This window comes from Enterococcus sp. DIV0691 (assembly GCF_051711145.1).
Classification (GTDB): Bacteria; Bacillota; Bacilli; order Lactobacillales; family Enterococcaceae; genus Enterococcus_B; species Enterococcus_B hirae.
Genome location: NZ_JBIOLY010000001.1, coordinates 1,591,885 through 1,649,555 on the forward strand (window position 1 = coordinate 1,591,885; position 57,671 = coordinate 1,649,555).

At 37.3% G+C, this 57,671-nt stretch carries 44 protein-coding genes and 1 pseudogene (2 of these 45 only partly in view); 7 read left to right on the forward strand and 38 right to left on the reverse strand.

All coding sequences use genetic code 11. The features are described 5' to 3' along the window. From murC to IGJ11_RS07290, 22 genes are all read right to left on the reverse strand, one after another. Positions 1–219, reverse strand: partial view of a UDP-N-acetylmuramate--L-alanine ligase gene (murC, locus tag IGJ11_RS07185; protein WP_010737682.1) — the 5' portion only. 1,116 nt of this gene lie to the left of the window's left edge; only the first 219 of its 1,335 coding nucleotides appear in the window; its start codon is at positions 217–219; its stop codon lies off the left edge, out of view. Between the two features lie 181 nt (positions 220–400). Then, on the reverse strand, positions 401–1,156 hold the full coding sequence (locus IGJ11_RS07190; RefSeq protein ID WP_010737683.1) for a YdcF family protein: 756 nt from the start codon (positions 1,154–1,156) through the stop codon (positions 401–403). Positions 1,157–1,183: 27 nt separating this feature from the next. Beyond that, positions 1,184–1,669 carry a SprT family protein gene (locus tag IGJ11_RS07195; protein ID WP_034698181.1) on the reverse strand — a complete coding sequence of 162 codons (486 nt, stop codon included), beginning with the start codon at positions 1,667–1,669 and terminating at the stop codon, positions 1,184–1,186. Position 1,670: 1 nt separating this feature from the next. Next, positions 1,671–3,854: a Tex family protein gene (locus tag IGJ11_RS07200; RefSeq protein ID WP_010737685.1), complete on the reverse strand. Its 2,184-nt coding sequence runs from the start codon at positions 3,852–3,854 to the stop codon at positions 1,671–1,673. A 225-nt stretch (positions 3,855–4,079) separates the two neighbouring features. Then, positions 4,080–4,811, reverse strand: a complete 732-nt coding sequence (locus IGJ11_RS07205) for a metallophosphoesterase family protein (protein ID WP_010719028.1) — start codon at positions 4,809–4,811, stop codon at positions 4,080–4,082. Between the two features lie 230 nt (positions 4,812–5,041). Then, positions 5,042–5,983, reverse strand: a complete 942-nt coding sequence (gene trhO, locus IGJ11_RS07210; RefSeq protein ID WP_207432053.1) for an oxygen-dependent tRNA uridine(34) hydroxylase TrhO — start codon at positions 5,981–5,983, stop codon at positions 5,042–5,044. A 301-nt stretch (positions 5,984–6,284) separates the two neighbouring features. Further along, positions 6,285–6,656, reverse strand: coding sequence for a VOC family protein (locus IGJ11_RS07215; RefSeq protein WP_010719026.1), 372 nt, complete (start codon positions 6,654–6,656; stop codon positions 6,285–6,287). 239 nt (positions 6,657–6,895) lie between these two features. After that, the gene (locus IGJ11_RS07220) at positions 6,896–8,287 is read right to left on the reverse strand and encodes an L-cystine transporter (RefSeq protein WP_010719025.1); all 1,392 of its coding nucleotides are present in this window, start codon (positions 8,285–8,287) and stop codon (positions 6,896–6,898) included. 215 nt (positions 8,288–8,502) lie between these two features. Further along, positions 8,503–8,898 carry a DUF1149 family protein gene (locus IGJ11_RS07225; protein ID WP_010719024.1) on the reverse strand — a complete coding sequence of 132 codons (396 nt, stop codon included), beginning with the start codon at positions 8,896–8,898 and terminating at the stop codon, positions 8,503–8,505. Between the two features lie 50 nt (positions 8,899–8,948). Continuing rightward, positions 8,949–9,572: an HAD-IA family hydrolase gene (locus tag IGJ11_RS07230; RefSeq protein ID WP_207432533.1), complete on the reverse strand. Its 624-nt coding sequence runs from the start codon at positions 9,570–9,572 to the stop codon at positions 8,949–8,951. Positions 9,573–9,626: 54 nt separating this feature from the next. Continuing rightward, entirely contained in the window at positions 9,627–10,295 is a 669-nt protein-coding gene (locus IGJ11_RS07235; RefSeq protein WP_207432051.1) for a 2,3-bisphosphoglycerate-dependent phosphoglycerate mutase, read from the reverse strand. A gap of 9 nt (positions 10,296–10,304) precedes the next feature. Next, positions 10,305–10,742 (reverse strand): hypothetical protein, encoded by a 438-nt coding sequence (locus tag IGJ11_RS07240; RefSeq protein ID WP_034698189.1) that lies wholly within the window; start codon positions 10,740–10,742, stop codon positions 10,305–10,307. Between the two features lie 54 nt (positions 10,743–10,796). Next, positions 10,797–11,468 carry a hypothetical protein gene (locus IGJ11_RS07245; protein ID WP_010737691.1) on the reverse strand — a complete coding sequence of 224 codons (672 nt, stop codon included), beginning with the start codon at positions 11,466–11,468 and terminating at the stop codon, positions 10,797–10,799. 134 nt (positions 11,469–11,602) lie between these two features. Next, positions 11,603–11,980 carry a P-II family nitrogen regulator gene (locus tag IGJ11_RS07250; protein WP_010719019.1) on the reverse strand — a complete coding sequence of 126 codons (378 nt, stop codon included), beginning with the start codon at positions 11,978–11,980 and terminating at the stop codon, positions 11,603–11,605. Next, positions 11,977–12,750, reverse strand: coding sequence for a DUF1538 domain-containing protein (locus IGJ11_RS07255; protein ID WP_010719018.1), 774 nt, complete (start codon positions 12,748–12,750; stop codon positions 11,977–11,979). The genes IGJ11_RS07250 and IGJ11_RS07255 overlap by 4 nt, the downstream gene beginning before the upstream one ends. Beyond that, entirely contained in the window at positions 12,747–13,430 is a 684-nt protein-coding gene (locus IGJ11_RS07260; protein ID WP_010737694.1) for a DUF1538 domain-containing protein, read from the reverse strand. Before IGJ11_RS07260 ends, IGJ11_RS07255 begins: the two co-directional genes overlap by 4 nt. A gap of 349 nt (positions 13,431–13,779) precedes the next feature. Continuing rightward, complete coding sequence (locus IGJ11_RS07265) at positions 13,780–15,480, reverse strand: DUF4091 domain-containing protein (protein WP_207432047.1); 1,701 nt, start codon at positions 15,478–15,480, stop codon at positions 13,780–13,782. Beyond that, positions 15,481–16,455, reverse strand: coding sequence for an alpha/beta hydrolase (locus IGJ11_RS07270; RefSeq protein WP_063627196.1), 975 nt, complete (start codon positions 16,453–16,455; stop codon positions 15,481–15,483). A gap of 4 nt (positions 16,456–16,459) precedes the next feature. Beyond that, entirely contained in the window at positions 16,460–17,824 is a 1,365-nt protein-coding gene (locus tag IGJ11_RS07275) for a glycoside hydrolase family 1 protein (protein ID WP_251849150.1), read from the reverse strand. Then, positions 17,814–18,701, reverse strand: a complete 888-nt coding sequence (locus tag IGJ11_RS07280; protein ID WP_207432043.1) for an ROK family protein — start codon at positions 18,699–18,701, stop codon at positions 17,814–17,816. Before IGJ11_RS07280 ends, IGJ11_RS07275 begins: the two co-directional genes overlap by 11 nt. 13 nt (positions 18,702–18,714) lie before the next feature. Next, a complete protein-coding gene (locus tag IGJ11_RS07285) occupies positions 18,715–20,067 on the reverse strand; it encodes a PTS sugar transporter subunit IIC (protein WP_010719011.1) in 1,353 nt (450 codons plus the stop codon). A 10-nt stretch (positions 20,068–20,077) separates the two neighbouring features. After that, positions 20,078–22,285, reverse strand: coding sequence for a glycoside hydrolase family 3 N-terminal domain-containing protein (locus IGJ11_RS07290; protein WP_251849152.1), 2,208 nt, complete (start codon positions 22,283–22,285; stop codon positions 20,078–20,080). 158 nt (positions 22,286–22,443) lie between these two features. Here IGJ11_RS07290 and IGJ11_RS07295 point away from each other — a divergent pair, with 158 nt between their 5' ends. Continuing rightward, positions 22,444–23,619 carry a helix-turn-helix transcriptional regulator gene (locus IGJ11_RS07295; protein ID WP_207432039.1) on the forward strand — a complete coding sequence of 392 codons (1,176 nt, stop codon included), beginning with the start codon at positions 22,444–22,446 and terminating at the stop codon, positions 23,617–23,619. A 258-nt stretch (positions 23,620–23,877) separates the two neighbouring features. Here the strand turns inward: IGJ11_RS07295 and IGJ11_RS07300 are convergent. From IGJ11_RS07300 to IGJ11_RS07320, 5 genes and pseudogenes are all read right to left on the reverse strand, one after another. Then, a pseudogene (locus IGJ11_RS07300) lies at positions 23,878–25,104 on the reverse strand (alpha/beta hydrolase); the annotation flags it as partial. Between the two features lie 651 nt (positions 25,105–25,755). Next, complete coding sequence (locus IGJ11_RS07305; protein ID WP_207432028.1) at positions 25,756–27,972, reverse strand: putative mucin/carbohydrate-binding domain-containing protein; 2,217 nt, start codon at positions 27,970–27,972, stop codon at positions 25,756–25,758. A gap of 295 nt (positions 27,973–28,267) precedes the next feature. Beyond that, the gene (locus IGJ11_RS07310) at positions 28,268–29,149 is read right to left on the reverse strand and encodes a carbohydrate ABC transporter permease (protein ID WP_207432020.1); all 882 of its coding nucleotides are present in this window, start codon (positions 29,147–29,149) and stop codon (positions 28,268–28,270) included. Beyond that, positions 29,146–30,015, reverse strand: a complete 870-nt coding sequence (locus IGJ11_RS07315; protein ID WP_010719005.1) for a carbohydrate ABC transporter permease — start codon at positions 30,013–30,015, stop codon at positions 29,146–29,148. Before IGJ11_RS07315 ends, IGJ11_RS07310 begins: the two co-directional genes overlap by 4 nt. A gap of 233 nt (positions 30,016–30,248) precedes the next feature. After that, complete coding sequence (locus IGJ11_RS07320; RefSeq protein WP_096709043.1) at positions 30,249–31,538, reverse strand: ABC transporter substrate-binding protein; 1,290 nt, start codon at positions 31,536–31,538, stop codon at positions 30,249–30,251. A 218-nt stretch (positions 31,539–31,756) separates the two neighbouring features. Here IGJ11_RS07320 and IGJ11_RS07325 point away from each other — a divergent pair, with 218 nt between their 5' ends. Both IGJ11_RS07325 and IGJ11_RS07330 read left to right on the forward strand, forming a co-directional pair. Continuing rightward, positions 31,757–33,250 (forward strand): response regulator transcription factor, encoded by a 1,494-nt coding sequence (locus IGJ11_RS07325; protein ID WP_207432018.1) that lies wholly within the window; start codon positions 31,757–31,759, stop codon positions 33,248–33,250. Then, positions 33,225–34,937 (forward strand): cache domain-containing sensor histidine kinase, encoded by a 1,713-nt coding sequence (locus IGJ11_RS07330; RefSeq protein ID WP_207432016.1) that lies wholly within the window; start codon positions 33,225–33,227, stop codon positions 34,935–34,937. Before IGJ11_RS07325 ends, IGJ11_RS07330 begins: the two co-directional genes overlap by 26 nt. A 298-nt stretch (positions 34,938–35,235) precedes the next feature. On the opposite strand, the gene IGJ11_RS07335 is transcribed toward IGJ11_RS07330, so the two are convergent. From IGJ11_RS07335 to IGJ11_RS07345, 3 genes are read right to left on the reverse strand one after another with little or no spacing between them, the layout of a single operon-like run. After that, positions 35,236–36,189 carry a beta-galactosidase small subunit gene (locus IGJ11_RS07335; RefSeq protein ID WP_207432014.1) on the reverse strand — a complete coding sequence of 318 codons (954 nt, stop codon included), beginning with the start codon at positions 36,187–36,189 and terminating at the stop codon, positions 35,236–35,238. Next, positions 36,170–38,047: a glycoside hydrolase family 2 protein gene (locus IGJ11_RS07340; RefSeq protein WP_207432012.1), complete on the reverse strand. Its 1,878-nt coding sequence runs from the start codon at positions 38,045–38,047 to the stop codon at positions 36,170–36,172. Before IGJ11_RS07340 ends, IGJ11_RS07335 begins: the two co-directional genes overlap by 20 nt. A gap of 3 nt (positions 38,048–38,050) precedes the next feature. Further along, the gene (locus tag IGJ11_RS07345) at positions 38,051–40,288 is read right to left on the reverse strand and encodes an alpha-galactosidase (RefSeq protein ID WP_207432010.1); all 2,238 of its coding nucleotides are present in this window, start codon (positions 40,286–40,288) and stop codon (positions 38,051–38,053) included. A 115-nt stretch (positions 40,289–40,403) separates the two neighbouring features. On the opposite strand from IGJ11_RS07345, the gene IGJ11_RS07350 reads away from it, so the two are divergent. Continuing rightward, positions 40,404–41,435, forward strand: a complete 1,032-nt coding sequence (locus IGJ11_RS07350) for a LacI family DNA-binding transcriptional regulator (RefSeq protein WP_053766792.1) — start codon at positions 40,404–40,406, stop codon at positions 41,433–41,435. 52 nt (positions 41,436–41,487) lie between these two features. On the opposite strand, the gene IGJ11_RS07355 is transcribed toward IGJ11_RS07350, so the two are convergent. Continuing rightward, complete coding sequence (locus IGJ11_RS07355) at positions 41,488–42,279, reverse strand: MerR family transcriptional regulator (protein ID WP_010718996.1); 792 nt, start codon at positions 42,277–42,279, stop codon at positions 41,488–41,490. Between the two features lie 99 nt (positions 42,280–42,378). On the opposite strand from IGJ11_RS07355, the gene IGJ11_RS07360 reads away from it, so the two are divergent. Beyond that, positions 42,379–44,118 (forward strand): ABC transporter ATP-binding protein, encoded by a 1,740-nt coding sequence (locus tag IGJ11_RS07360; protein ID WP_207432008.1) that lies wholly within the window; start codon positions 42,379–42,381, stop codon positions 44,116–44,118. Next, positions 44,115–45,902, forward strand: a complete 1,788-nt coding sequence (locus IGJ11_RS07365) for an ABC transporter ATP-binding protein (RefSeq protein WP_063627208.1) — start codon at positions 44,115–44,117, stop codon at positions 45,900–45,902. Before IGJ11_RS07360 ends, IGJ11_RS07365 begins: the two co-directional genes overlap by 4 nt. A gap of 480 nt (positions 45,903–46,382) precedes the next feature. Here IGJ11_RS07365 and IGJ11_RS07370 read toward each other — a convergent pair whose 3' ends face one another. Next, complete coding sequence (locus IGJ11_RS07370; RefSeq protein ID WP_207432004.1) at positions 46,383–47,918, reverse strand: WD40/YVTN/BNR-like repeat-containing protein; 1,536 nt, start codon at positions 47,916–47,918, stop codon at positions 46,383–46,385. A 64-nt stretch (positions 47,919–47,982) separates the two neighbouring features. Next, positions 47,983–50,619, reverse strand: coding sequence for a BspA family leucine-rich repeat surface protein (locus IGJ11_RS07375; RefSeq protein ID WP_207432002.1), 2,637 nt, complete (start codon positions 50,617–50,619; stop codon positions 47,983–47,985). 204 nt (positions 50,620–50,823) lie between these two features. Here IGJ11_RS07375 and IGJ11_RS07380 point away from each other — a divergent pair, with 204 nt between their 5' ends. Further along, the gene (locus IGJ11_RS07380; protein ID WP_251849154.1) at positions 50,824–52,293 is read left to right on the forward strand and encodes a helix-turn-helix domain-containing protein; all 1,470 of its coding nucleotides are present in this window, start codon (positions 50,824–50,826) and stop codon (positions 52,291–52,293) included. A 67-nt stretch (positions 52,294–52,360) separates the two neighbouring features. On the opposite strand, the gene IGJ11_RS07385 is transcribed toward IGJ11_RS07380, so the two are convergent. The 5 genes from IGJ11_RS07385 to gatA form a co-directional block, all read right to left on the reverse strand. Beyond that, positions 52,361–52,489, reverse strand: coding sequence for a hypothetical protein (locus tag IGJ11_RS07385; protein ID WP_010718988.1), 129 nt, complete (start codon positions 52,487–52,489; stop codon positions 52,361–52,363). Between the two features lie 83 nt (positions 52,490–52,572). Continuing rightward, positions 52,573–53,946 carry a 23S rRNA (uracil(1939)-C(5))-methyltransferase RlmD gene (gene rlmD, locus IGJ11_RS07390; protein ID WP_181915040.1) on the reverse strand — a complete coding sequence of 458 codons (1,374 nt, stop codon included), beginning with the start codon at positions 53,944–53,946 and terminating at the stop codon, positions 52,573–52,575. Positions 53,947–54,277: 331 nt separating this feature from the next. Continuing rightward, positions 54,278–55,318, reverse strand: coding sequence for a diacylglycerol kinase (locus IGJ11_RS07395; RefSeq protein ID WP_010718986.1), 1,041 nt, complete (start codon positions 55,316–55,318; stop codon positions 54,278–54,280). A gap of 9 nt (positions 55,319–55,327) precedes the next feature. Beyond that, the gene (gene gatB / locus IGJ11_RS07400) at positions 55,328–56,758 is read right to left on the reverse strand and encodes an Asp-tRNA(Asn)/Glu-tRNA(Gln) amidotransferase subunit GatB (protein ID WP_034698244.1); all 1,431 of its coding nucleotides are present in this window, start codon (positions 56,756–56,758) and stop codon (positions 55,328–55,330) included. Beyond that, a protein-coding gene (gatA, locus tag IGJ11_RS07405; protein WP_207431998.1) for an Asp-tRNA(Asn)/Glu-tRNA(Gln) amidotransferase subunit GatA crosses the window boundary here: on the reverse strand, positions 56,755–57,671 show its 3' portion. 556 nt of this gene lie beyond the right edge of the window; 917 of the gene's 1,473 nt are visible here — the last part of the coding sequence; its start codon lies beyond the right edge, outside the window; the stop codon is at positions 56,755–56,757. Before gatA ends, gatB begins: the two co-directional genes overlap by 4 nt.

Consider the following 57,671-nt stretch of genomic DNA (forward strand, 5'->3'; position numbering starts at 1 on the left):
AGCATTACCAGCAATGATCGTCATTCCAGGTTGAACATTCTCTGCATCAAAAGGCAAAATTTTGATATTTGCTTTTTCTAAATCCCTTTGTGTAAAGAAATATTTTTCGATATCTGATCCTTGTACTGGTAACCCTTGCTCGTGTAAGACAAGTGCCAATGAGCTCATTCCTGATCCTTTAATACCAACAAAATGGTATAATTTATTTTGATTTTCCATTTGAATCCTCTTCTCTTAAATATCATCCATTATTTTGTTTTCTATTACAACACGTTCCTCATTATCATATAAACCTAAAAAAATTTCAACCAAATATATTTGAAGAGGTTACTTACTTGAAAAATCGTTCAAATTTAAAAACTGGCTAACGCTCTCGTTTGGTCTACTAGGGATGATTTTCTCATGAACGCAAGAAAGTTCCTGAAACAGAAGAACGGATCCGTTGATAGGCTGACCAAACTTTTTGTGGGATGTCCACATGATTCATATAATTTTTCCCATTGGGTCCATAGCCCTGTTCATCATCCTTCAAACGAACCATTTCTCCTAAAACTAACGCATAAAAATAATCTTTCGACCATTGATCGTTCAACTCTGGCTGAGAAAAATGTAACTCTTCCGCTAGTTCAATTAATTGGGGAACAAATGGGACATAGTTACACCATTCTACTCCTGTGCCTTTCCAGACCTTCTCAAAAGTTGCTCTGGTACGTCGCTGTAATGTTGGATCATTCATAAGAAAAATCCGTTCAGGTAAAGCGCCCTTTTTTTGAAGGATCGTCAAGGCATGTTGTGCATTTTCCCCAGAGTTCGTCGAGGTTGTTTCTAAAATGAATCTTTCAGTTGGAATGTGGTATTTTTCTGTTAAGTAACGAAAACACATCTCACTTTCACTGAGTCCATCCTCAAATAAAACCCCTTGCTTTGCAAAATTTTGGCGAAGCACCTTAGTAGCATGTCCAATTCCTCCGACTAGAAAAATTTGCTGCACTTGTCCTTGCAAATACAGTTCAGCTGCCTTATCAGCAAGAATCGGTAAGCCATTGCCTGCTAGAATCACTATTGGTGCCGAATCATTTGTTCTTTGATCACTTGCATCAGCCAAAAAGGATAGCAAACAATTCCAATCTTTCAATTGTTCCCCTTGATTCGTCATGAGCTTCTTTCTCCTTTTTAAGATATTTTACTTACTGGAAAGCTGTTCATTTGGCATTTTATCCAGTGTTTCCTTCCAAATCAAATGCCCTCGACATTTACCGCAAACATAGCGTTTGGTATCGATTTTTCGTTTGCGGTAAATATCGGTTGTACAACTAGCACACTGATACCATTCAATTTTAGTCGTTTTCTTAGCAGAAAGAGCAGGAGCGTATCTTAAACCACCCGTTTTTTTTAGCAAAGCCTTAAAATCAGCATCTCGATGACGATAACCTTTATTAGCTAAATGCAAATGATAATGACATAATTCATGTTTAATGATTGCAACTTTTGTCGCTTCATCCACTTCTTGAAACATCTTCCAATTAAAATCTAAATGATGGTCGTTTAAGTGATACCGTCCCCCTGTAGATCGCAAACGAGAATTGAATTTTGCTTGATGCTTAAAGGGCAATGAAAAACTATCTAGCGAGATTTTTTCAACGAGTTGCTGCAATTCGATTTCTGTCACTTTATTTCGCCTCATAAGGGGAAAGCATCGTTAAACTGATTCTTCCTTTATTGACATCAACAGCTTCAATCCAAACTGTTACAACATCGCCTACAGAAACGACATCAGTAGGATGTTTAACAAATTTTTTACTTAATTTAGAAAGATGAACTAATCCGTCTTGCTTTACACCGATATCAACAAACGCGCCAAAGTCGATTACATTCCGTACAGTCCCTTTCAACTCCATCCCTGGTTTCAAATCTTCCATACTTAAAACATCTGAACGCAAGAGTGGGGCTGGCATTTCATCCCGCATATCTCTACCAGGTCGGGTTAATCCTTCAAGAATATCAGCTAACGTTTCTTCTCCTACAGATAATGTTTTGGATAAATGAGTGGAAGAAAGTTGAGATAGGGTTTCGATTGCTTCTTTTTTACCTAATGCTTTCTCTGATAACCCGTTGCTTTTTAGAATTTCTTTTGCAATTGGATAGCTTTCCGGGTGAATGCCTGTATTATCAAGAATGTTTTTCCCACCTGGTACACGGATAAACCCGATCGCTTGCTCATAAGCCTTTGGTCCTAAGCGAGGAACTTTTTTCAATTGCGCTCGCGTCTCAAACGCACCATTTTCTTCTCGATAAGTCACAATATTTTGAGCAGTTGTTTTATTCAAACCAGAGATGTGTTGCAATAATTGAGGGCTTGCAGTATTAACATCCACACCCACTTGATTGACCACAGTTTCTACTACAAAATCTAATTGTTCCGCTAAACGTTTTTGAGAAACATCATGTTGGTATTGTCCAACTCCTACAGCTTTAGGGTCAATCTTCACTAATTCAGCTAATGGATCTTGCAAACGTCGAGCGATCGACACTGCACTTCGCTCTTCCACTTGGAGGTCAGGAAATTCTTTGCGGGCAATATCACTTGCAGAATAAACAGAAGCTCCCGCCTCATTCACGATCGCATAGTACGCTTTATGATCAGCTGATTTTAATTGTTCAGCAACAAATTGTTCTGATTCACGGCTAGCAGTACCATTTCCTATTGCAACCATATCTACTTGGTATTGGTTGATCAATTGAACAAAAGCAGGTCCTGCAGCTTCACGTTTCGCTTGAGAAGCAGGTTTATGCGGATAGATGACTTCAATTGCCAAAACTTTACCTGTCGCATCTACTACAGCTAACTTACATCCTGTACGATAGGCTGGATCGAATCCTAGAACGACTTTTCCTTTTAAAGGAGGTTGTAACAAGAGATTACGGAGGTTTTCTCCAAAGATCGCAATTGCTTGCTCATCAGCTTTTTCAGTTAATTCATTGCGCACTTCCCGCTCAATCGCAGGTTGAATAAATCGTTTGTAACTATCTTGATAAGCATTTCTAACAAACATAGTTGCGGGAGAAGCTGGGTTATTGATCAATTGCCGCTCCAGATAAGACAAAATAGGTTCCTCTTCCACTTGGAGTCCGACTTTCAAAATGCCTTCTTTTTCACCACGATTCGTCGCTAAAATACGATGAGAGACGATTTTATGAATGGGTTCGGCATAATCATAATACATTTCATATACCGCTTTTTCATCTAGCTCCTTCTTTTTAACGACACTGACATAAGAACCTTTATTGTAGGTATAGGAGCGTACCCACGTTCTGTAAGTTGCATTATCACTGACTTCTTCAGCAATGATTTCGTGAGCGCCTTGCAATACTTCCTCTACCGTATGAACTTCTTTTTCATCATTGAGGTATTTTTTTGCTTCTGCATAGACATCTTCATTGGGCAATTGGCGAAGCCACTGGGCAAAAGGCTCTAATCCTTTTTCTTTTGCGATCGTCGCTTTCGTTCTGCGTTTTTGTTTATAAGGACGATACAAGTCTTCTACTTGTTGCATTTTAACTGCTAAAGTAATGTCTTTTTTCAATTCTGGCGTTAGCTTACCTTGTTCATCGATTAAACGAATCACTTCTTGTTTTCGTTTCTCTAAGTTTTCTAAATAAGCATAGCGCTCTTCAATTTCTCGAATTTGTACCTCATCTAAGCTACCGGTCATTTCTTTTCGGTAACGTGCAATAAATGGGACAGTATTTCCTTCGTTCAATAAATTCAATACGGTGGTAAGTTGTTTTGAATGATACATCGTTAGTTCTTTTTGAACTAACTGGACAATTGTTTGATTTAAATTCTCTGCCATCAATATACTCCCTTTTTAAGTTAAAGCCATTTTCATTATTCCCTGTTTCTAAATAAAAATGGTGGATTTTCTCACATACTTATTTATTTTATCATATTTGATAACAGTACTTATAGCAGCTCTTAGCAAAACAAATCAATCACACTAAAAATCCCCTATAATAGTTGAGGAATTTGAGTTTCCTCAATACTTTTATAAGGAATCATGTACTGTTATCCTGATCCATTAATTTCCTTGCCACGGTCCTTCAGTGTTTTGATACTCAATGTCTTGAACGATACCAGTTTCATCAAAAACCACACCATGCATCGATCCACCAAAGACTGCTCCACCGTCAATTCCGATTTTCTTATCGTGAATCCATAAATCTGTCGTTTCCATATCTCCGTGTAGCATAGGGGTAATGGTATGACCAAAAACGATTGTTTTTCCTGTATTATTTTTACCTTCATGGAAAGGTTCGCGGATCCAGATGAAATCATGAGGGTTTGTATCATGCCAATCTTTTTTAGTTAAGTCAACCCCTGCATGGACAAAGAGATAATTATGCCATTCATAATAAAGCGGCCGCTCACATAAAAAATCAATCAGTTCGCCATATCGTGAGCGAATCATCAACGCAATCTCTGTGGGCGAATACTCTTCAGTTGACCCAGGGTGTAAAAGACTGTCAAATGTTTCTTTGCCACCATTCCGTAAATAGGGCTCATACCAGTCTTCAGGACTTTGGAGGAACTGCAAAAAGTACTCTTCGTGGTTTCCTCGAAGATAAATCGCGTTATTTTCTTTGACTAGTTGCATACCTAGTAAAAAACATTCTTTCGTGTTAGGGCCTCTATCATTCAAATCCCCCATCAATACTAATTGATGATTTAATGGATCAAATTCGTTGACCAATTTTTTAAAGAGATCGTATTTTCCATGAACATCGCCAATCGCATACACCCACTTTTTCATGATGAAACTCTCCCTTTCCATTGTAGTATAACGTATCTTTCGCATAGATTTACACTTATCGAAAAGGTTTTTCCCTTTCCTATACTGATTTTCTCAATAAAAAGAAAAAAAGACAAGCCAAAAATAAAGATAGCAAAGGAAATCCCTTGTTCACTCAGCGCTCAACTAGAGCTAGCTGATTGGAGAACAGCTTCTCCTGCTATGTTTATTTTTCAGCTTGTCACTAAATGCTAGTTAAAAAAAGCAGCTAATTTTTCTTCTACTTCTTTTTCAGACAGTTGATGCTCTTTGATGTAGCGGTTTTGTGGATGTTTTGCGCATTCGATCGAACAAGAACCTAAATGTTTTTCTTCATTTTCAACAGAAGTCAACATCTGACGATTGCATTCAGGATTGCCACAATTGATGTAGCGTTCGCAAGGCTTACCGTCGAACCAATCTTTGCCTACGATTCGTTTATCCACTTGATTGATATCAACCGCAATACGTTCATCAAACACATACATCTTACCGTCCCACAATTCTCCTTGAACTTCAGGGTCTTTTCCATAAGTTGCGATCCCGCCGTGTAGTTGACCAACATCTTTGAAGCCTTCACGGACTAACCAACCAGAAAATTTTTCGCAACGAATCCCGCCAGTACAATAAGTAACCACTCGTTTTTCCATAAATTCTTCTTTATGATCACGGATCCATTTAGGGAGTTCCCTAAAGCTTCTAATATCAGGACGAACAGCCCCACGAAAATGTCCTAGATCATACTCATAATCATTTCTGGCATCAATGACAACAGTATCTTCATCTAAAATTGCCTCTTTGAATTCTTTTGGTGAGAGATAATCTCCTGTCAATTCGTGAGGATCGATATCGTCTTCTAATTTCAAAGAAACAAGTTCTGGTCGTGCACGAACAAACATTTTCTTAAATGCGTGGCCTTCACTTGGATCAATTTTAAAAAATGTATCAGCAAAACGCTCGTCTTGATGCATCATCGCCATATATTTTTCAGTTTCTTCGATCGTTCCAGACAATGTGCCATTGATACCCTCTTTGGCAACTAAGATTCTTCCTTTTAAATTCAACGATTTACAAAAGGCTAAATGTTCCTTTGCAAATTGCTCTGGGTCTTCAATGTTTGTGTAGTTGTAATAAAGTAATACTTGGTAATCCATGTTTTCTTTCCTTCCTTCTCTTCTCTCCAGAATAGTATAAAAAAAGTAAGGTTCGTTTGACGATATTTATGCTTGTGTATTTATGTTCAAACTCTTCAGTTAACATAATATAATTATCGTTTTTTAATTTAGGCAAACTTTACTACATAAAAGATGGAATAAGATGACCTCAACGATGGAATGACCCTTTACATAAACTAGGTTCTACCAAGTGAAAAACACCCACTCTACTAGTCGCTAAACATGACCTGTTTAACTACTAGTAGAATGAGTGTCTAAAGACTACCTTCAAATCATTTCTTTATTTCCCTGTTACTGCAAAATAATTACCATCAGGATCGGCAAAATTAAATACGTATTCTTCACCTAACTGGACTAATTCGCCTAATACCGTACCTTGTGCTTGCATTTTCTTATATAAATCAAAAATATCATCGCTATAAAACATCAAGGATGGGGAACTTCCAGCAACTTCTGGGGAATGTTGTTCAATGAATTCCCGATCGTATAAGACAAGTGAAGTAGTCGCCTTCTCTGATTGGGCGATTTCTACAACCAATGTGCCATCCATTTCTTGACGATCTAATTCTTTGAATCCAACCGCAGTCCAAAAATCAACGTTTTTTTTCACATCATCAACATATAACATGATTTTCATTTCATTGGTAAACATGTAAATCCTCCTACATTTCTTCGTTTTAGAAGTCATAAGCTTAACTATTTTAGCATACGGAGATCGGAAAAGCTATCTTCACTCCATCTTTATACTCTTATACTTGCCCTTATTGTCATAGTTTTTGGAGTGGATGGAATCTCGTTTTCACTTTTCGGAATAAAATAGATTCCCTGTATCAATCGCTTATAAAAAAAACAGATCCCGTCTCAAAGACGAAATCTGTTTTTGGCTTATAACTAAGCATTGACATCAATGACTTTTGAATCATCTTTGATTGCTTCACGATCCAAGTCCTTAATTCTAGCACTTGTGACAATCCCGGCAACCATACTGCCACTGACGTTCGTTGCTGTTCGAGCCATATCAATCAATGGTTCTACTGAGATAACTAAGCCAACGATGGCAACTGGCAAATTCATCGCCCCTAAGACGATCAATGAAGCAAACGTTGCGCCGCCACCAACACCGGCTACACCAAATGAGCTGATCGTGACGATTGCAACTAACATCAAGATAAAGCCAATACTAAAAACATCAATTCCAGCAGCTGGAGCAACGATCGTGGCTAGCATCGCTGGATACACACCTGCACAGCCGTTTTGCCCAATTGATAAACCAAAGCTGGCTGAAAAATTCGCTGTTGCTTCATCCACACCTAACGCTTTGGTCTGTGTTTCGATATTCAATGGCAATGCCCCTGCACTTGAACGTGAAGTAAAAGCAAAGCTCAATACTGGAAAAGCTTTTTTAAAGTAGTCAAACGGATTGACTTTCACTGAAAGCAAGATCAATGAATGAACAATCAAGACTGCTAGTAAAGCAACATATGAAGCAAGTACGAATTTTCCTAAATTGATAATGGCAACAAAATCACTAGTAGCCATCACATTCGTCATCAACGCAAAGACGCCATATGGAGTCAAACGTAAAACTAAGGTAACGATACGCATAACGATTTTATATAAACTATCAATCAAATTGGCAAAAAATTCTGCTTCTTTCGGTGCTTTTCTTTTGACTCCTAGATAAGCAATCCCGACAAATGCAGCAAAAATCACAACACCGATCGTACTTGTTGCACGTGTACCAGCTAGATCAGCAAAAACATTTTTAGGGATGAATGATAATATTTGTTGCGGAATCGTTAATCCTTGGATACTCTCTTGGCGAGTGGCTAATTCCGAGATTCGAGCTGTTTCTGCTGCGCCCTCGGTAAACTTCGCTCCTTGAAGACCAAATAATATGGTTGTACCGATTCCAATCAATGCAGCAATTGCTGTTGTTGCAAGCAGTGAGGTTAATACTGTTGCACTGATTTTACCTAATTTTTCAGAAACTTTCATTTTTGTAAATGCGCCAACGATCGAGACGAATACTAATGGCATAATCAGCATTTGTAAGAAGCCGACATAGCCTTCACCTACGATATTGATCCATTCCATTGATTGACTGATGACTTGGTTATCTACTCCAAAAATCAATTGTAATAAGCCACCAAATACGATTCCGATAGCTAGAGCTGTATAAACCCTTGTTGAAAATTTTGCATGGCGCTTTTGCATGCGATAAAAAACATATAATAATACCGCAAAAACTAGAACCACTAAAACTGTGATGAGTGTTGTCATTTTACTCCTCCTCTAATTTTTAATGACAAGTCCATCTAAGGAAGTAAAGGTTCCCGAAAATGATTCTTCAATCATTTTCCTGAAAATATTTTTTTCAGCGACTCGTTCATTCTAGACTATTTATGTAAAAAATACATTCGTTTTGCTTACAATTAGTAATAGAAAAAAACCAGTAGTGATAGCTTTTGTCTATCACTACTGGTTTTAAGCACGTTTTATGCTTCGTTTTCTTCTTTTTCAGATTGAAAATTTAGTTTCACGCCTGGTTGATCCAATGCAATCTCAGTTATTTCATAGGCCATTCGTTTGACGATGTCAAATAATGGCGCAACTAGCTCATCCACTTCTTCTTGTGTGACATCATTTTGTCCTTCAATCTTTCGATTAAGGATATGGTTAATTTGACTCACGCTTCCTGATAAAACATATGTATCAAAGACTAAGCGAAATTCTAAACGTGCCCCTACGATACTGTGTTCTTTCGGATAGTTCTCAATCGTCTCTTTCAGAGGAGAAAATCCTACTTTTAAATCTGTTTCAACTTCTTGATCAGGTCTTTTAAAATCATAGTGAAATGCCTCTACTACTTCTTTTTGTCTTTTGATTTCCATTTGATCACTCCTTATTCAAATTATAACATACCTCACTTTGAAAGAGGATACTATTTTATTGCTTTCTCCTTGATATCAAGGATTTTTAAGAGATCATCTACAACATAATCGGCAGGAATATCTTGTAAAAAATGATCAATATCATACAAACAAGTCAAGACTCCTGCATTCTTACCAGCTTCTATATCTAAACGACGATCACCAATCATGATCGTTTCCGACTTTTTCAATTGATGTCTTTGGATCAAATCATTTAATGAGTCGGGCGCTGGCTTACGAGGAAAATTCCGATCAATCCCAATGACTTCTTCAATTAAATCAGCTAGATCAAACTGCTCAAGTAATCCCCATGTTGAGGTTGAGAGTCGATGGGTCAAAATAAAATGCTTTGCACCTTGGCTTTTCAATGATCGTAACACTTCTTGGGTGCCTGCAAAAGGCTTGGAAATTTTCTGACTCGCTGCTTCATAACGATGAAACAAGGGTGTAAATTGTTCTTCTGGTAATTGGTATTCTTTGATTAGTTGACGGGTGGAAAATTTCTTCATGATCGGATAAATCGTTTCTTGATCCGCTAAGATACCTAACGTAGCCATTGCTTGAAGCGCTCCATCGACCATGGCTGGATAAGTATCAAATAATGTTCCATCAAAATCCCAAACATAATTTTTTATCATCGTAACTTCTTTCCTTTAGATCTATTCATATTCCCACAAAACATGTCCCTCTTATAACAATTCTTTTCCGAGGATTTCTAACTCTTTATTTAAAGTGTATTGGATCGGTTGCGCATTCGGGATATCAATCGTATCCAACTGATCTTCTGGTACATCTTCTAAGTATTTCGTTAACGCACGTAAGCTATTCCCATGTCCAACCACTAAGACATTTTTACCAGCTGATAAGTGTGGTGCAAGTTCATCTTGCCATAAAGGAACCACGCGCTCAACTGTCATCTCTAAGCTTTCACCATGGGAGAGCAAACGTGGATCTAAAGAATCATAGCGTCGATCAAAATGGTTTTCTGATACGAGTGGCGGAACTTCTCGATAGCCACGACGCCATTTTTTGACTTGTTCTTCGCCATATTCTTTTTTCATCTCCGTTTTATTTTTACCAACTAATGCCCCATAATGTCGTTCATTTAACCGCCAAGTTTTTTGGACGGGAAGATACAATTGATTCATTTCTTCTAAAGCTAACTGTGACGTTTTAATTGCTCTTTTTAGTACAGATGTATAAACGATATCAAAAACCAATCCTTGCTCATTCATTTTTCGTCCAGCTTCCGTTGCTTGTTGCATCCCCTTTTCAGTTAGCGCAACATCTAACCAGCCAGTCCAATAATTTTGAAAATTGGCTTCACTTTCACCATGTCGTAATAAGACTAACTTCATCCTCTTCACCTAGACTTTCGTTTCAAATTGGGTACCGCATTTTTGACAAGTCACTCGAATTCGTCCTTTACCTCGTGGCGCTCTTTGCTTTTGGTGACAAGTAGGACAAGAAAAAAACGTGTACTCCATCACTTTCTTTGAATTTTTTGGCTTTCTCAACTGAGAAAACCATAATTTTATTTGATTCGATTTTTCGATGAATTTACGATTTTCATTTATTCTTACATAGATTTTCTTCGATAACAATCGAAATACGATCAGACCGAGTAATCCCCAAAATAAGAAATAACCGATTGAAAAAGGAAGTAAAAATTGAAACAGACGAAAGAATAGTGCCAGAATCAACAATACTCGGTTCAACGAATCAAATGTTGCATAACGTCCTTGCATCACTTGGTTGTATTTTCTTTTGTATTCAATCAAGCGTCTTAACCAAATTTGTGCCATCGTAACTCCTCCTGTTGCTCTTATTATGGCAAAAAAAAGCAAAAAGAAAAAGCTTTAATTCGCTTTTTCCATTGTTAATTGATGAAGTGCATTCCGATTCTTCATAAAGTCAATCACGATGACTTTCTTTTCCTGCGCTCTTTGGACGACACGAAATGTATCCGCTAACGGTAACGTGAGCTTTCTAGAAGGCACTTCCTTCAAGCGAACAAATCGGCGAATCAGCGTTAAGAATTGTGTTAATTGAATCGATGTATGAACTAAATCAGGATATTTTTTTAATAATTGAGTTGTCTTTAATAAATGGCGTTTTTTACCAATTTCACTTAAAAAACTTTTTAAGATTTTTTGTTGCCGTTGAAAAATTGAAAACGAATCTTTCTCATCAATTTTATAACGCATTTGTCTTTGAAGTTCACTGACCGTTAACTGTATCAACTGGCCGTTCTCCTTGATTATCAAGCCATTTGGAAATAGCTCTGTTACTGCCTGATCCCAACTTGTCAATGAAAGCTCAAGATAATCTTTCACAGGTAAATCAAGTTCTCTATTAAAAAAGAGCAAAAGTGCAGTTAACCCTTCTGATTGATAGATTTCTCCTAGTGTTTGACCTTCTAAATGAAACTCTGGCGAAAAATGCAACAAAGTTTTCCCCTTGTTTAACTGAACATAAAGAAAGGTCGAACGGTTGATGACTTGATCCTTTAGCACCACTAAAAAATTCATTTTTCTCCCCCTTTATCATTTTTAACATAGCATATTTTTAAAAAGTTGTCTGGTAAAAGAGGAGGGTTTCATAAAAATTTAGTAATTCATCAAATTCTCCTTAAAACAATGAAACCACCTGAGCGATTGCAGGTTCACTCCTCTTTTTCCATCAATTCTTTCATCTCGATCACTTCCCGATATTGGTGGATTTTAGTGATCCCAATGACTTTATCGACATCAATACTAAAACAGATACCATTGCCTGGAACATCAATGTTGATTCCCTGACCAATCGTCTCCATGACTTGATTGGTTAAACTATCAGGTACGAGGGTTAACACAATATCTTTTTCAGGTGAGATTTCCAGACCTAAAAAATTACTAGAATCATGAATCCCTGATCCACGCCCATGGAGTATCGTACCTCCAGCTGCTCCGGCGGTTTTTGAAAACTTAATCACTTCGTACCCCATTCCCCCATCAACAATCGTGACGATCATATTCAGATTCAACGCTACAGGATCTTTCATTTTTTTCCCTCCAACTGTTGTAATTTGTGTTTAGCTTGTTTATCTTTTTCATCTTTCCTTTTGTAGATATAGCCTAGAACCAATGTCGATAATATGGGCGTCAATGCAATCATAGCCACCACTCCAAATCCATCAATAATCGGATCTCTTCCTTCAATTTGCGTGGCGATTGCCACACACATCGATAAAATGAACGTGGAACACATGGGGCCAGTCGCTACCCCTCCGTTATCAAATGCCATAGCAAGAAAAATTTTATCAACCTTGCGTCCTAAAATGAAAGCTAAGCCATATCCTGGAATCAAAAAATAGTAGAGAGAAAAACCAACTAATAAACGCCACATAGATAACCCAACTGCTAAGCCAATCCCAATAGAGATGACTGCTAACATGATTTTTGCTTTGATTCTTCCCTCACTCAATTCTTCCACTTGTTTAACCATGACATGGATCGCTGGTTCTGCGAAACCAACTAAAAACCCCATCAAGAACCCTAAAGGTATCAAAAGCTGATTATGTTCTAAACTAGCAAGTACACTACCTAGATGTTGTCCAACAGGAACGTAAGCCAGATCGACACCATGCAGGAATAAGATCAATCCGACAGTAGTGATCAAAAAACCCTTGATAATAGCCCAGAAACGTTCTTTACTCATCTGAAAGCTCAGGAAGTTCATGACTAAGAATAATAGTATGATCGGCGATATGGCGATTAACACCTCATAGGAAATGATTTCTATCCCCGAGAATAATTCTTGGACTATCTTCATTGAAAAATCACCCCTAAAATCATTACTGCCAGAATTGGACCTAAAGATGCAATCCCAACCATCCCAAAGCTATCATTGGCACTCGTTTCTTGACGAATCATACTAGTCAGTCCGCCAGCTAATGCTAGAATAAAAGGAACAGTAATCGGTCCAGTCGTAACACCTCCAGAATCAAAAGCAATCGGCATAAATTCATTACTTGTAAAAAATGAAGCAACTAATACACCAACATAACCAATCGCCATCAATTGATAATAAGATAATTTGAAGACAACCCGCAACAGAGCAAACGCTAAAAAGACACCTGTGCCAACGCTTACAATTCCAATTAACAAAACTCGGCCAATCTTTCCTTCAGAAATCTGATTGACTTGTTGTCCCAACACTTGAACGGAAGGTTCTGCGATCGTGATTACAATTCCAATCATAAATCCTAAAGCAATGAGGATTGTGAGACTTTTCTTTTTGATCATATATTTTCCCACTAATCGCCCGACTTCCATCATCGAATAATCGGCGCCAAATAAAAATAGTGTCATGCCAATCATCATAATCCCTGCCCCAAACAAAAAAGAAATCATTTCATCTGAGTCAAGCGGTGCGAAAATAAAAGTTAAAATAACAATTAAAAGTGTCATTGGTAAAATGGCGATAACAACTTCTTTTAAATTTTTTAGCATATATCCTCCTCCTTTACTCTATTTTACCTGATTCCTTCACAAGTTACGAGCAGAACAGGTAAACGCTGTTATTTTTTTCAATAAAAAAATACTCAAATATGACATTACCGTAAAAAGAAGCCAAATTGAGCGAAAATCAAACTTGGTTTCGGCTCCTTTGGCTTCTCTTTATGTTATAAGCAACAATGCCTCAAATCAAGAATGAAAAATCAGAACGAACTTTTCAAATTTTGGGGCTTGATTTTAAAAGAAAGGCATGTTGTTTAGCAAGGTGATCAAAAAGCGTATGGAACTAAGAGTCTCTTCTTGTTTCACCTGTGGGAAGTAACCACAAAACAAGTACTCAGCTCTAAGACAAGGAAGCAATCAATTGTTTTCGAAATGCTTCGTATTCGTCTGCCTGTTGATTAAACAAACGTTGGTTGCTTGTATGGCTATCTTGCATCCATTCTTTTGGTTCGCTGCTGCCTAGAAATGCATCTAACAATTGTTGTGTGACAATCGAATTCTTTTTCACTGCTTCTTTGACCAAGTAAAAATCTTCAATTCCTCTTTGCAATTGTTTGTAACGTAAAGACAACAATAACTGTCCAGAATAGCTAGGATAAATGAGACAAGTATCACCGATCGGTAACGAACTAGTATTATAGCGGATATCTTCTCGCACATTTTCTGGCCAACAATTATATGCCCAACGTAGCATACCATCTGTTTTGAAGCAATGCGCTAAAATTCCTTGGATACGAGTCTCTAGTAATGAGCTGTGTAAAAAGGTATTCGGACGATCAGGATAATTACAAATATAATATTGTGTCTTTCCTGGATGGCTTTGTGTTAACTGCTGATAATGGTTGCACGTACAATAAAAAGAAGTGACCGGAAAATCGACATCTGGCAGCAATTGTTCCAAGACGTTTTCTTTATCAAAAGCGACTTTTATCTGAACACTAGTATCCACTGACTTTAATTCTGCTAATGAAGCTTTAAAGGTGTCTATTTCGTGAATCTTCGGCTCATCAGAGATAATTCTGACTTTGTCCCATACCCCAATCTCTTTGAAATGCTCAAATAATTGGTTGAAATAGGACTTCAATTCATTTTTGTTTTCGATGAATCCGATCTTTTGCAAGGCTTCATCAAAATAGCGAACCACAATTTTTTCAGGGTAATCTAACTGTTGGATCAATGGGAAGAATGGTACTTGCCACACACCTAACAAACCAAAGACGTTGATTTCTTGATCGATACCTGCTTCTGCCATCGTTTGAAGATAGCGATCTAAAATGGTGAAATCACACGTCAATTCTCCTTTGAGATCCTTCTTGACTTTGATCATTGAATACTCATAGAGATTCGCTGGATAGTCTTTGACGATATAATTGAACCAACCTTTCCAAGGGATCTCGCCTGCGATCACCGTTACCGCTTTTTGCCCAATAGCTGCTAAACTGGCAGCCATTTCGCGAATCAATCGGAAATGAGTCTCACTCCAAAGTGGGACTTGAAAACTTCTCGCTAAATTAGACGGTTGTTGCCAGATGTCCAAATTAAATTTCTGAGTCACGTTATCTGGAAAACAATAATCTGAAACGTCAATCATTAATTTTTTCGTTACTACTTCTTCGTCACCGGCTGTCAAATATGAACGGTAAACTGTTATTTCTAGTGAATAGCTGCCAGACTTGATTTCAGTATCCAAAGGAAATTCCAGATAAATTGGCGCATAACGATCGCCTGAATAAGTTTTCACTGTTTGTTCTAACAACTTATCAGCATACAATATATCTTCGTTGCCTAAATAATAGTCAATAAATTGAGCTTTTACTGGTAACGAGGATTCGATAGCGATACGATAAATCGGTATCTCAATAGCATCTGGTATCGAAAATTCATCCGATAGTACGAAATGGTTTTTTCGCCCGTCATGAAGTAGTAACTGACAAGCATTTTTACTGTTCTTATAAAAAGTTAACTCCGTAAGTTCCTGAGGCTGTTCAGCCGTCAGACGATTGGTCGCTTTATAACTTTCATGGACAAGGTAAGCTTGCATTCAATGCTCCTCCTTTGGTCGATTCAATCCATCGATCAATTGTTCAAATCGTTCATTCGTCATTTGATCTGGAATCATTCGCCGTAATTGCTTTAAATTAAGTCTTTTTACTAATTTGAAACGACTAGGATCTTGCCAGCTAGGGAAAAATCGTTGGAGAACTTGCTGATTTTCTGCCTCTTTTACGAGTTGAAAAATCGGTATGTCGATGATCTCTCTGGTCGATAATTCGTTGCCTTTTTCTTGTTCTTCCCACTGTGATTCCATCCATTCCATCGCAAATGGAAACCAGCGAGCAAAACGTTCGTCTGTCACTTCATCAGATGTGCGGTACCACTTAGTTGCCAAAGAAAGACCATGAGGTCCTTTTTGAAAAATATGTGATTCAAAAGGAACATCATTTTCTTCTAACGCACGTAAATATAGTAAGGAATTTTCGATAGGAACGATCGAATCTTCAAATGTGGAGAATAAAAACGTCGGCGGCGTATCACTCGTCACGCATTCTTCCAAAGAAGGAGCCGAAATACCCATGACCTCTGAAAAAGAAGAGAGGATAGCTGGATAACCTAATAAACATAGAGCGGGTTTAGTCGCTAACATTGTCGACATGGCTGCTGCTAAATGCCCACCTGCTGAAAAGCCAATGACCGCAATCTTATGACGATCAATCTGCCATTCTTCCGCACATTCTTGAAGTAATTCCATTGCTTTTTGTCCATCAGACAATGCTTTTTGAAAATGACGATGTTCTCCTACATGATAATGTAAAACACCTGCATGATAGCCCTTTGACAGAAAGCTTAATGCGATCGGTTCCCCTTCTCTTTCACTACAAAAAGAATACCCACCCCCAGGAATTACTAAAATAAACGGACGTTTTTCGATTGGCTGCGATTCAAACAATTCTTCTTGTAAGTAAAGCTTGAGACCGGTATTTGCCTTGCGATCAAAAATAATTTCTTTTGTTCTCATTGCTTCATTCTCCTAAGCCATTTTCCTCAATCACTTGTTGATACCAATAAAAGCTATCCTTTTTATACCGTGCTAAATCGAGTAACTCTTCATCGGTCCGATTGACATAGATAAATCCGTACCTTTTATTGATTCCTTCATGGGTACTGATCAAATCAATCGCACTCCATGGGCAATAACCGATCACCTCAACGCCATCTTCAATCGCTAAAGCCATTTGCTGGATGTGTTGATGTAAATAATCAATTCGATAATCATCATGGATTTTCCCGTCAATGAGTTGTTCTGATGCACCGATCCCATTTTCTGTCACCAAGAGTGGTAAGCGATAGCGAGAATAAATTTCATTTAAAGTAAAACGAAACCCTTCTGGATCAATAGGCCAGCCAAATTCCGTCATTGGTAAATGTGGATTTTCGACTGTTTGAAAGAATCCTGGAATCCCAAAACCGGATTGCTGATCTATTTTTTGTTCTTTGGCAAAATAACTGGAGACGGTCATTGTATTATAGTAGTTAAAAGCAATGTAGTCTCCTGTTCCTTCTGCTAAAATCGTTTGATCTTCTGCAGTAATCACTGGTTCCGCACCAATCTTCTCTAATAAATGCCAAGCATTATGATTGTACTTTCCAAAAACAGCAACATCTAAAAAGAGCCAATTTCTAAGCGCACTCATATATAAAGCGGCCATCTGATCCTCTGGTTTATCTGAAGCAGGATACACACTGGCGATGTTAGGTGCTGGTCCAATTTTGCCGTTATAATTTCCTTTGTGGTAATTACTGGTCACGAGGGCTTGTGCGACTAACATATGATGGTTTTCTTGGAATTTTTCTTTCATACTTTTATTACTTGTCCCAATTACAGAACCAGCCAATGCCATGACATTTTGTTCATTGATTGTTTGCCAAAGTGGAACATCTTGCCCAAAATGGTCAAATAATACCTGACAATAATCCGCAAAAGCTTGAATCGTTTCTCTATTTTCCCAACCACCTTTTTCGGCAATGGACGCAGGCAAATCAAAATGGAAAACAGTTACGATTGGTTGGATATCATTTTCTTTCAATAACTCAATCAAACGTTTGTAAAAAGCAATACCAGCTGGATTCACTTTTCCATTAGGCATTACGCGACTCCATGAAATCGAAAAACGATAAGCTTTTAGTCCTAACTCTTTAAATAAATGGACATCTTCTTCCAATCGATGGTAGTGGTCAGAGGCAACTTTAAAATCAGTCGTTCCTTCTGGGATAGACTTGATATCCTGAACAGATGGTTCTTTCCCCTCTTCATTCCAAGCGCCTTCTACTTGATAAGCACTGGTAGAAGCTCCCCATAAAAAATCTGTTGGAAATTTATTTTTCATCTTCATTCTCCTTTATGGCCGCACCAATTAAATTGGCATCTGCTTGAAATTTTGCTGCTTCAATCGTCATTGGTTGTAATGTTTTTTTGATGATTGGTGCTACTGTAAACAGCTCTTGATAAGTTTGTTGAATTGTCTGGATCAAATATTCTTGTTGACTGATTCCTCCACCAATGACGATCTTTTCAACATCTAGCAGCGTTTGAACATTGAAACAAAGAAAAGCAACCTGTTTACAATAATCATGAAATAAAGCTTTGGCTGACTCATTCTCACTGTCTTTTAAGGCAGCAAAGACCTGTTCGCCCTCGTTGTCTACTTTTAATAATTCAGCTAATTGTTTGATCAACCAAACAGCCGACAGACCCATACCTACAAACGAGTTTTGACCAGTAATCTGACGATCACGGATCATAAAGCTAATTTCACCGGCTTGCATGTGCGTTCCTTTATAAAGCTGTCCATTGATACAAATGCCCATGCCAACTCCAGTTCCCAAAATAATTGCTGCGCCTTGTTGGATCCCTTTTAAATTGCCATATCTGATTTCACAGGAAGTAGCAGCTTTGGCATCATTTTCAACGAACACTTCGAAATTCTCCAACTCTAAAAACGATTGCAATTGGAGTTGATCCAGATAAGGAACAGCACCGCCGAAGCGAACTGTCCCAGACTGATCAACCGATCCAGGTACTGAAAAAGCAATTTTATGGAATGATTGGATTTCTTGATAGTCACGAATCATTTGTGATAATAATCGTTGAAATTGCTCTTTGTCTGAAGGTGTTGGAAAACGCTTTTTAAAAGAAACTTCATTCTGAGAAATCAGAGCGGTCTTGATCATCGTCCCTCCAATATCAATCCCTAAAACGACCATTTGCTCTCCTCCATTATGCTTGAACTTCTTCTGCAATCACACCAGCCATCTTTTCTTTTGCTTCCTTAGCTTCGGCTTCTGCTTTTAATTCTAATTCATACTCTTTTTTGTCAGCAATCTTGATAAATGGATACCACATCAAGATCCCGATACCCATGCAAATAACCATCAAGATTGTATAATTTATTCCACCAGAAAGTGGCATCTTAACAAAAGTTGGTGTCGTCCAAGGCAATAAACTTATCATTGGGTTCAATGAAATCGGTAAAATGGTTGTGGTTAATCCCCACGTCACAAAGCCTGCGATCAACTGTGTAAAGACTTGTGGAATGAAAAACAATGGGTTTAAAATAATCGGCATACCAAACATCAAGGGTTCCGTAATGTTGAAAATGGCAGGAATCACGGATAATTTCCCAAGTTGTTTCATTTTGGCAGATTTACTACGAATCATAAAGAACGTCACAAATCCCATGAAGCCTGCAGCGTACATTCCCATGTAGATCACAGAAGGAATCAAGTAAGGCAAAGCTTCATTTTTTTGGAAAGCTGCGATATTTGAGACAACCATCGTCATACTGATTGCTCCTAATGGTCCTTGTAAAACTGCGTTGTGAATCCCAAAGAACCAAAGGACAGCTAATACTTCCATGATAATAATAATTGATAATGGACTAGCAACCAACGCGTTAAGCGGTGCATTGATCACATCGATAAAGAATTGAAAAATCGAGCCAGATTTTGTCAAACCAAATAAGATACGCAGAATAAATACAAGGACAAAGATGATTGTTACAACAAAGACCGGTGCCAATGATTGCGTAACCATCGGAGGTACGCTATCTGGTAATTTAAGCACAATATTTTTTTTCGATAGATAAGCATAAAGTTGAGTAACCACTAACGCAACGATCATTCCAATAAACAAGCCTTGTCCGCCTAAGAAATCTAAGCGTAATGCTGCAATCGTAGAGTCTACAGCCTCTCCATTTTGCATAGCCATTGTTGCGACAGTTTGAGGCATCAACATCACAAAACTAGCTAAAGAAATAATTGCTGCGTTTCGCTCATTCGTCCCCAGTTGTTTTGCATAAGAAAAAGCCAGACTATAAACGACATACAATGAAAATACCCCAGTTGCACCATTTGTAATAGCTTCTACATGTGGGTAAATACCTAATGAAGTCAAATAATCGATCCAACCAGGAATTGGGAAGTTCCCTACGATCGTAATCAGCGCAATCCCCAAAGTGATTGGACTCGTACGAATAAACCCTTCCATCAAAGCAGCTAACACTTTATTTTGTTGTAATTTTTGCGATAACGGTAATAACTTACTTCCTAAAAACGCTTCTAATTTTTCCATCGTAATCCCCCTATTGTTTATATTCCCATGTGGTAACACTTTCTAACCCGTCGACATTTAAATAAAAATGGTAGACACCTTCTTCTATCCAACTATTTCCATTATTATCAAAGATAGCTAAGTCAGAAATTGGAATATTGATTCTTGCTTGCTTTTCTTGATTTGCTTCTAAATAGATTCGCTGACTGCTGACCAATCGTTTTTCCGGTTGGACAATCGAAGCATATTCTTGATGAAGATAAACATGTGTCACAGTTTCTGCTGAAACATCCGATCGATTTTTCACTAAATAATTGATCTCAATAAATTGGTCTTTTTGCTCACTTCTCAGTAATTGACTTTCGAATGAGGCGTAACTCATTCCCGTTCCAAATTTGAATAGCGGATCATTGGATTCATCGATATATTTTGAGACAAAACGCTCAGAATGATTGCTTGTTGAGATTGGTCTGCCTGTGGAGGTCTGAGCATAATAAATCGGTAGTTGTCCTTCACTTCTAGGAAACGTCATCGATAGACGAGCAGAAGGACTGACTTTACCAGCAAGTAAATTAGCGATTCCGATCCCACCCATCGTTCCAGGAAACCAGACAAGTAATAAACTATCGAAATATTTTTCTATATCCGTTATGACTAGCGGTCGACCGGTATATAGTACGCCTATAATTGGTTTATTTAATTCATGTAATTTTTTGATCAAACGTTGTTGTTTTTTTGAAATCTGTAAGTGAGCTTTAGAAGCTCCTTCACCACTCTCGAGAAATTGTTCGCCAAATGTTAATACAATCACATCAGCCTTTTGAGAAATCTGGTAAGATTCTTCCATTAATGATTCCTCTTCTGCAATTGGCCCATTCAATAATTCCATTCCTTTTTTCAGAGGTCCAAACCCATCATAAGAATCGAATAAATTGTATCCTTTAGCAAACATTAAGTGATCTGTCGCAAAATGGCGACTCAATCCTTCCTTCAAAGTAACCGTATCTTGTGGCTTTCCGCTGACTGAAGCCCAAAAACCTAAAGTGAGAGGACTTTCGCCGTATGGACCGATCACAGCAATTTTTTGATTTGGTACTAATGGAAGTGTGTCATTATTTTTTAAAAGAACACAACTTTTTTCAACCAACTTGACTGCTGCTTCTTTAGCTTTTTCGGTTAAGATTTCTCCAGTATTCACTTCTTCCAAGCCACGATAAGGATTTTCAAATAAGCCCAATTTATTTTTTAGCATTAAAATACGCCACACCGCTTCATCGAGAAGTTGCATAAATCGTGGCTCTTGTACTAATTCAGACAGGTGATTGGCATAAATCGAAGTCATCATGTCTAAATCAACACCTGCAATGAGTGCCTTTTTGGCTGCATCTATTTCGTCTTTGGCATACCCGTGAGGAATCAGTTCTTTGATTGCTGCATAGTCTGAAACTAATACGCCATCAAAACCAAAGCGAGAACGTAAAATCTCTCGATTCAACCATTCATTTCCAGTTGCAGGAACTCCATTCAACAAATTAAAAGCAGTCATTACTAATTCACATTTTGTTTCAATTGCTGCTTGATAAGGCTGTAGATATTCATTGAAAAGCCGTTGATGGGACATATCTACCGCTTGATATTCCCGTCCTGCTTCCGGTGCTCCATAAGCTGCAAAGTGCTTCAGACATGCGGCTACATGTTTTTCTGGAATTTTTGTCTCACTATCTCCCTGATAACCATTGACGATACTTTTTGCAAACTCTTTCGCCGTATAAACATCTTCGCCTGGAGATTCCATAACCCTCCCCCAACGTGGATCACGCGCTAAATCTAACATTGGTGAAAACAAGACATGTAAGCCATTTAAATAACTTTCTTCTGCTGTTAACTTAGCTGCTTGTTGGATTAACTCAAAATCGTAAGAACCAGCTTGAGCTAGAGGTATGGGGAAAATTGTCCGAAACCCATAGATGACATCTGACATAAACAACATGGGTATCTTGTGTTTACTTTTTGCTAAAACTTTTGTTTGTAGTTCTTTTAATTTTTGATGATCGTTGATATTATAAATAGAGCCAATCTCAAATACGTCTAACTCTTGAGGTAATCCTAATTCTTCCATTGGCCCAGTATTCATCACATCATTTTCTGATAGAATACTTCCATTCAGTTGGATCGTTTGTGCGATTTTTTCCTGAACAGATAATCGATCAAACAAAGCTTGTAACTGATCTGTTTCCATCGGCGCCTCCTTTGTAACCGCTTTATAGAACAGATTATAAAGAATAAAAAACGATTTTTATATAAAAAAATTAGCGTTTATACCAAAATATTCGCGCTATACAAAATTTATTCGTGTAAAATAAAAAGAAAGAATTCGTCACAAGGAGTATTTACATTATGACTACCGATACGATTAAAATAACTATGGATTTATTGTACCGAAAATATCTGATTCCGATGCTATTATTTGATGAAAACGGATATCTCATCCATCCAAAAAATTTAGAAGACTTACCAATCACGATCAGTACCTATTTTCCATTTAAAAAAACAGAGCAGATCCAGCTTTACCATACAACATCCTATTTATACGGCTATTTTTGTTTTAAATCTGATCAAAAGGAATATCAGATGATCATTGGCCCTTGCGGTATTATCGGTTCAAAAGAAACCTCTTGTTTTTTTATGGGACATGAGTACCATTATAATATTCATTATTCCAAAGAAGACAAGTATTCATTTGAAGAATATATCCAACTATTACACACGATTCTGACTCAGCGGCCAACCAAAAAGGAAGAATTTATTTGGTACTTTCAACAAGATAAAAATAAAAAAAATCTATCCACTGATTACAGCCTGGAAAATAATCTTTATGATCGGAGGATCCACAAAGAAACCTTCGATTCGTATCATTTTGAATTACGGTATCTAGATTACATCAAACGAAACGAACCTGAAAAAGTCATTTGGGTCTTCAATAAAATGAAAGAAACCTATAAAGTCTCTTTATCTCCCTTTGAATTGGAAGGGTTGAAACTTAAATTTGCCTCGTTCGTAGCCATCGTTACCAGAATGAGTATTGAAGAAGGTGTACCGATCAATCAAGCCTTTGGTCTGTCCGACTCTTTGATTCAGGGACTGATTTATATCCACTCAGTTAAAGAATGTCTGCAATATATGAAAGAAGCAACCTTCCGTTTTATGGAACTGCTTCATAATTTTCCTTTAGCTCAAAAATCCATGTTAGTAAAAACGATTGTCAACCACATTGATAATCATTTATACGAACGCATCACCGTCGACGAGTTAGCTGCCATCACTGAAAAACATAAGGCACATATTTGCAGCCACTTCAAAAAAGAAATGGGGATTACCATTCACGGATACATTCAAGAAAAAAAGATAACCGAAGCAAAACATTTGTTATTGTTTACAGATCATTCTTACGATGAAATCAGTCACTTGCTTGCTTATTCTAGTCAAAGTCATTTTATTCAAGTGTTCAAAAAGGTCGCCGGCTGTACCCCAAAAGAATACAAAAGTATCCACTATGCCCATTCATTGGTCTGAAAATGCCTTAACTACTAAGTCGTTCTCCATTTATCTTGATCGAGAACAGATAGGTTCAATACTTTCATGTATGTATTTGTAACTGCTTGTGGTTTGAGTAAATGTAGTAAAAACAAGCCGAAGAACACTAAAATCAAGGAAATGATTTTAGATTCTTCGGCTTATTTCATCAACCTAATTATGCGTGGCGCTACTCTCTCGATCGTGTCAAAATTCGTCGCATTTCTCAGAAAGATCAATCATTTTTTCTTAGCGTCTTTGACTTCCAAAAAGATAATTCAGAAAATTAGTGACATATGTTTGATACGCTACGGGATCAACTGATTGGGCTTCCCCATGTCCAGCTCCTGATACAATCAACTTGACTTTATAGCCCCCGGAAAGATCATAGAGCTCATCCGCATTTTCATGAGGAACTACTTGATCAGCATCTCCGTGAATGATCAATTTGGGGATCGTTGTGGCCATACCAATTTCAGGTAGATTTTCATTCACATTCATTTTTAATTCTTGGTCAAAGTAATACTCTTTCAACAATCCCATATATAGATCTTCATGTTCTTCGTCTGCTACAATGTCAAATTCTTCCCCAAATATTGAACCTAATAAAGGCGCTACGGTATTTTTGTAGGTGTATCTAAGTTGTTCATCAATTGACTTAAATCCGCAATTCTCGATGATTCCTTTTACGTTTGCTGGGATATCCTTAGCTAATGTTGACATCATAGTTGCAGCCCCCATTGAGCCACCATAAAGTAAAATCTTTTGAGTCGGCTTAGTTCCTACTTCTCGATTGATCCAATAGAGCACATCATCTGACTCATATTGTCCATAAGTGACATAATCGCCCCCACTGTTTCCAGTGGCACGAGGGTCTACAAATAATAAATTATAGCCCGCATTGTAAAAGATATTATACTCATCCGTTACTGTCCCTAAATTCCAATTTCCTCGAAAACCACCATGAATCATCACCGTTACATCTGATTTTTGATCCACATAATAAGATTTCAACGTCATTAATTTTCCATCTTGCTTATTTACGGTCGTTCCTTCTAATTGAGTGGTATTAGGATAAAAACCTGTAGGCTCAGCAGGTGCCGTTCCATCATTCGCTGCACCAAGCAAGCTCATAAAACAACTGTCTTTTGCAAAAGCAATGTCATACATCGCACTGATTGTAATCAAACGTTTGATTACTTCTGGACTAACATCAAAGCGTTCTTTTACATTCACTTCTGAAATTTGGTCTGATATCAACGAAGAGAATTCACTTAGAAGTTTAAAAATATCTCCATTATACTCTTTGAAAACTTCAGTTATTTTATCTCGGATATAATTTAAATAAAGTTTTCCCTTGAAATTCTTGCCTTTACCGATTGCTTGAATGATCGCTTGCTCATCGTCAGATAGTCCAAGTGTTGTTGTTTTTACTTGCCCCTCGTTTCCTTTGTTGAGGGATTGAGAAACAGATGTAAGGCTTGTTCTTGCCAATAGTCCCTCTTGTTCCTTTCCGTAAACGATACTTGGTGTAGCACATCCTAACAATAAAATAGAAGCCAAAGTAATCATGCAACATTTATTTTTCATTCTACTCACTCCTTTATTTGATATTTCCATTCTAATGAAAGCGTAACCATTTTTATATCAAAAAAGAAGTGTTTGTTATATAAAAGAAGCTATTTTAAAAAATTATTGAGTAAATCTTAGGATCATTCAAGTCATTTATACTAGCATAGCCATTTAGCTAATATTTTATACTGGTCTTATTTGTATTACATCACTAAAACCAAACGCTTGTGATAAAACAAAAGAAGAGACTGAGACAACTTTTTTGTCCCAGTATCTTCTAGTATATCTAAAAATGAATAAACGGTGTTTAAAGAGCTCTTGTTCACGACGAGATAAAAGCAGCATTTTCGAAAGATAAGCCGAAATTAATCAAAAATTGGAGAAGCACCAAGTAGATAACAATCGACAGAAAAAACTAGCGTTTGTGTTTCTTGGCAATTTTCGGTTTTTTTTTTGGTACTTGATAGTTAACACTTTCGTCTCAATCTCTAAGGTGCTAAGTTTTTTTGCTAAAGACGATCAATTCGATAATTTTGACTGCTCATCTTGCCTGCTCATCATATGCTATTTAAACAAAACATAATATTGGGACATATAATGTTCTGTATCTTTTGGAGATAGAGTTTGTATGGCTGTCCATAATTGTTTTTTAGCCATTGATCTTTCCCACGCCATCGGTTTAATACCCTCAGCTTTTACTAATGAATTCCCTAATTTTTCAATTTTTTTCATAAGATCTTTTTCTGGATTATTGTTTAATCCAAGGTGTTTTAACCCATGTTCCGTAACTAGCCAGTGGTTAGTATTTTGTCCACGATCAATAATATTTTCTGGACCTTTCAAACGATTTCTTTCTTCTGCATGGTAGATTTCTATGCTATCTCCTATCTCAAGCAACAAATGGTCATCGGTGAATCGTTCTGGTACGTCTCCATTAATCGATTTTTCATACCTAATTTTGCCATCCTGAGATTTGATGGTCACTTTTACATAAAGTTCATCTTTAAATAAATAATGAGGTTTTGGCATATTTAAGGTAAGTGTTGCTTCTCTTGAATTCAAATTCGTTCTTAATGAACCCGACCATTGATCACTAAAACCATAAAAGATAAGATCTTCATCGGCTAACTTGCTTATTTCAGCTTTGATAAATGAAAGAGAAGCATGGTTTTGGGTTTCCTTTACATAAACATAATTTTCGCTTGGTAAATAATACTTCATTTGTTCACCAGAAAATTCTAAATGATAGACCCCGTTAGGAATATTTTTGAATGTCATTTTTTGTTGTACTGGTTGACTCGCTATAATAGTTGCTCCATCTTTTAATTCAACTGTGAGCCCTTCAAAGTTACTCAAATCGCTAGGAAGAATTTCAATGGTCAAATCACCAGCCAATCCTAGAAAGGCGATTTCCTCGTTAGTAACCAATTCAAAATTAGAATTGATCAAATAGTTTGGATCAATCAATTGACGTGCACGCACCAACTCATTTTCAGAGACAATATCTGCCAATGAAGCCACAGCTGGATAACCTGCCACACGATTTTTTTCTGCTTGAAATTCATCAAGATACAACCCACGTTTTTTTAAGGCAGCAGAAAAATCCTGCTTACTATTTTCACTGTAGATACGATTCATTAAATTGGGTAATGTATATTCCCAATCTTTGAAATCACTCTGATTAGCCATTTTACGGTATTCCTGATATATCTTAGTGAAGGAGTCATTTCCAGCTTTTTGTTTGAACATCGTTAATAAAATCAGTTGTTCACGCACATCGACATCATGGTAAGTGTCTCCATCACGGATCAACTTATCATACAGCTTGTTTTCGACTTCTTCTTTTTTACCTAAATTAAACAACCAACCGATGTCATCTGCTTTTTTTCCATATTTTTCATACTGATATTGGACCCCAAATAAATTATTTGACACTTCGCCAGTATACATATCTTGCCCATCAAAACCAGCTTGATAACCGTGAGCAATTTCATGTAATGTTGCCCAACTTAGTTCTTTCAACCACATATCTGTCGTAGGTTCACTATTAGCTGTCCAATCACCCCCATAATAAGCAGCACCTGCGCCAGAATCATCTGCCTTTAAAAAGTAACGATTCGCGCCGTTCTGATTTTCTGGTGCGGAACCATCAAAACCAGCGATACCGTTAAATAAAGCAAAAATACCGTGATGATACTCAATCAACGCATCAATTGATGGAAAATCTTTTAAGTTTCTCACTAGTTCTTTGTCCAATTTGGGTACGAGTAATTGGAAATCTACTCCTTGAATTAGCGCATACTCTGCATCCTCCGTATCCCACATTGAAAAAAACATGGTCTCATTCCCATGATATTTATAAACAGGTAACGCTTTCATTTCTTTGGAAGTCACCACTTCGTATTCGATCTGTGCTGATCCTTCTCCGTACGGTGTATCAATAAATGGAACCAAGGGCTCATCTGCACGTATACTTACCCAATTTGATCCAACTTCGATACTTTTTTCATTCTTTTTATCGTTTCCTAGTAGTCGCAATTTTAACTTATTCTTGAAATGAGCATTTGTCTGTCTCATTCTCAATTCGGTATTTTCGCTTAAGATAAAACCTAGATCCTGACGATCATGGTTTTTCCCTTTACTCATCCCTGAGTTGAAGATCCATGTCGGCTCCGGAATACTAAAAATCTCTTTTGACGTGACTTCTTGCGCCCCAACATTGGCTGAAAGTACAAAGATACCAAACACAAACAACAACAGACTAACCGCATATTTTTTCATTTACTTCACTCCTTAAAATTATTTTATGAACAAAAAATAATTATCTTTTCATTACGAAAACGTTATCTTTTGTACAATTTAATTATAAATAACAACTAAATAAATAGCAACAATATAATATTTATAAATTTTTATCCTTACAACCTATAATAATTACTGTTATTTAAATAATTAAACATAAATATATTTTTAATATAAAATGTTATTTAAAAAGAAAAAAAGCTCTCCCTTAGCGGGACAGCTTTTCCTATACATTTAAATTTTATACCAAACTAATAGTATCATCGAGTCGCGTTTATTTAACAGAACCGATCATTCCTTGGACAAATTGTTTTTGTAAAACAAAGAACACGATAGCTGTTGGCAATGTTGCAATCACAAGCCCGGCCATAATCATTCCGTAATCTGGTGTATAAGAGGCTCCCATGGCAGATAAAACTAATGGGACCGTACGCTTATCTGGTGATTGTAATGCAACTAAAGGCCAAAGATAGTTATTCCAGCTACTCATAAAAGTAATGATTGCAGCAGCTGCATACGTATTTTTAGCAGTTGGTAGGTAGACACGGAAAAATATACTTAATTCTTTTAATCCATCTAAACGTGCAGCTTCTACTAAATCTTTAGGAAACGCTTTAACGTTTTGTCGAAAGAAGAAGATCAAAAAAGCTGTACTTACTGAAGGCAAAATGACGACTAAGAAGCTGTTAATTCCTAAGATCGTTCCGTTTAAGTTAGAAAACATGCGGTACAAAGGAATCATCAACGCAGCAAAAGGAACCATCATCGATAAAAGCAAAATCGTAAATAATCGTTCTTTTTTTCGACTTTTATAGATCTCAAACCCATAACCAGCCATAGATGAAATCAACAAAGCTAAGACCGTTGTTACAATAGCGATCAAAGCTGAATTCCACAATGAGCGTGCAAAGTTTAAGTCATTTGAAAAAAGATTCTGGAAGTTGACAACTAAATGGCTACCGATCTTTAATTTTCCGGCAGTAATATCGATAGGTGTATTCGTCATTCCTAAGATCATCCAAACAAAAGGAAAAATCGAAATAAATGAAATCACGCTCAAAGAGGCATATTTAAAAACAGCTAACCAATCGAATGTTTTAGTCGCTTTTTTTTCCTTCTCCTTAAGAAGTACTTTGTTTTCTGCTTGATCTATCACGCTTTTTCACCTCCGACTTTCGTTTGAATGATTGATAACAGTACAATAAAGACTACGATCACAAATGAAACCGCCGCAGCATAACCAAAATTTGGTGTAAATTTATAACTTAAATTGTAAATATACTGAGATAGCGTAGTTGTTGCATTTGCTGGTCCACCACCCGTAATATTTTGTACTTCATCAAAGAGTTGCAACGTACCGATCGTTGATGTGATTGACGTAAACAAAATAATTGGTTTTAAGTTAGGAATCGTGACTTTGATCAATTGTTGCCACTTAGATGCGCCATCGATTTCTGCTGCTTCATAAATTGCCGGATCAATATTTTGCATTCCTGATAAAAAGAAAATCATGTTATAACCTGTCCAACGCCATGTAATCGAAATGATGATTAATACTTTCGCCCAAACTGGATGAGTCAGCCAGCCAATTGGCATATCGATCAAGCCGATCGTCATCAAAAAATTATTCACTAATCCCGATTGAGAAAACAAGCTTTTCATAATAAGCGAATAGCTAACCATGGATGTGATACAAGGTAAAAAAATCGCTGTCCGGAAGAATCCTTTCATTTTAAGCTTTTTATCATTTAATAAATTAGAGACAAATAAAGCTAAAAACAACATAATCGGTACTTGTACCAATAAATATAAAAAGGTGTTAAAAAAAGCCTTTTTGAAGGTCGCATCATTCAACATGCGTTGATAATTCCCCAAACCATTAAAACTCATATTAACTGGGGGACCACTTTGAAATGAAGTGATCAGCGCTAAAATCATTGGGATAAATACCATGATCGAGATCATCAGAACTGGTAAAACAAGAAACGCATTTCCGTTCTTGAAAAAATCTTTTTGTTTCATCTGCTTTGCTCACTTTCGTTACGTTCATCTTCGTTTTATCTGTCATTTAAGGATCGTCTCACAAATCCTCCCTCTTAACTAATTGTCTGAGTAAATGACAGCGTCCTCACGAAAATTCTACGGTATTGATTGAAACTATTTTTAATAGATAGCAAATTTGTGTGACTGATGACCGTTCAAAAATCACCAGCCAACACAAATTTGATCCTCTAAATCAATTCATTTCACTCTGCTTAATTGGCTAACTGTGCTTCTACTTGTTTTTGCGTATCTGCCAAGACTTTATCAGTATCTTCTCCATTGATGATTCGGTGTAATGACTCTGCTACAACTGCTTCGATTGCATAGGTTTCTTGTCCATAATTAACTTGTGGAATTTCCGCTGTCCATTTAGAAAAGTCTTCAAACACCTTTTGACCACTATAGAATTCAGAAGACTCTTGATAAGCTGGTTGATCTTTTGCACTTAACATGGTAGAAACTAACCCGATTTCTTTCGCTAATGTTCCCATCAAGTCTTCGTTAGTCGCAAAGGTCTTCTTCAAGAAGTCTTTCGCATTTTCTTCGCCTGAAACACCTTTGATCACATACCACCCAGCTCCGCCTAAATTAGAAGCTTGTGCTTTTTGCATATTGGCAGGTAATGAAGGTGTCGGTGCAATTGCCCATTTCCCTGATTGATCTTCAGCACCTTGGATCGTTGAGGAATACCAAGCACCAATTGGACTTGATGCAACAGCCCCTGATTGAATGGCCGTGACACCTGCATTCCAATCTGAAGTTTGTTCCACTAGATCTTCTTTAAGTAGTGTAGCAAATAGATTTAATCCATATTTCAATGATTGGTTATCTTTGATCGTAACCGTCTTTCCATCTTCCGAAGTGTACCATTCACCAGCTTCTTGCATGATCATACGGACACGTCCAAGATCTGAGGGATTCACTTCAGTAATTTTTTTACCCGTTTTTGCTTTAACATCTCGAGCAACTTGTAAATAGTCATCCCAACTTAAATTCTGCATATCTGCTTGACTGTAACCGGCTTCTTCTAATACATCTGTTCGATAAAAATTAGCCGTAACACCTGAATCAAATGGGACGCCATAAATTTGATCATCGATCTTATTAACCGCAAATTTATACGAAGCAAAATTGGATTCATCTACGATATCTGTTAACTCAGAAAATGCGTCCGGATAAGAATTCAAATAACCTTGAATACGATAATCCTCAATCAACACGATATTCGGTAATCCATCCGTATTTCCACTGGCTAATGCTGTGTTTAACTTTTGTACGATATCATCTTGTGACATCGTAACGACATCCACTTCGACATCTTTATTGTCATAGACTTTTTTTGCTTCATTGACTGCTTTGATATTAAACGTTTCATCCCATGCCCAAACACTGATTTTATTTTCATCTTTCGTTGCTGAATTTGAGGAACTCCCACATCCCGCAAACAAAACTGCTGCTGAAGCTAAAAGCGTCGCACTTGCTACTAATTTTTTGAATTTCATATCCAACCCGCCTTTTTCATTTTTATTCTTTACATGTGAATCATACCAAAAAATGTAATCGTTTTCTTAATTTCTAAAAGAGTTCCAAAAAATATCCCAAAATAAGAAAAAATCACAAATTTAGATTTCAAATTTTTTTATTTTGAGTAATTCATCTTGCTTTTCTGCCAATTAAACCGTATTTTAAAAAGAGAAACTGTTTAAAAGGGGGAACAAGCTTGATTAATTTATTATTGATCGACGATGAAAAAACAATCTTACATGGCATAGCCAACTTGGTTGATTGGTCAAACCACGGATTCCAAATTAAAGGCGCTTTTTCAAACTCGTTGGAAGCGCTTGATTTTTTCTCTATTCATTCTAATGATATTGATATTGTCATTACTGATCTTATCATGCCTGAACTGGATGGGATTGAGCTTGCTCGCCTCTTAAAAAAAAGCAAGCCTGATATTCAAATATTAGTGTTATCAAGCCATGATGAGTTTCAACTAGTGAAAGACTCTTTTAAAGAAGGCGTATCCGATTATTTACTTAAACCAAAATTGAATCCAGAAAACCTGCTTTCTGCTTTGAACCATTTGGTTAAAAAAGGCCAAAAAAATCTAGACTCCAAATTCTCTCTAGATAGTGCTTTAACACAATATTTCTCTGGACAAAAAACAACGATATCTAACGATCCTTTTCATTTCCCGTTATTTTACATCGTCTATAGCGAAATGGATGATTTAGCTCCACTAGCTTCTCTAAAAAGTAACGAAGAACGAGCTGAACCCTGGATTGATTGTCAGCCTTTTACCACTCTCGACTATGAATATGGTTGCTTACTAAATGTTTCTTCCATGGATTGTTTCGAACAAATTCAGACTTCTTTGCGTGAATATGCGCAAAAATCTGATGCATTATTGATTATTTCCTCTTGTTTAGAGCTAAGTGAGCTGTTCGATTGTTTTCAAAGATTAAAAAAATTAGGCAAAGGACAACGTTTTTATCAGAAAAGTGCTGGTGTTGTATCGGAAGAACAATTAGTCCCTTTGATTCCACACTTTGATCAGAGCACGAAAAGCTACTTAACAAAGATTGTCAACAAAGATTATGTATCCGCTATCAGAGAAATGAAATCAGCGATTGAGACTCTGATCGCTTTAAAAATTGACCCTTTATTTTTAAAACACGAAACAATCAATCGTCTCTACGCACTCATCAATGCTTTAGAAGATGGTCAAGGGACGAAAGAATTGACGACATTAAAAATTACGTTACCAACACTTATATCGAACGTCGCCACCATCGAAGATTTTTCCATTACGTTTACTAAAATCATCACTCAATTGATGCGTTGGAGCACGCCGGAAAAAAATGAAAACTCAGAAATTCTGACAGCGATCTATGATTATGTTCAAGAAAATTATCATCAAGATATTTCCTTGCAAATCATCTCCGAAAAATTTCATTTTTCCTATAGTTATTTATCTACCATGTTTACCGAGAAATATGGGATTAGCTTCACTAAATATCTAAAAAAAGTCCGGATACAACATGCGAAACGGCTTTTGCTTGAGACAACCGAGCCACTTTCACAAATCTCTTACCAAGTAGGATTTGCTGAACTTGGTTACTTCTCAAGAGTATTCAAGGAAGAAACTGGGCTAAATCCTTCTCAATATCGAAAAGGAAGTTTGAAACATGAAGAAAAAATTCAAAGAGTATGAACTAGTTACAAAACTACTGGTTGTCCTAGTCATTGCGCTTCTTACTCAAGCGATTATTCTGTCCTTCTTCATTTATGATCGATCCAAAAACGCTTATATCCATCTATTTGATAAATCGAATGAACTAACGCTTGGCAAAATACAACGTGATTTTGAACGATTGAATGATAATATCGAAAATACCTTAACGATGGTTGCTAACAACCCTGCAGTCGAAAATTATTTCTCTAACGATCAGCACTCTTCGTTAGATAACTACACTAATGTAAAAACGATCCAACAAATGAACCGAAGCTTTACTTCGATCTCTCCTTCCATCAATTACGATCTGATGATCTATGGTGAAAGTGGACATACCTTTGTTGGAAACGAGATGCTAGCCAGTATGGATGCTGCGGCATTCATGAGATCTGATGTCGTACAAAAAGTAAAGGCACATAAAGCATCGACCCAAATGTTCTTTGTCAACTTTGGTTTGACTACTCGTGACCAAACAAAAAGCAGCATCCTATTCATTAAGAAATTGACTTCCTCGTTGAATCATATTTATGGGTATGCTGTCATTGCGATAACTGCAGATGAGCTAGCGAATTTATTCAATGAAACGATCCATTCGGAGGTCTCCAAAATCTATCTCATCAATGAAGCAAATCAAATCATTACCTCCAATGAAACTGGCATGATTGGTGCCAAAACCAACTTGTTAAATGACTTAAATACCAATGAAACAAAAACAGTTGATTATAATCGTTTAACACGTGTTCCATTATATCGACAAAACTTAGCTTTGATTAGTAAAGTAAATATTCGTTCACTAGTCAATCAAATGGGACTGATTGTTCCGATCGTCCTTTTTAATTTGATGACTTTAATGGTAGTTGGTGCTATTGTCTTTCGCTATATGAACCGTCAGACAAAGTCGATTTATGCCTTGATTCAGTCCTTAAAACATATCAAAAAAATTCCTAATAATACCCAAGTAGACGTTCAAGGGACCTACGAAACAAAGACTTTAGGCACTACAATCAATCAACTATTAACAACGATCGATGAGAACTATTTTACTTCAATTGAAAACGAAAAGAAAAAACGCCAATTAGAGATTCAAACGATGCAAGCCCAAATCCAGCCTCACTTTATCTACAATACGTTAACTAGTCTAAAATTTTTGATCTGGCAAAAAGAAAATCAAAAAGCAATTCATGGAATCGATCATTTTATTGATTTGTTGAGAAGTACCATTGGGAAAAAAGCAGAAACAATCACTGTCGAAGAAGAATTAAAAAGTGTGCAAAGCTATATCCATATTCTTTCATTGAGATATGGTGATGATATCGCCACTCGGATCATGGTCCCCGATGAACTATACCCTTTTAAAGTGCCCAATATGATGATCCAGCCAATTATTGAAAATGCTTTTTTACATGCTTTTCAAACAAAAAAAAGTGGGTTTATTACTTTATTCGGAAAAATTCATGAAACACAATTGATCTTTGAAATCGTAGATAACGGTGATGGATTTGATACAAATCAAAAGAAAAAAAACAAGGACTATTTTTCTGGAATCGGAGTCAAGAATGTGAACGAACGAATCAAATTGCTTTACGGCAGAGAGTATGGATTGCAGATCCAATCGATTATGGGTGTTGGTACAACGGTAAAAATCACATTGCCATTAATCAGTTAATTCAAAAATAAACAATTCAGTTAGTTAATACTTATAAGCAATAGACGCTGCCCTTCTAGGATAGATGATCCTAGAAAAGCAACGTCTATTTGTCTATGGTTTTATATTTTTCATGTCTGCTAATAATATGAAAAGCTATTGTTCTTTACCGATACTTAGCTATCAATCCTTCCTTTCTCTAGATAGACAGCATTCAAGCATCAGCTCCTTGAAATAAGCCTAAATTTTTTTAACATGAAAAGGTGTTTTAAAAAATTGCCTCTTATTTGCTCGGAGCTGACCGCTTCTTTCACGACCTTTACTTCACGATAAAACTAAATTCATGGTCTTCTTCCGCTGAAATATGATACGCTTCTTCAACATCTGCTCCCCAGCTGTTGATTCCTCCTACACCACGTACCTTCCCTTGAATCACTAAGACGGTTCTTCTAGCTGGTGGTAACTCTTCAAGATGCGTAGCATTTTCTAATTCTTCGGCTTTATAGGGGAGAGCTGAAAATGCAAAATCGCCGTTCACTTGTTCAAAGCGTAATGAAAATTCCTCCTTTCCTTGATCCGCATTATTCATCGTAGAATCTCTAGTGATTTCTAGCCATTTCGTCTTCATATGGACACCACAATCCTGTGGCACGAGATAGGGAGTCACTGGTAAACTAGTTACTTTATAAGTACCCTCGATTCCTCCTGCCATTCGATCTGGATACGTTTCTCCTGATAGTCCTTCATATTCAAAATATTTCGCTTTGGTTGGCATAATAAAGCGAAAACCTAATAAAGGTAATTCAGGCAGTCCTTGCTGTCCATGATAAAAGACAGAAATTTTCATTTCCCCATCAGATTGTACTTCATAGTTGACTATGACTTCTGTTTTGGGCACCGTATTGATTTCTAACGTGAATTTGATTGCTGCTGATTGCGCATATTCATGATTGGAATAGCGATTATTGATCGGAGCAATTGGCTGTTCGATTGGTTTTTGATCAATGGAAACTTGAACATTTTTTACTTTCGGGTACATCCCAGCCCCTAGCCACATGGACGAACGATAGCCAAACCCATTCCCTCGATCATTATCCGTCAAAGCCCGCCAAAACGTCGGCAGCGTTTCTCGATACAACCATTCTTTCCCATTTTTATTTAAGGATTCCAACCCACCTCTTGTATAGGAAAAGATATAATGAAATCCTTCACCTTTTAAAGCAAATGTACAATCTCCATAAATAATCTTCATTTTAATCGCTGTATTTTCCATAATAATACCTTACCTCCTGTAATGCCGGTTTTTCTTGACCATCAGAAAAGACGATCCCGTTACCTGAAAATTCATAATCACTTGGACGATCATCAAAGTCCCCACCGTATCTCATTACTTTTTGTTTCGTCAATGGATCGATCACTTGAATCGCTTGATCTTTAAAGTCCCAAATATAGCCACCTTGATACATTGGGTATCGATCTAATAATTCCATGTAAGAATTCAATCCTCCCAACGAATTCCCCATGTCATGCATGTATTCACATAAAATGAAAGGCTTTTTCCCATCATTTTCAAGGTAATCACAGATATCTGTTGGCGTAGCATACATGCAACTCTTGACATCAGAAATCGAATCTTCGAATGCAGGATTAGGGAAATTTCCTTCATAGTGAACAAGGCGATCGGGATCTTTTTCTTTAAAGTAATCATTCATCAAACGAATATTCTCTTCTGCGTAAGATTCATTTCCTAAAGACCAGAATAAAATACTCGTATGGTTCTTGAATGTCTCAAAATTTGTCTGTGCTCTATCAAGAACGATCTCCCGCCATTGAGGAACGTTCCCCGGTACATTGTAAGATGGCTCAAACGCGCCCATCTTTTGCCAAGAACCATGAGATTCCAGATTGGTCTCTGCCATCAAGTGAATCCCCGCCTGATCACAAAGATAATACCAAGGGATTTGATTTGGATAATGTGAGGTTCTAACCCCATTGATATTCGCATGTTTAATGATTTCTAGATCTTTCTTCATATCCATCAAATCGATAGCTCTTCCTTTTTCAGGATGCCATTCATGTCGATTGACACCGTTGATGATCAAACGTCGGTCATTCAAATAAATGATCCGCTCTTTGATCTCGATCTTTCTAAAACCAAATGGATAGTAACTATACTCCGTCACCCCAGTATCATCAAACGTTTCAAATTCGGCGGTGTATAAATTGGGTTGAAAATGATCCCATAAAGTAATTTTATCTACTGGAATATGCAACGAGATTTGTTCTTCGATTCTCACTTCTTCTTGATGGATCTCTTCTCCTTTGCAATCGAGGAGTCGGACACGTAGCTTTCCGTTTGAAGTAAGATTTTCAATAGTCAAGTCGATATCTACCCAACCGCTTTGAAAAGAGGGATCAACTTGAGGTTTGATCCACATATCCTCTATATGATTTTTCCCTCTGGCGATCAATGAAACATCTCTAAAAATCCCAAAGAAACGGAAAAAATCTTGATCTTCTAGAAAAGCGGCACTACTTCTTTTATGGACTTCTACCGCTAAACGATTCTCTTCTTCCAGATAAGGAGTTAAATCAAATTCAGAAGGCGTGAAAGAATCTTCTGCATAGCCGACAAAGTGCCCATTTAACCAGACATACATTGCCTGTTCGACACCTTCAAATCGAATGGTGATCGCCTTTTCTTTCATTTCTTCATTTAAAGTAAAGTTCGTCACATATGAGCCAACTGGGTTATACTCGGCTTGAGAAAACATCCCCTCGGCTTCTTCCTTACCAGCGGTTGTATAAGCCGGACGTCTAAACTCATGCCCTTCCCATGGATACATCGTATTGATGTAGTGGATCTTGTCGTATCCTGCTAGTTCGATATGCCCAGGAACATCAATCTGATCGAAGCTGCTGTTATCAAATTCCTTTTCAAAAAAATTCACTGGACGTTCTAAAGCATTACGGGAATAGCAAAATTGCCACTTCCCATTCAGCGATTGGATTCTGGTGTTTCCTGTTTCCACTTCTTCTTTAGCACCATAGATAACATGATCACTATGGGCTTTCCTTTGATTTACTCGATACACTTGCGGATCATCTAACCATTCAATCAATGCGTTCATTTTCTATTCTCCTTCGTCTATACTCATAAAATGAATCAATTCTGTTTGAAAATCGCCATAAAAATCCGGGAAATAAAGACCTATTGTCATTAATTCCGATCCTGAATATACTTTGCCATCTATCTGGTTCTGGTATAGTTTTTCTTCGCTTAGTCCAACAAGGCGTACCTCATGAAATTCGGGCTGTGCATTTGCCAACCGACGATTTATAAATAAGAGGACTTCCTGTTGGTTTTTTGAAACAAATTCCCAGGAAGCAATATTTTGCTCAAAGGGATTTTGTAAACGATAGAAATCACCATATTGGACTGTCTGTCTGATTTTTTTATAAAATTCTACCTGTGCCGCTACTTCCTGCTTTTCCTCACTAGATAATTTTGTTAGATCAAGTTCATATCCAAACACCCCGCCCATGGCCACATCTCCACGTGTTTTTAAACTGGTGACTCGACCCGTTTGATGATTAGGAACAGCTGATACATGGGCAGTCATAGCTGAAATAGGATAAGCTAAGCTCGTCCCATATTGGATATTGATGCGTTCAACCGCATCTGTATTGTCACTAGTCCAAGACTGTGGCATATAATAAAGCAGCCCTGCATCGAACCGTCCACCACCACCAGAACATCCTTCCCAAAGGATATGAGGATAGTCGTTTGTTAAGTTTTCCATCATCTCATATAATCCTAATAGATAACGATGCAAAACTTCCCCTTGGTTTTGTTTGCCCAATGACACCGAATAGACATCAGATAGCGATCGATTCATATCCCATTTGATATAGTCGATCTCCACACTGTCTAACAAATGCCGTAACTGTGTTTCAATCGTCTGCCGGACTTCTTTTCGGGTAAAATCAAGGACGTGTTGAGATCTAGAAGCTGATGGTTGACGACCTGGTTCTTTCATCATAAATTCGGAATGATCCCGATTTAATTGAGAGTCGCTGGAAACCATTTCAGGCTCAACCCACAAGCCAAACTTTAGTCCTTTTTGGTGAACATAGTCAGCAATCCCTTTTAAGCCATTTTTCAATTTCCCTTGATATTCAAACCAGTCTCCTAGAGAAGATTGGTCCGAATCTCTTTTCCCAAACCAGCCGTCATCTAAAACAAACATCTCTATCGCTAATTCGTTTGCTTCATCAACGATCGCTTCGATCTTTTTGCTCGTAAAGTCAAAATAAGTCGCTTCCCAATTGTTGACTAGGATCGGACGTTCTTGGTATTGGAATCGCCCTCTTGCTACTCGTTCCCGTAATAAATGATGGGTCACTTGACTCATCCCATTCAACCCTTGATCAGAATAAGTTAAGAGTATTTCCGGTGTTTGGAAGCTTTCATATGGTTGTAACTCCCAAGAAAAATTATAGGGATTGATCCCACCGATCACTCTAAATTGTTGAATGGCATCTTTTTCAATCTCAAAGGAATGATTTCCCGAATAAACAAGATGGATCCCAATCGCTTCCCCTGTGAATTCAGTTGTTGCATGATTTGTCAAGGCAATGAATGAATTCATCTGATGACTGCTTGAACCACGACGGCTTTCAAATGATTTGATGCCATCCGTTATGCTTTGTCTAGACATCTGCCGTTCTTTGACATGCGCTCCTGGTAAGGCAATCACTTCATCAAACCGGCCTGAATTCGTAAAATCAAGTTGAAAAGAGGCTGCTTTTTCAATCATCACTGGATCATTGGTTTCATTTCTTACCTTCAGCGAACGTGTAATCACTGCTCTTTCTCGATAAATCGTATAGGAAAGATCCACGTAAATCTTTTCTTCACGATCTTTCAACGTCACGATCAGCGTTTCTGCCTCTGTATCATTCTTGATATACGCTTGCGGTAATCCAGATAAACTTGGCTTTCCTTCTTGGATCTGAAAACTTTCATAACGTAGATCAAGCAGATTTGATCCATTTTCTCGACGAATCATCAAGGCAGGTAATCGATAATCCATCCCTCCGTGCCCTGAATACTCTTGTGGTAATGTATCTTTTGAATACGTTCGATCTTCATTTAAGGGGACGTTCCCGGAAAAGCCACGATCTCTGCGAGGATATTTTTTATGATTATGATAATGGGTCGTTCTTTTACCAAAATAAACATGAGCGAGAACTTCACTTTCTTCAATTTGAAGAATATAGGAAATTTCTGAATTGGATAGATGAAATACTTTTTCCTGTTCGTCAAATGTGATTAAAGCTGCTCTTTGATTCTTCATCACTTGTTCCATTGTTTCACCTCTCAAATAAATAGTAACCGTTTACTTTTGTTACATTTCCTGTATACTGTTTACTAAACAAATATGTCAATAAAAATTTTTATTTTTTTGTAAGGGGTGCCATTTTATGGTTGGAATTAGAGATGTCGCAAGAAAAGCCAATGTTTCACCTGCTACGGTCTCAAGAGTTTTGAATGAAGACAAAACGATCAGTGTCTCTGCTGCTACTCGTCAACGGATTTTTACTGCAGCTGCCACATTAAATTATGATATCAACAAGCGAAAATATATTAAAAAACGCCGTCCTTCCATCGGTGTCATTTCAGCAATCAGTAAAGCCAGCGAAGAAAAAGATATTTATTATCGAGAATTACGAGCAGGTCTGGAAGAAGAAGCCAGCCGACTCCATATCGGCATGAATCGAATTTATAATATGTCGGATAACCCGACCGAGTGGAAAGATTTGGATCAATTAGGTGCTATAATCGTAGTCGGTACGATCGATAAAGGTGCAATCGCCGATTTATTGAAACAGAACCGACAATTAGTTGTAGTAGATAATCCAGATATCCAACAAGAAGTGGATATGGTCTATGGGGATCTCGAACGAATGACTAAATCTGTTTTAGAACTTTTTTTAGACAATGGGCACACCAACATCGCTTATATTGGTGGTTATCAAATCGATATTAACGAAGCTGGTCGGAAATCAACAACTGAGAATGAAAAAAGGCTCAGAGCCTACCGCCATTTCATGCAAGACCATCATTTGACCAAACAGATCAATTATTATTTAGGAGAATGGACAGAGGAATCCGGAGAGCAGTTAGCGACCAAACTTCTCGAAAAACAAAAACATGATTTACCGACGGCCATTTTGATCGGTAGCGATCCTTTAGCATTAGGTGTTTATCGAGCATTACAAAAAGACAATCGAAAAATTGGAGAAGAGATTGTTCTAGTTAGCTTCGATAACATCGAGGCGATTGCTGATTTATCTCCTAGTTTAACAAGTGTAGCGATCAATGCAAAAGCCATTGGTCAATCTGCTGTTCGATTAGCGGTGGAGCGAATCGATGGTTTGAGAGATGAACCGATCATTGTCACTTATCCTACACGACTAATCATTAGAGAAAGTTTTAACCCTGATAAATCCTAACCAAATAGACGAAGAAGAGCGAGATAACTATCCTTTCCCGCTCCTTCTTCGTCTACTTTTGCTTATCCTCATTTGTTAAATCAGCTTCTACTTTTTGGCTTTCGATCCATCCTAAATAATATTCATGATAGACTCCTTCTTCCGTTTGCTTCGTTAGCAGATACTGTCCAATCACATTTCCTGTTTGATACCCTCGTTGAGCTAATGTTAATCTTACTTCTTCGATATTGTTCTTTTCGGTATGATTGACTTCCACTTGTAATAAAAATCGATGATAAGTTTTACCAGGCTGATTGTACCAAACAATTTTAGACAGTGGAATTGTGGCTGATGTTTGGTCTGTACAGAAGCCATAAATCATTTCATCGCTCAGCGAAAAATCAAAATACCCACCGAAGCTGGCATAGTTTTCAAGATAGGCTTTCGAATCTAAAATGTCGTCGGAATCCACTATGACGATTGCCGCAAAAGGAATTGTTTCTTTGGTGATGCCACGATTGTCAATCATAAGTTTTAATTGTTCTTTTCGAGCCAAGATTTCTTCATGTTTTTTTTGCAGACTTATTTTTTCTTGCTTAATCCGCTGCTCTGTTTCTGCAATCGTTGCATAATGTTCTTCGATCGTTTTTCCATATAAATTTTTCATCTGTTTGATTGGAACATCTAATTTTCGATAGAAATTGATGTCATAGATCTGAAAAATATCATCAATATTAAACATCCGATACCCGTTTTCTTCATGGCGTAGAGAATGGATTAACCCTTGCTCATCCCAAAAACGAATCGTTGACTTTGGTACATTTAGTAGTTCCGAGACTTCTCCGATTGTGTAAAGTTTTGGCATTTCCGCTCACCTCTTGTTAATTTTACCGCTTCTTCTATTGACCTTCAAGTAACTTTAAGGTGTAAAATTCATTATTGTCTAGTAAAAGGAGGAAACAAAATGACATTACTTAAACAATTCCTATGGAAGAATAAAAAAATCGTAGGCATGACTTTTTTATTCGTCTGTTTACAAATCATTGGTACACTAGGTGTTCCTAAATTAGTGGCAACTTTAATTGATGAAGGGATAGTTACTGGTCAAAACAGTAAAATTTATACCATTGGTCTACAAATGGTATTCGTAGCCTTGCTAGGTACTTTTTCAGCGATTGCTTCTAGCTATTTTTCTGCACTAGTGTCTGCAAAATTTGGCTACCAAACAAGGGAAACCTATTTTGATAAGTTCCAACAATTATCGATGAAAGATGCAGATGAATTTGGAAGTGCCTCACTCCTGACTCGAATGACTAATGATGTAGATAATATCCAACAAATGATTGTACTCTTTTGTCAAATGATCTTACCTGCACCAATCATTGCGGTGTTTACAATTGTCATGATGCTTCAATATTCCATGACATTGACGTTGATTACATTGATTTCTGTGTTTATTTATGCTGTCGTTATTTACATCTTAATGAAAAAAGGAACCCCTCTATCTCTCAGTATCCAACCAAAAATGGATCGTATCACAGTGACTTTAAGGGAATTTTTTACAGGTGTGAATATGATTCGAGCCTTCAACAATCAAGACTATGAGGAGAAGCGCACCAATCAAACATTTGAGAAATATGCCGCACAGATGATCCGAGTCAATCGCGTATTTGCTTGGGTCACTCCAATTGCTTTTTTATTAATGGGGATCGTATACAGCGCCATTCTTTGGTTTGGTGGCTCGTTGGTCAGTGAAGGTTCACTACAGATCGGGACTGTTACTGCCATCGTCGAATATTCGATGCTCACGTTGGCTTATCTAATGACTGCAGCTATGGTGTTAGTCGTCGTTCCAAAATCGATGTCCTCTCTTCGGCGGATCGAAGAAGTGTTGAATCAACCTATTGAGATCATTGATCCGGAAAATCCATCAACAGCTTCGCTGAATATGGATGATGAACATGTGTTATCTTTTGAACACGTTTCTTTCAGTTATACCAAAGATTCGGAACCTGTATTGGAAGATATCCATTTTAAGGTACCTAAAGGCAAAACAACTGCCATCGTTGGCGGAACTGGTTCTGGTAAAAGTACAATAGCCAAATTGCTCCTTCGTTTGAATGATGTGACCAGTGGACAGATTACATTAGGGGGTCAACCACTCCAACAATTAACACAAGAAATGATTCGCTCAAAAATCAGCTATGTTCCGCAAAAAGCGTTTCTGTTTAGTGGAACAATTTTATCAAACCTGCAAATGGGCAATGAGCATGCAACAGAAGAAGAATTGACCTCAGCTATACGTATTTCACAATTAGAGGAAGTTTTGGATAAATTGCCCAAAAAATTAGCTAGTTTTGTTGCACAAGGCGGAGATAATTATTCTGGCGGACAAAAACAACGGATGTGTATTGCACGAGCGCTCATCAAACCAGCAGATATCTATGTTTTCGACGATAGCTTTTCTGCTTTGGACTACAAGACGGATGCAAAACTAAGAACAGCCCTCCATGAAGAAATGGCTGATAAGACATTGATCATTGTGGCTCAAAGATTGAGTACAATCATGAACGCTGATCACATCATCGTTTTAGACAATGGCCGAATCGTGGGACAAGGAACTCACGAAACACTCCTTGCTACTTGTCTTTCTTATCAGGAATTTGCTAAATCACAAGGGATTTTGAAAGAAGGGAATATATGAAAACAACTGATGTAAAAATGAATAAACATAGTTTGATCCGCTTTTGGAAAATGATCCAATCTGATCACAAAACATTTTATGGCTTACTATTATGTAGTTTAATCGGTAACCTGATGGTCGTTGCAATGCCGATGATCATGGGCGTTGGTATCGATCAGCTTTTAAGTCGAATCCGTACGATCGGGATTGCTGAAATGACATTTCATGATGTCAAGGATGCCCTTTTGTTCCCTGTTGTTTTATTACTCGTTTTTTCTTTTTTAAGTAGTATTACTTCTTTCATTCAAGAATACGCAATGGCTTCATTGAGTGAAAAAATCACACTGAATGTTAGAAAAGAAATGACCAAGAAATTCAAAACATTACCAATGGCCTTCTTTGATCAGCATCAGGTAGGAGATATCATCAGCCGAACAACGACTGGTTTGAATCAACTAGCACAAGTCTTGCTAACAGGGATCAATCAATTTTTCACTTCCATCGTAACGATTTTATTTTCAATTTTGATGCTGTTTTATATTGACAGCAAATTGACGTTACTGATTCTTTTATTGATCGTTGGTAGTTCATGGGTCACTCAACTCTTTGCGAATAAAAACAAAAAGATTTCTGATGACAATCAAACAGAACTAGGTTCATTAAATAATAAAGTGGAAGAATATCTTGCAGGTAACTTGGTCATCAAAACATTCAATCAACAAGATCAAGCGATCGAGTCGATCCGTCAAGTAAATCATTCACAGTACCAAGCATTTAAAAAAGCGCAATTCATGAACTTTGCCATCTATCCAGCGATTCGCTTGATCAATCAATCAGCGTTCATTTTAAGTGCTGTCTTAGGTGGGATCTTAGTAATATCTGGTGGACTCACACTAGGATTGTTACAAGCTTATCTGCAGTACATCAATCAAATCTCTGAACCGATCTCGACCGCTTCTTATGTCATCAATTCGTTACAATCTGCTATGGCGGCGATTGATCGTATCTTTGAGATTATGGATGAACCAAATGAGCGTTCTGATCACGAAAATACAACATCACTTGACCAGCCTGCTGGTTCAATCAGGTTCAAAGATGTTCGATTTGGTTATAGTCCAGATAAGATCTTGATGGAAAATGTCAACTTTTCGGCTAAACCAAAACAAACAATTGCAATCGTGGGACCAACTGGGGCAGGAAAAACGACATTAGTCAATTTACTCATGCGATTTTACGAGCTAAACCATGGAAGAATCGAATTCGACGGAATCGATATCACGAAATTCTCTCGTAGTGAGTTACGTAAACACTTTGGGATGGTTTTGCAAAATACGTGGCTCTTTGAAGGCACAGTGGCAGATAATATTGCTTATGGGAAACAGCAAGCTTCCAGAGACGAAATCATTGCGGCTGCCAAAATTGCCCAATGTGATCATTTCATCCGCACGTTACCTGAAGGATATGATACGATTATTTCAAGTGAAAATGGTTCGTTGTCACAAGGACAACAACAGCTATTGACCATTGCTCGGGTATTGCTGGCGAATCCTTCCGTAGTTATTTTAGATGAAGCAACCTCCAGCGTGGATACCCGCACCGAAGCAATGATCCAAAAAGCAATGAATGCTGTCACAGAAAACCGAACCAGCTTTATTATCGCCCATCGGTTATCTACGATCGAAAATGCCGACTTGATTTTAGTGATGGAAAATGGAAATATTATTGAACAAGGAACTCATCAGTCACTATTAAGCAAACCAACACTTTATGCTAGTTTATATAATAGCCAATTTCAAATCACATAAAAGAGGTTGTGAAAAGTGCGTCTTGACCCGAGTAATAAGGAAGAAAATCTCGAAACAGCTCCTCATGTTTTGAGATTTTTAGACTTATTACCGAGGGTCAGCACTTTGAACACCGTTTAGCAAGAGGCTGTGAAAGAAGCGTTTAGCTCCGAGCGAATAAGAGAGAATTTTTTAAAATAGCTCCTCATATTTTAGAAAATCATCGCTTATTGTTGAGGAGTTGCTTCTTGAACGCCGTTTATATCAAGAGGTTGTGAAAAGTACGCTTTGACCTAAGTAATTTTGAACACTTTTTACCTATTTTAACCCCCATAAAAAAGAGCCTTGGAAAAAAGTCCAGGCTCTTTTTTATGGGTCTATTCTTTCAATCTCTCTTATTCACAAATTCAATCGTTACATAGAGAACTTTCACTTACATAAATTGTCATTGTCTCTCCTTACGCCGTTTCCTTTTTGGTGTTGAAATTCATCTAAACTTTTTTAGCGATTCTCTACTTGCGATAATTGTTGTTCGAATTGCCATGTTTCTCCACCATCAGTCGAATAAAAAAGACAAGCAAACATTTTCCCTGTATCGATCGATCCATTTTTTAGGAGGTAAAACTTGGTTTCCAATTTATTGGCACTTACTTGTACCACTTCATTTGGTGACTGGAACAAATCGATCCCTCCCAATTGATACTCACCCGGGATAGCTACCAAGGATTCTTTGAATGTTAGTCCCCCATCATTCGTATAATAGATGTTTTCTCTTGTAGAAAGGAAACCCAATGTCTTCGTCACAAAACTAACATTTTGAATCGGTTGATTTACGATGGTACTGCCGCTTTTTTGCCAGCTTTGCCCTTTATCGTTGGTCGTATAAATTTTTAGACTTTCCGCAGACATTCCTGTAGAGGATGAAAATACCATGACGCCTTGATCGTTTGTGAAAAAGTTTGCTTTACGATAACGAACCTGTCCGCCTTGATCTGTAATCTGACTTTTTTGCCACGTCTTCCCATTATCAGCTGATGATAATAGGTAAACGTTTTTTTGATTAGGTGAATAGATAAACCAAGAAAAAGTAGGAGAAACATCAAATGTTTTGTCCATCCATTCCCCTTTTGCAACAGTACCCGAAGTCAAAGTATAGTCACCAAAACGCAACCAGTCCACAGCAATTGGAACGAAATGCCAGTCTTTTCCTTGATTCGTCGTCAAATACAAGGCTTGTGTTTCTGGGTCTATTTTTACGTCATTCGTTTGCTCAGTGGTCAAATTAACGGATGTTTGAACAGGTTTCAATAAACCGTCCTGATTAGTCGAAGTTGGCATTTTTCTTACTTTTTCTTCGCTTTGCATCATAGAGTGTACATTCGTTGCTACTGGTCCTGCATTAATGAATTGATAAACACCCCCGCCAATCAATAAGAGTGTTCCAACTCCAATTGCTAAATGAGAGTAAAAAGGCTCAATTCTTTTTTTGTTTTTTTGGTCTATCGGTTCATTTACTTGCATAAAAACATAGTATCGATTACTGCCATACCAAGTAAGTTGTTCTCCTAGAAAAAGTGAGACACCCTCCATCGTTTGCATCAGAAAATAACGCCTCTTTTTCGCAAGTGTAAACTCCTTTTTGTTATGATCACTCAAGTAGAGATAATTTTCGTCCTGAGAGCCAACTGAAATATGTAACATATTCGCCACTTGTTTTTCCAGCCATTGATCATAATGCCTTGAGATGTTCCTCTTTTTGAACCATAGCACAGCAACGAGTAAAAACAAGAATAGTCCTATCGCAAAGTCAACATAACTTGAAAAATGGTACAAACTAGTGATTCGCTCCATTTTAAATGAATGTGGATGATTCTGCTTTAAATGATGGTAGATGTTTCCCCATCCGACCAAGAACAACAAGTTAGCGATAAAATACATCCCAATTTTCCATGTCATTTTTTTCGTTCGTTGATTGATGATAGACAACATCTTTGCTTTTGCTGACATCAATTCAATAATCAATAATTCTTTATCCATCTTGCCAATCTCCTTTTTTTACATTATGACGTAAAACGAGGAGATTGACTAGTTGATTTACGCTTTATTTAACGTTTATCTTTTTTTTGTAAACAAAGTATAATCCAAGTAAGAAGCAAGCCATGCCAATCATAGAAAGACTTGATTTTTGATAACCTGTAGTAGGTAGTTTTTTGTCTTCTTGTTCGTCTTTTTCATCTTTATCATCTTTTTCATCTTTTTTATTTTTTTCATCTTCTTCGTCTTTTTTATCTCTCTGATCGTTGTTATTCGTTGTCTCATTTGGCGTTGCTGGTACTGGCTTTTTATCCCCCGATTGGTTCGTATCCGCATCTGGTTTTTCTTTAGTTGGTTCAGCTAGCACATGGATTTCAACAGTTTTCTTTTGATGACCGTTTTGATAGGTCACTGGATAAACGCCAACTTTTGTCGTATCCACCTTACCAGAAACCATTTTCTGGTCAAATGTTAGGGGATTTCCTTCTTTATCATTGGCTGAAATAAAATTGTCTTGTGGATTCCAATTGTCTCCTACATAGAGTGTGGAACCTTTAACTACGAGTGTTTCTTTGTTCTCTTTGACCGTTACTTTGATCGTCTTACTTGCTATTCCGTTGGTATACGTCACAAAATAATCGCCCGTTTTTTGGCTATCCACCGAACCTTCCACCATTTTTGGAGTGAACGCTAGAGGCATCCCATCTTCATCAGTAGCTGAAACAAAATTAGCTTGTGGATCCCATTGATCACCCACATAAATAACTGAGTCTTTGGCCTGAATGCTCTCCTGGTTTTCTTTCACTGTTACATGAATGACTTGAGCAGCGCTACCATTAGTATAAGTAATCGGTGTCACTCCTGCTACTGAGGTATCCACTGTTCCACTGACCATACTCATATCAAATGGAAGGGGATTTCCTTCCTTATCTGTTGCTGAAATAAAATTATCCTGTGGATCCCAGGTTTCACCAAGGTAAAGCGTCGAATCTTTGGCTAAAATTGATTCATAGTTTGGCTCTTTCTGCCAAACATACGTATCTGCCATCGCTCCTGTATAGTTCGCCATCAATTCTTCTGAAGTTAGCACGTATTCCCCTGCAGGGTTCGTAACCGTTCCAGAACCAACGTTTTGCCAATAACCAGTATTTCCATCTTCTACTGGAATAGCAGGAAGATTGGCTGAATCTACAAAACGATAGCCTTTACCAAGAGTCAATTCATTGAGGCTCGTTGTTCCAGCCAGCATTTCTGCCATTTCTACGGGATCCTCAAACTGAAAATAAGAAAGATCTAATTTTTTTACTTTCGAACAATTTAAGAACATATATGTCAGATAATTCACAGACTCTGTATTGAAATTAGACACATCGATCGTCTCTAGTAACTCACAATTAGCAAACATGTATCTCATTGCTTGGACTAGACTGGTGTCAAAATTAGAAACGTCCAAAGAGGTTAAACTATTACAGCCATTGAACATATAATTCATGGATGTTACTTGACTTGTATCAAAACCTTCCACTGCGATCGTTTTCAATTTGCGACATTGATCAAACATGTAATGCAAATGAACAACCTTTGATGTATCAAAATTAGAAACGTCCACACTCTCTAATTCATAATTCAAACGAAACATCACTGAAAGATCAATCGCACTTGATGTATCGAAATTTGAGACATCCACATAGCGCAACTTCTTACATTCAGCGAATAAACGTGACATATAAACCACATTTGATGTATCAAAGTGAGCGATATCTAAGGTAATTAATTCATTACAAGCAAAAAACATTCTGTTCATGTTGACAACATTACTCGTATCAAAACTAGAAAGATCGATTGATTGTACTTTGGTACATCGACTGAACATGCCACTCATATCAACTACATTACTTGTATCGAAACTTGAAAGATCAAGATGAATGAGATTCTCTGTTTGGTCAAATGCTTCAAAAAACATATTAGACATATTCGTGACATTTGACGTATCCCATCCTGACAAATCAACGCCATTTAGTACACGACAGTCAGAAAAAAAGGAAGTCATATCCGTTACTTGACTTACGTCTAAATAAGCTAAATTCTCAATGGACAAAAGATTACTATATCCATAAAATAAGCGATGAGTTTCTTTAGGAGCAATCGTTGGTCCAGTGAATACCATTTTTTTTATTTTAAATCGATAGCTGTTGAACCAAGGAGGAAAAAACGTAACCGGTGTTTCTCCCAATGTGCCTCCTCCAATATATAATGTACCTTCTGCATCGATTCGCCAAGAACAAGTTCCGAAAACACCACTGGCAATATCGGTGGATTCTTCTATAGGTGTGGCAGTGTTGAGAAGTGTCTCCTCTTGTTCTGTGTTTTCCGTCAATTGATCCTGATCTAAGTCAACAGCTGATTGACTTTCAGTTGGTTGATCAAGGCTCTCTGATTCCTCTACCAGTTTTTCTTGCGGAACTTCTGTCATTGACTCTTCTAACTCTGGCTGATTTTCATCAGGTTCCTGGATCATTGTTTCTAATGGATTTTCGACCAGATCGTTTTTACCTCCTGGTTCGTTTAAACTAGTTGCTGTTTGTACTTGCTCTTCGTCTGGTTTACTCCATTCTTCGGCATAAGAATAAGAAAACGGATGAAGCAGAGATTGTGTCGCCAACCAAATCGCTAACGAACATTTGACTAACTTTTTCTTGTTCATTGATTTTCCCCCTAAATTCACCATGTTTTTAAAATAAAAGCTATTTATATAATCAACGATTACTTGAAGGAAAAGTTTTCTATTTTTTTCTTTCAAAAAAAATATTAGTAAAAAAATTGAGCTCATCGTTTATTCAAGTTAAAATAAAAAAGATTTCACTAAATAAATTACGCGGCTTTTAATTAAAGTCGGGAAGGAATAAGAATGAATAACCTATTTTTCAGATTATTAAATAACAAGCAATTACAGCGGCAGATAAGAATTCTTTACTATTTACATAAATGTGATTCGATTTCTTCAACTGAAAAACTAGTGAAAGAACTTGAAACAACAGCACCGACACTTCGCGCGGATATTGATTCTTTACAACAATTACTTCCCAAGGGAATGACCATCAAATATTATAAAAAGATCGGTTACCGATTGATGGTGTCTACATTCAAAACGATTGATTCCATTGTCATGGAGATTGCTAAAGATACAATTGTTTATAAATTGATTGACGAAATCTACCGAGGTCGTATTCATTCATTCCAAACTGCCACCGAACAGTTTCATCTCTCGCATTCAGTTTTGAGAAAGACCATTCGCCATATTAACAAAGAATTAAAATTTTATCGCCTTACTTTATCGACTAAACAATTAGATTTATTAGGAAATGAAGCAGATATCCGTTACTTTTTATTTGAGTTTTACCATGGTTTTAGACAAACATTTACGACCAATCATTCTTATCAAACAATCAACAATACATACGAAGAACTCCAAGAAGCGACAACGCAAATCGCAACAAATTATTTTCGCATCAACTTATGGATGAATATATTAAAACAGCGCTTATTAAATAAACAAATGATTCATCTCGAACCGTCCTTATGTAAAGAAATTAAGGCAAGAACAAGTTTCATTCAGTTTAAATCGGTTTTTAAAAAGTATTTTAAAAGTAGATTTGGTATTACCCAAGTAGCCGAGGAGGAAATTGTTTGGTCTTACCTCATACGCTTACATTGTGTTTCTTACTACCCAGCTAATAAAACTTTGAATCTGTGCTATCCAGAAGATATTCCAACCTTAGAACAGTATGAACCATTTTTACGACCATTACAGAATTCTACAACTATCACAAATGTCGACCTATTAAAGTTAAAAGGATATCTCAGCAACCTGCGTCTGCTGACAAAAATCTCTTCTCATTTTGAGCGAATCACTTTAGAACTTCATACCAGCGTACCTATGAAAGTCAAAAAACTTTTTAAAGAATGGCAGAACTATTTAAAAAAGTATACACATGTATTACCTTTTTCTGTTACCCACTATCAAGATATCGCCTTAACGTTAAGTATTATTCATTATGCCAATTTAACCTCTTCCTCTACCCAAAAAAAACAGACAATTTTATTTTCATTCCAAGGAGAACCCGGATTAGAAGACTATTTGACTCGATTCGTATGCCAATTGCTTCCACAAAATGTGGTTCCTCTTTTTATCTCTAATAAATTTATTTCACATAAGATGGTTTTAGAAACTGAGGTTGCATTGGTTGTTTGCAATTATGATTTTCTAGATACAACCTTCCCTTGCCCAGTACTCTTACTTTCTTATTTTCCTACAAAAAAAGAATGGCTCGATCTACAACAATACATTTTTAAATTAGCTTATCCAATCAATGATTGATCATTAGCTGAACCAGTAACAAAAAAAGAATCAACACGATTTTTAGTTTCGTGTTGATTCTTTTTAATTATTTATTATAGATTTTTGGTCCTTTTCGCATATTCCGTCGATCATTTTTAGGCTCAGCCATTTTTTTTGAACGTCCGCCGCCTTGTTTCTTTTTGATCAATTCAAGCATTTTTTCCTTTGTATCCATCTTGTACCCCTTTCTTCATGATTGTCAGCTACGTTATCATTTTTTAGTTTTCTGATTCTTTTACATGATTCACTAAGTTTGAATTATCCCTTAGGTGCTAATAGCGCCACTAATTCCACATGATGTGTTTGTGGGAATAAATCGACTGGTTGTACTTTTTTCACTTCGTAGCCTGACTCAGCAAATAACTTTGCATCTCTGGCAAAAGTTGCTGGATTGCAAGAGATATACACTAATTTCGCAGGTTCCATGTCAATGGCTGACGCAATAAAACGTGCATCTAATCCTTTTCTTGGCGGGTCGACAACGATCACAGAAGGTTTGATCCCTTTGTCTTGCCATTTCTTCATGACTGTTTCTGCCTTACCCACTTCGTAATGAGCATTTTCAATTTTGTTTGTTAATGCATTGAATTGTGCATCTTCAATCGCTTCCGGAACAAGTTCCATGCCATAGACCTCTTTAACTTTATCAGCTAAAGATAAACCGATCGTTCCAATACCAGAGTAAGCATCAATGACGGTATCTTCTTTTTGTAACGCTGCAAATTCAATGGCTGTTTGATACAATTTTTCCGTTTGTTCAGTATTCACTTGATAGAATGATTTTGAGGAAATACGGTAAGTTTTTCCCAATAGTTGATCCTCAATATAACTTCTACCATAAAGAACCTTCTCTTTATCGCCTAATATCACGTTTGTTTTCTCTTCGTTGATATTTTGAACGACTGAAACGACTTCTGGCAATTCTTCATGAATAATAGAAGCAATTTCCTTTCCTTTAAAGAATTTTTCTTTTCGTGTAACTAAAACGACCATCATTTCATGTGAGTAATGACCTCTTCTGATGATAATATGACGGATCTGTCCTTCATTTTTCGCCTCGTTATAACCACGTACTTGGAAACGTTGCAAAATATCTCTCACACGTTTGATGGCTTCATCGATTGCTGGATCTTGAATATAATAATCCTCGATTTCAACCAGTTCATGACTATTCTTTTTATAAAAACCAGTTGCTAGACGACCATCCATTCTTCTCACTGGAATCTGCGCTTTGTTACGATAGCCAACAGGATTCTCCATTGGGATGGTAGGTAAAATGTCAACCTCTGGCATCTTTGCGATCTTGCTCATGACATTTTCCACTTGCTTTTGTTTAAAAAGTAATTGTTGCTCATAGTTTAAATGTGCTAAAGGAGCAATTCCTGTCCGTAGAAGGCGATTATCCTTTAATGGTTGACGGTCTGGTGATTCAGTTAGCCATTTTTCTACTTTTCCATAACCAAATTTATTTCCAACTTTCACTACCAGCACTTCCACTCGTTCGCCTGGCAATGCATTTTCAATAAACAAAGGATAGCCATCGATTTTAGCTACGCCCATACCTTCATAACTTAAATCGATAATATCTAATGTGTAACGTTCATTTTTTTTAACTGATAGTTTCTCTTTCATAATAACTCCTCATTTAGGTTTGTAACTGAAGCAGTTTTGCTTTTAGTACTACGGTCATATCCAAAAAACGATCATTTGTGTTTTATTGGATAGGGACTTAGTACCGGGTTGCTTCAGGACATTTTTTTAGGCACATAGAGCCTTTTTTTGGCAAGTCCATTTATTCACTTGATACCTTCACTTCATTTACGATCCAATTGTCAATCTTTCGTTCGCCTGCTTTAGACTCAACAAAGAAAAATAACATACTGTTACATAATGATCTTCAATGAATAAGAATTAATTTTTATCATACGAAAGGGTGGAACGATCATTTGTCCCACCCTTTACGTCATTTTTCTTTATCTGCAATCTTGCCGTCACCGTCTATGTCTTCATCAGTCAAACGCTCAACTTCTTTGACAAATTCTTTGCTGACCTCTTCTAACTCCTCTTCGGAACCAGTAATTGCTTCATCTGGAATTTGGTCGATGTTTGCATAAAATTCAATATGTTGATGAAGGTTTTGGAAGTGCATAGGTGCATTTCCACCATATTCGCCGTCTAAGTTAATCATGACCGGTCGGTTGATATCGTCTTCTGTTTCGACATACAAACTGCTGGTTTTCGTATAAATCACTCGAGAATCATCTACATGGCGCCCACCATTCAACATCAAGGCTGCGATATGCAAAATTTCAAAAATATTCGCTGTTTTGACAATAATTAATGAAAATTTACCATCGTCTAGCTTGGCATCAGGAGCAATCTTTTCGAACCCGCCGACTGAATTAGTGAGTCCTAAAAAGAACATTGAGGCATTCCCGATGTATTCTCCTTCATCATATTTCAAGCGCATTTTGATTGGTTTCACTCGAGGCAGCATCTCTGCTCCTTTAGCTAAATATGCCAAATAGCCGAAAATACTCTTTAGTTCTGAAGGAACTTCATAAGTTAACTCCGTTAAATAACCACCCGCAGCGATGTTGATAAAGTAGCTATCTTCCGTTTGACCGATATCCATCTTAACCGTCTGATTCTTCTTGATAACTTCAGCAGCGGCTTTGATATCATCCCGTGGAATCTTTAACGCACGTGCGTAATCGTTAGTAGTACCTGCTGGGATAATCGCCATTTTAGGGCGATGCTCAAGCGGCGCAATACCGTTAACAACCTCATTGATCGTCCCATCGCCTCCCGCAGCTACCACCAGATCAAATCCATTTTCTGCTGCTCTTCTTGCTTCATTTTTGGCAGAATTTTTTTCTGGTGTTGTCGCATACGCACTTGCTTCATAGCCAGAATCCTCCAAAGCTTGGAGGATATCCGCTAGATTTTTTTTCAACAATTCTTTGCCAGAAGTTGGATTATAAATAACACGAGCTTTTTTCATGATCTACTCCTAGCGTTTTGCTAATTCTTCTTGCAACAGTTTATTAACGACACCTGGATTGGCTTGACCTTTAGTTGCTTTCATGATTTGTCCTACTAAGAAACCAACCGCACGATCTTTTCCGTTTTTGAAGTCATCTACTGATTGTTGGTTATTATCTAAGATTTCGTTGATAACTGGTAATAGTTTGCTTGGATCAGACAACTGAACCCAACCATTTTTTTCAACAACATCTTGTGCGTCGCCACCATTTGTGATCAATTCTCGGAATACTTTTTTCGCAATCTTAGAACTAATCGTACCATCTGCAATCAGACGAATCATGCCTGCTAGATTTTCAGGAGTCAAGTTCGTTTGAGCTAATTCTAGTTTCTCACTGTTCAAGTAAGCCGATACTTCACCCATTAACCAGTTAGATGCCTGTTTTGCATCCGCACCATTCTCTAAAGTCGCTTCAAAGAAGTCAGACATTTCTTTTGATAGAGTTAGAACCATTGCATCATACTCAGGTAACCCTAATTCTTGGATATAACGTTGACGACGAGAAGCAGGCATTTCCGGCAAGCTTGCTTTCACTTTTTGGATCCATTCATCGTCAATCATAAATTTAGGAATATCAGGTTCAGGGAAATAACGATAATCGCTAGAACCTTCTTTGACACGCATCAAAATCGTTTTATTAGTTGTTTCGTCAAAACGTCGTGTCTCTTGTTGGATTTCTCCACCAGAAAGTAAGACTTTTGCTTGACGTTTTTCTTCGAAGGCTAGACCTTTTTTAACAAATGAAAGGGAGTTTAAGTTTTTCAACTCTGCTTTTGTTCCAAATTCTTCCTGTCCATAAGGTCGTAAAGAAATATTGGCATCACAGCGCATAGAACCTTCTTCCATTTTCACATCACTAACTTCAGTAAATTGGATGATTGAACGCAATGCTTCTAGATAAGCATAGGCTTCTTCTGGTGAACGCATATCAGCTTCAGAAACGATCTCGATCAATGGTGTCCCTTGACGGTTTAAGTCAACGTAAGAATAGCCACCAATACCATGCATGTTCTTACCAGCATCTTCTTCTAAGTGAACTCGTTCGATCCGTATTTTCTTTTTCTTACCTTCAACTTCGATCTCGATCCAACCGTCATGCCCAATGGGTTGATCAAATTGTGAGATTTGGTAAGCTTTTGGATTATCTGGGTAAAAATAATTTTTACGATCAAAATGTGTGTCTTTAGAAATTTCACAGTTCAAAGCGAGTGCTGCTCGCATACCGAATTCTAATGCTGCTTTATTCATTACTGGTAAAACACCAGGATATCCCCAGTCGATCACATTTGTATTGCTGTTTGGTTCAGCTCCAAAATGTGCAGGAGCTGGAGAGAAAATTTTTGAGTTGGTCTTTAACTCAACGTGGACTTCAAGCCCAATGATTGTTTCAAAGTTCATTCGCCTTTCCCTCCTAAAATTGCTGGTTTTTGATTATGGAATTGTGTTGCTTGCTCAAAAGCATAGGCTGCTTGGTACATTGTTTTTTCATCAAAATAATTACCAATGATTTGTAAACCAACCGGCATATCCTCAGATAATCCCGCAGGAACTGACATTCCAGGTAAACCAGCTAAGTTAACAGGAATTGTTAAGATGTCACTCATGTACATCGTGATTGGATCGTTAATGTTTTCACCGATACCAAATGCCACTGTTGGAGAAGATGGGCCGATGATCAGATCGTAGTCTGCAAAGACTTTTTCAAAATCACGTTTGATCAATGTTCGAACTTGACCCGCTTTTTTAAAGTAAGCATCATAATATCCAGCACTTAATGAAAATGTTCCCAACATGATCCGACGTTTGACTTCTTCACCAAAACCTTCAGTACGTGAATTCACATATACATCTTCTAAGTTCTTCACATTTTCTGAACGGTAACCGAAACGAATACCATCAAAACGTTGTAAGTTGGAACTTGCTTCTGATGAGGCAATGATATAGTAGACTGCTACCCCATATTTTGAATGTGGCAAACTTACTTCTTCTACAGTTGCGCCTAATGAACGGAAAGTTTCTGCCGCTTTCAAAATGTTTTCTTTTACGCCAGGAGCGACTCCTTCGCCAAGATATTCTTTTGGTAAAGCAATCTTCATCCCCTTGATGTCGCCAGTTAATCCTTCGGCAAAATTAGGAACAGAAACACCAGAAGATGTGCCATCTTTTTCATCATAGCCACTGATTGCTGTTAGAGCTAATGCATTATCTTTCACGCTGCGAGTCATTGGTCCGATTTGATCTAGTGATGAGGCAAAGGCGATCAGACCAAAACGTGACACACGTCCGTAGGTAGGTTTCATTCCCACGATTC

Bases quoted from the DNA above. Each gene is read 5' to 3' on its own strand.
- IGJ11_RS07190 (WP_010737683.1), bottom strand. From the start codon at position 1,156: ATGACGAATCAAGGGGAACAATTGAAAGATTGGAATTGTTTGCTATCC.
- IGJ11_RS07200 (WP_010737685.1), bottom strand. From the start codon at position 3,854: ATGGCAGAGAATTTAAATCAAACAATTGTCCAGTTAGTTCAAAAAGAA.
- IGJ11_RS07205 (WP_010719028.1), bottom strand. From the start codon at position 4,811: ATGAAAAAGTGGGTGTATGCGATTGGCGATGTTCATGGAAAATACGAT.
- trhO (WP_207432053.1), bottom strand. From the start codon at position 5,983: ATGGATTACCAAGTATTACTTTATTACAACTACACAAACATTGAAGAC.
- IGJ11_RS07215 (WP_010719026.1), bottom strand. From the start codon at position 6,656: ATGTTTACCAATGAAATGAAAATCATGTTATATGTTGATGATGTGAAA.
- IGJ11_RS07220 (WP_010719025.1), bottom strand. From the start codon at position 8,287: ATGACAACACTCATCACAGTTTTAGTGGTTCTAGTTTTTGCGGTATTA.
- IGJ11_RS07225 (WP_010719024.1), bottom strand. From the start codon at position 8,898: ATGGAAATCAAAAGACAAAAAGAAGTAGTAGAGGCATTTCACTATGAT.
- IGJ11_RS07235 (WP_207432051.1), bottom strand. From the start codon at position 10,295: ATGAAGTTAGTCTTATTACGACATGGTGAAAGTGAAGCCAATTTTCAA.
- IGJ11_RS07240 (WP_034698189.1), bottom strand. From the start codon at position 10,742: ATGGCACAAATTTGGTTAAGACGCTTGATTGAATACAAAAGAAAATAC.
- IGJ11_RS07245 (WP_010737691.1), bottom strand. From the start codon at position 11,468: ATGAATTTTTTAGTGGTGCTAAAGGATCAAGTCATCAACCGTTCGACC.
- IGJ11_RS07250 (WP_010719019.1), bottom strand. From the start codon at position 11,980: ATGAAAGATCCTGTAGCGTTGAATCTGAATATGATCGTCACGATTGTT.
- IGJ11_RS07255 (WP_010719018.1), bottom strand. From the start codon at position 12,750: ATGAAGATAGTCCAAGAATTATTCTCGGGGATAGAAATCATTTCCTAT.
- IGJ11_RS07260 (WP_010737694.1), bottom strand. From the start codon at position 13,430: ATGCTAAAAAATTTAAAAGAAGTTGTTATCGCCATTTTACCAATGACA.
- IGJ11_RS07265 (WP_207432047.1), bottom strand. From the start codon at position 15,480: ATGCAAGCTTACCTTGTCCATGAAAGTTATAAAGCGACCAATCGTCTG.
- IGJ11_RS07270 (WP_063627196.1), bottom strand. From the start codon at position 16,455: ATGAGAACAAAAGAAATTATTTTTGATCGCAAGGCAAATACCGGTCTC.
- IGJ11_RS07275 (WP_251849150.1), bottom strand. From the start codon at position 17,824: ATGAAAAATAAATTTCCAACAGATTTTTTATGGGGAGCTTCTACCAGT.
- IGJ11_RS07280 (WP_207432043.1), bottom strand. From the start codon at position 18,701: ATGGTCGTTTTAGGGATTGATATTGGAGGGACGATGATCAAGACCGCT.
- IGJ11_RS07285 (WP_010719011.1), bottom strand. From the start codon at position 20,067: ATGGAAAAATTAGAAGCGTTTTTAGGAAGTAAGTTATTACCGTTATCG.
- IGJ11_RS07290 (WP_251849152.1), bottom strand. From the start codon at position 22,285: ATGGAAACAGATCAGTTACAAGCTTTGTTTGATCGATTATCTGTTCAG.
- IGJ11_RS07295 (WP_207432039.1), top strand. From the start codon at position 22,444: ATGACTACCGATACGATTAAAATAACTATGGATTTATTGTACCGAAAA.
- IGJ11_RS07305 (WP_207432028.1), bottom strand. From the start codon at position 27,972: ATGAAAAAATATGCGGTTAGTCTGTTGTTGTTTGTGTTTGGTATCTTT.
- IGJ11_RS07315 (WP_010719005.1), bottom strand. From the start codon at position 30,015: ATGAAACAAAAAGATTTTTTCAAGAACGGAAATGCGTTTCTTGTTTTA.
- IGJ11_RS07320 (WP_096709043.1), bottom strand. From the start codon at position 31,538: ATGAAATTCAAAAAATTAGTAGCAAGTGCGACGCTTTTAGCTTCAGCA.
- IGJ11_RS07330 (WP_207432016.1), top strand. From the start codon at position 33,225: ATGAAGAAAAAATTCAAAGAGTATGAACTAGTTACAAAACTACTGGTT.
- IGJ11_RS07335 (WP_207432014.1), bottom strand. From the start codon at position 36,189: ATGGAAAATACAGCGATTAAAATGAAGATTATTTATGGAGATTGTACA.
- IGJ11_RS07340 (WP_207432012.1), bottom strand. From the start codon at position 38,047: ATGAACGCATTGATTGAATGGTTAGATGATCCGCAAGTGTATCGAGTA.
- IGJ11_RS07345 (WP_207432010.1), bottom strand. From the start codon at position 40,288: ATGGAACAAGTGATGAAGAATCAAAGAGCAGCTTTAATCACATTTGAC.
- IGJ11_RS07350 (WP_053766792.1), top strand. From the start codon at position 40,404: ATGGTTGGAATTAGAGATGTCGCAAGAAAAGCCAATGTTTCACCTGCT.
- IGJ11_RS07355 (WP_010718996.1), bottom strand. From the start codon at position 42,279: ATGCCAAAACTTTACACAATCGGAGAAGTCTCGGAACTACTAAATGTA.
- IGJ11_RS07360 (WP_207432008.1), top strand. From the start codon at position 42,379: ATGACATTACTTAAACAATTCCTATGGAAGAATAAAAAAATCGTAGGC.
- IGJ11_RS07365 (WP_063627208.1), top strand. From the start codon at position 44,115: ATGAAAACAACTGATGTAAAAATGAATAAACATAGTTTGATCCGCTTT.
- IGJ11_RS07370 (WP_207432004.1), bottom strand. From the start codon at position 47,918: ATGGATAAAGAATTATTGATTATTGAATTGATGTCAGCAAAAGCAAAG.
- IGJ11_RS07375 (WP_207432002.1), bottom strand. From the start codon at position 50,619: ATGAACAAGAAAAAGTTAGTCAAATGTTCGTTAGCGATTTGGTTGGCG.
- IGJ11_RS07380 (WP_251849154.1), top strand. From the start codon at position 50,824: ATGAATAACCTATTTTTCAGATTATTAAATAACAAGCAATTACAGCGG.
- IGJ11_RS07385 (WP_010718988.1), bottom strand. From the start codon at position 52,489: ATGGATACAAAGGAAAAAATGCTTGAATTGATCAAAAAGAAACAAGGC.
- rlmD (WP_181915040.1), bottom strand. From the start codon at position 53,946: ATGAAAGAGAAACTATCAGTTAAAAAAAATGAACGTTACACATTAGAT.
- IGJ11_RS07395 (WP_010718986.1), bottom strand. From the start codon at position 55,318: ATGAAAAAAGCTCGTGTTATTTATAATCCAACTTCTGGCAAAGAATTG.
- gatB (WP_034698244.1), bottom strand. From the start codon at position 56,758: ATGAACTTTGAAACAATCATTGGGCTTGAAGTCCACGTTGAGTTAAAG.